This is a genomic window from Rhodococcus ruber (assembly GCF_027270735.1).
In the GTDB taxonomy this organism is placed as follows: domain Bacteria; phylum Actinomycetota; class Actinomycetes; order Mycobacteriales; family Mycobacteriaceae; genus Rhodococcoides; species Rhodococcoides rubrum_A.
The window spans coordinates 230,686-287,633 of the sequence record NZ_JAPWIJ010000005.1; the positions used below are offsets into that span (position 1 = coordinate 230,686).

Consider the following 56,948-nt stretch of genomic DNA (forward strand, 5'->3'; position numbering starts at 1 on the left):
TGGGGCGAAGAACCCCCCTTCCACACACCCGTCTTTGTCCTCACCCACCACGAGCGACCATCGATCACACTCTCCGACACCACGTTCCACTTCGTCGACGGCGAGCCCGCCGAGGTACTGAAGCAAGCAAAGGAGGCGGCCGACGGTAAGGACGTGCGACTCGGCGGCGGCGTCACCAGTATTCGGGAATTCCTCGACGCCGACCTCGTCGACACCATGCACATCGTCGTCTCGCCCATCGAATTCGGCTCGGGTCTGAAGCTGTGGGATTCGCCCGACGAGTTGAACGACAGATTCGAGCACGAGGTCGTCCCCAGCAGCAGCGGCGTCACGCATCACCTGTTCTGGCGCAGGTAGCCGGTCCGGATCAATGCGGCTTTGTTGCACTCTGAGCGACTGAAACCCACATTGATCCCGACCCGAGGGACGAGGGCCACGAAAAGGAACTGACGAGTTCGGGTGGAGCAGGGACTAGCCCCGCAGACCCCAGTGCTCGATCCAATCCAGTGCAGACATCTCACCCGGCGCGATGCCCGCGTTACGGGCGGATGCTTCGGCGTTACGAATCAGAGCTGCGAAGTCCAACACCCGACGCCGCAGCGCGTCCTCGGCACTCTCCCCGCCGTGCGAATGATCGACCCCGATGTGTACGACGCGTAGGCCGTCGGGAACGAGTTCGTCGGGTAGGCCGGCCTTGGTGGCTCGTCCGATCACCTTCTGCGCCAGGGCGAGTGACGGCTGCGACAAAGCAATGCCGTCGATGCAGGATCCTCGCGCCTTCTCCGACGCCTTCTTCTCTTCCCAGGCGCGCTCTTGTTCGACGATGTCGATCGGTCCGCCGTCCTGGCGAGCGAGGTGCGGGCTGCGGTGGGTCAGTTTGGCAACGAGTCCCGCGGCGACGTCGTCGATATCGAATGCATTCTCGGCGGCGTTCTGAGCGATCCTGGAGTGAAAGAGCACCTGCAGCAACAGGTCTCCGAGTTCCTCGCGCAGGTTGTCCAGGTTCCCTGCGGCGATCGCGTCGAGGAGTTCGTAGGTCTCTTCCAACAGGTAACCGCGCAGCGATTCGTGGGTCTGCTGTGCTTCCCACCCACCGACGGTGTGCAATCGGTCCATCAGGTGCACCGCCGCGATCACGTCGTCACCGGGCAACTTCTCGGCAGAGATGACTCGTTCTCCGCGCGCGATCCGGTCCAGGACGTCGGGGTTGGCCCGGTCGGTACTGACCAGAACGGCATCGACGGCATCGGGCGCAGCGGTGCCGGAGAACAGCCATCGCACCCGCACCGGTACCTCTTCGGTGAATTGCACCGCGCCACCGAGGAATTCGACAGCGTCCACGGGTACCTGTGCCGGCCGAACGGGGTCGAGCAGAACTACCGTCACCGCTACACCCCCACTGTTTGCTCCAACAAGACCGACCGAGATGGCTTACCGTCCAAGGATAGGATGAGATCGGCGATGAACTGCACCAATTCGACGTCGCGTACGCGCGCCGCCCCCACTCCGCCACCCTCGACGCGCGGCAGCGGCAACTGCACCACCCCGGTCGTCGCCCGGTAGGTGGCGCTGGGGTAAAGCCGCTTGAGGCGAATCTGCTTGGAGTCGGGCAACTCCATCGGAGCCAGTTTGACCTGCGTTCCGGCGACGTTGACGTCGGTCAAGCCGTACTCCTTGGCAATCAGCCTCAACTTCGCGATGGAGACCAGGCGGCCGACCTCCTCGGGCAGCGGACCGTACCGGTCGACGAGTTCGTCGATGACGGCGTCGATCCCGGCAGAATCGGCTGCCGCAGCAAGCTTTCGGTAACCCTCGAGGCGCAACCGGTCGCTGGTGACGTAGTCGGGTGGAATGTTGGCGTCGACGGGAAGGTCGATGCGCACTTCCTTCGGAGCCTCGTCGGTCGTGATGGGCTTCCCGTCCGCAGCGGCGCGGTAGGCCTCGACCGCCTCACCCACGAGCCGCACATACAGGTCGAATCCAACCCCTGCGACGTGCCCGGACTGCTCTGCGCCCAGAACGTTTCCGGCACCACGGATCTCGAGGTCCTTCATCGCAACGGCCATACCGGCACCGAGGTCGGAGTTCTGCGAGATGGTCGCCAGACGATCGTAGGCGGTCTCGGTGAGCGGCTTCTCGGGCGGATACAGGAAGTACGCGTAGCCCCGTTCACGGCTACGACCGACGCGACCTCGGAGCTGATGCAGCTGGGACAGGCCGAGCGAATCGGACCGCTCGACGATCAGCGTGTTGGCGTTCGAGATGTCGAGGCCGGTCTCGATGATGGTGGTACACACCAGGACGTCGGTCTCGCGCTGCCAGAAGCCCTGCACGGTACGCTCGAGTGTCTCCTCGTTCATTTGACCGTGCGCCGTCGCTACCCTGGCCTCGGGCACCAGATCGCGAATCTTCTTGGCGGCCTTGTCGATCGAGCTGACGCGGTTGTGCACGAAGAACACCTGGCCGTCACGCAGCAACTCGCGCCTGATGGCCGCGGCGACCTGCTTGTCGTTGTACGCGCCGACGTACGTGAGCACCGGGTGCCGCTCTTCGGGCGGGGTGAGAATGGTGGACATCTCACGGATGCCGGCCAGGCTCATCTCGAGGGTTCGAGGGATCGGCGTGGCAGACATCGTCAGCACGTCGACGTGGGTTCGAAGCGACTTGATGTGCTCCTTGTGCTCGACGCCGAAACGCTGCTCCTCGTCGACGATGACCAGACCGAGGTCCTTCCAGGCCACACCGGTCTGCAGCAACCTGTGTGTTCCGACGACGATATCGACTGTGCCGTCAGCCAACCCGGCCATGACCTCCTTGGACTCGGAACCGTGTGTGAAGCGGGAGAGCCCCTTCACCGTCACCGGGAACGACGCCATGCGGGCGGTGAAGGTCTGCAGATGCTGTTGCGCCAGAAGCGTTGTCGGAACCAGGACGGCCACCTGCTTGCCATCCTGCACAGCCTTGAACGCGGCGCGCACTGCGATCTCGGTCTTGCCGTACCCGACGTCGCCGAGAATGACGCGGTCCATCGGAACCGCCTTCTCCATGTCGGCCTTGACGTCGGTGATAGCGGTCATCTGGTCGACCGTCTCGGTGAATCCGAACGCATCTTCCATCTCCAGCTGCCACGGAGTGTCGGGCCCGAAAGCGTGACCGGGAGCTGCCTGACGAGCCGCGTACAGCTGCACCAGCTCACCGGCGATCTCGCGAACTGCCTTGCGCGCCTTGCGTTTGGTGTTGGCCCAGTCGGATCCGCCGAGCTTGCTCAGAGACGGCAGCTCACCACCGACGTAACGGGAGAGCTGATCGAGCGAATCCATGGGGACGAACAGGCGATCCCCGGGATGGCCGCGCTTGCTGGGTGCGTACTCGACGACGAGATATTCGCGTCGGGCACCACCGATGGTGCGCTCGACCATCTCGACGAATCGGCCGATTCCGTGCTGATCGTGCACGACGCTGTCGCCGGCGACGAGCGCGAGGGGATCGACCTGATTACGGCGCTTGGCCGGAAGCTTGCGACCCTCCCCCGCCGCGGCGACGCGGTTGCCGGTCAGATCGCTTTCGGTGACGACGACAAGCTTGGCATCCGGGAACACCAGCCCGTCGTGCAACGATCCACACAGGACGTTGACGACGTCGGCGACCGGAACGGCACCGGAATCGAGATGCGCTGCAGGCACTTCGGCCTCGGCGAGGCGTTCGATGATGCGGGTGGCGGTGCCTGCGCCGGCCACGGAGATGACGGCGCGACCCCCGGTGGCGATGTGTGCCCGCAGAGTCGCGAACAGGGCCGTCAACGCTTCTTCGGATCCCCGCACCTCCGGGACCGAGTCGACGGCGAGCTCGACTTCTTCGCCGTTTCCGGAGGCGAGCGGGCTGATGGTCCACCACGGCCGGCCGTGCACCTGCGCGGACTCGCGAACCTGTCGCAGAGACCGATATGCCGAGGCCCCGAGATCGAGGGACGCACCTTCGAGGCTGGACGTGTCGAGGGTCGACGTGTCCAGCGGCGCAGCTCCACCGATCGATGCTGCCGTCCAGGATGCTTCGAGGAACTCCTGGCCCGTGCGCACCAGATCTGTTGCGCGCGTGCGGATTCGCTCAGGGTCGCAGAGCAGGACGTGCGTTCCGGCGGGGAGCGTATCGGCGAGCAGTTGCAATTCGCCCGGCTGCAGCAGCGGAAGCAGTGCTTCCATGCCCTCCACGGGGACGCCGGCGGAGAGCTTGTCCAGCATCTCCACCAGCGCAGTGTCACCGGCGTTGTCGGCGGCAAGCACTGCGGCGCGGTCTCGGACTTCCTGGGTGAGGAGCAACTCGCGGCACGGCGGAGCAATGACCAGATCGACCTCGTGATCGGGCAACGAACGCTGATCGGAGACCGCGAACGCGCGGAGTTCGGTGATCTCGTCGCCCCAGAATTCCACGCGCACCGGGTGATCTGCCGTGGGCGAGAAGAGGTCGAGGATGCCGCCGCGGACGGCGAACTCGCCGCGCTTGCCGACCATGTCCACGCGCAGGTATCCGAACTCGACGAGTCGGTGGATCAATCCGTCGAAGTCGATGTCCAGCCCGACCTTCAACGTCACGGGTTCGATCTCGCCGAGACCAGGTGCCATGGGCTGCACCAGCGAGCGGACGGTGGTGACGATGACGCGCAGAGGATCGCCGTAATCGATGTCGCCGGGACGAGCGAGCCGGCGGAGCACGTCCAGTCGCTTGCCGACGGTGTCTGCACTCGGCGACAGGCGTTCGTGCGGAAGCGTCTCCCACGACGGGAACATCACGACGCCGCCGCCGAGGATCTGGCGGAGTTCGTCGGTGAGATCGTCCGCCTCACGCCCGGTGGCGGTGACGATCAACAGCTGAGTGTGCTGCGCGATCGCGGCCGCGACGAACGGGCGAACCGAGTGCGGTCCGATCAGGGTGTGCTCGGCGGTTCCGATCGCGTCGGCGACGGCCACCATCGACGAATCCGTCAGCGCAACGCTGGCCAGACCCGACAGCTGCAGCGCCGCGTCGGGAACGATCGGGGCCGGCCCGGATGGCGAAACGGCAGGCAGAGAATCGGAAGACAACAGCAATGCTCCTACAAGCGATTCGAGGCGACGGCTGCGCATGCACAGTCAGGATCGAGTCTATGGGAGTACGCCGACACCACGGCAGGCGGGAGACACGGGGCTCAGCTCACAGCTGCGTCGAGCATCGCGGCGAGCGACTCGCCGGCCGCAGCCGTGTCGTAGTCCGGGTCGTGCAGACATTCGGTGACGATCGCATCGATCGCACCGCCGGTGATGATGGCGAGCGTTCGTGAATCGACACCGTCCGTCCCACGTTCACGGACCGACGCGTCGATGAGGTCGGCCAACGGCCGCCATCGCTGCTCCGGCGTGTGCCCGGGCGTGGAGTTGGCCATCGCCTCGATCAGCATGCGCGTGTGCCGGGAGTGAGCGCGGAGATGACCGACCATTGCGCGGACGTACGCCTGAGGGCCGTCCTGCGCGCCGACTGCCCCGACTGCCGCCGCCACGTCCTCGACGAGAGCATCGAGAACGAACCGATACGCAGCTTCCACCACCGCATCCTTGGTTCGGAAGTGGTACAGCACAGCCGCTTTGGTGATGCCGGCGTTGTCTGCGATGCGCGCGAGCGAGACGTTCGAATAGCCGTGCTCGGCGACCGCAGCGATCGTGACGTCGATCAACTGCGCGCGCCGGGTGCGTTCGATGAAGGTCGGTTCTCTCGTTGCCACGGACGCCAGCTTACCGTACGGTCAAAATACTTACCGATCGGTTAGGAGACCGGACATGCATGATCGAGTCCCGAAATCACGCCGTCGATACCTGAAGATCGCTGCCGGGGCGTTGACCGTCGGCGCGCTCACCCTCACGTTCGCACTCCGATCCCCCTCACCTGTCGGGCACTGGAACAGCGCGGCGAGCGAGGACCGATATCTCACGGCATACGATCGCGCGTTCCAGGACTTGCCTGCTCCAGCGAGCACACTCGACATCAGAACCGATTACGGCGTCGTCCGCGTCTATCGGTTTGCCGGCACCGGCGGCTCGACGCACCCGCTGCTGCTTCTGCCCGGGCGGTCCTCCGCGACCCCGGTCTGGGCGGCAAACCTGCCGGGCCTGCTGACGATCGGGGATGTCTACACCGTCGATCTACTGGGCGAACCGGGTCGCAGTATTCAAGAACGTCCGATCTCCGGTGACGAGGATCAGGCGAACTGGCTCGCGCAGACCCTCGCGGCTCTGCCCGCCGACAAGGTGCACGTGATCGGGCTGTCCATCGGCGGGTGGACCGCGGCGAACCTGGCACTGAACAACAGCTCCCACATCGCCTCCCTCACACTGATCGACCCTGTGGAGGTCTTTTCCGACATCCCCTGGAGCACCGCGATCCGCGCCCTCCCTGCCGCAGTCCCATGGCTGCCGAAGTCGTGGCGAGACGGCTTCAACTCGTACACGGCGGGCGGTGCGGAAGTACAGAACGTTCCGATTGCAGACATGATCGAGGCCGGGATGCAGGGATACTCGCTGAAACTGCCGCAGCCCACGCGAATCACCGAAGAACGCCTTGCGACACTCGACGTACCGATACTGGCCGTCATCGCAGGAAAGTCCGTGATGCACGACGCCGAAGATGCCGTCGCCACGGCAGAACGAGCAATTCCCGACGGGACCGTGCGGCTCTATCCCGACGCCTCACATGCCGTCAACGGCGAATATCCGGATCGGCTTCAGGGCGATATTGCAGACTTCGTTGCGAAGAACTCGTGAATTACGGGCCGAAGCGGATGACTCGACGGGCAGCGAATTCACGGAAGTAGTCCAGTTTGTTGGCAGGCACCAACGCCGGAAGCAGGTAGTACCAGAGGCGCTCCATACGCGAGGGCAATTCCTCGGTGGTGGAGGTGGCGACCGCCACCATGTGCACGCCGGTGAGAATCTCGAGTACGAGCGAACCGATGGTGCGTGAATCGGAGTTGGGATCGATGTCGCCCTGCGCGATTGCCTTGGCGGCGAGCCTGTCGAACGACTCACTCCACCCGGCCATCACGTTGCCCTCGGTGCCCCGATAGTCACCGATCTGATGGCTCAATCGGAGCATTGCCGAGACCATGGGATCGCTGACCGAGAGGTCGACGACGATGTAGGAGATGCCGATAGCCGCCTCGAGTGCGGGAATTCGGCCGTCGTTGAACTGTGAGCAGGCCGTGGTCAGACGAGCGTTGCCCTCGTCGATGACCGCACGCGCCAATTCTTCCTTCGAACCGAAATGGAAGTACAGCGCGCCTTTGGTGACCTGCGACTGAGAAATGATTTCGCTGAGGCTCGCGTTCGCGTACCCGAGGCGCAGGAAAACGTTCGCTGCGCCCGCGAGCACGGTGTCGCGGGTTATTTCAGCGCGGGCCTGCCTGACCATGGGATCCGCCTTCGCAATTCTGTACTGCCACTGCGCAAATTACGCCCGAACGGTACCACTGAGTGGCTTTACGTCTCATGCCAACATGCATCGGTCCGATTGAGTACCACGCCGAGAGTGACGGAGCTCTCACGGACGACAAAGGGGACGATACCCCCTCTTTCGCCACGAAGAGTCGAAACCGGGTACTCATTCCTCGGTCAGTCGAGGGTCCGCTTCCAGGTTTGTCAACCCGTTCCAGCACAGGTTGACCACGTGTGCCGCCACCACTTCCTTGGACGGGGTACGCACGTCCAGCCACCACTGCGCCGTCATCGACACCATTCCGACCAGGGCCTGGGCGTACATCGGGGCGAACTCGGGATCGAGGCCGCGGCGCGAGAAGTCTCCGGCCAGCATGTGTCCGACGCGTCCGATGGCTTCGTTGAGCAGGGACGAGTACTTGCCGTCCTCGGCAGAGGCCGGGGAATCACGAACGAGAATGCGGAAACCGTCGGTCCGATCCTCGATGTAGGTGAGCAGCGCAAGGGCGACACGTTCCACGCGAATTCGCGACCGATTGAGATCGAGAGATTTGGTGATCATCCCCAGCAACGTGGACATCTCACGGTCGACGATGACGGCGTACAGACCTTCTTTTCCGCCGAAGTGTTCGTAGACGACCGGCTTGGACACGTTGGCGCGTCCGGCGATCTCCTCCACCGACGCGGCCTCGTAGCCACGTTCGGCGAACAGCGTCCGTCCCACCTCGATCAACTGTTCACGTCGTTGCGTCCCGGTCATGCGCACCCGAGGTGTGCGTTCCTGTTCGGAGGCTGCGCCTGTCATCGAAAACCGCTTCCGTTACCGACCCTGTGCATCGTCAGACGTCGGATCGACGCCCCCCACAGCCTACCGATGCCCGATCCATCCGATTTATCCGTCGTGAGGGCCCAGCCGGAACGAGGCAGGCGGTCTGTTACGCGTCGCGGTTCGACTCACCACCACCTCTCATGCGAGGATCGGTGCGCTCAGTGGGAGCGCAGCGGCTAACGAAGGCGTCGTTCGATTCGTCGGCCACTGTCGCCACCGTTGGTCGATTATCCGCCGTGGTGTAATGGCAGCACCTCTGATTTTGGTTCAGATAGTTCAGGTTCGAGTCCTGGCGGCGGAGCGAGCAACATCATTCACGCTTGTCCGTCTTTCGCGTTACCGCCTGAGGAGCTCAATGCCTGTGCAGACCGCCGTGGTCGTTCTCGCTGCGGGTGCAGGTACCCGAATGCGCTCGAAGACCCCGAAAGTTCTGCATCCTCTCGCCGGACGCACGATGCTCGCACACGCCCTCCACGCGGCCGCCGACCTCGGACCCGACCACCTGGTGACCGTCGTCGGACACGATCGTGAACGAGTGTCTTCCGCCGTACACGATCTCGCAGCCACCCTGGGCCGCACCATCCATACCGCCGTTCAGGATCGGCAGTTGGGAACCGGCCACGCCGTGCAGTGCGGCCTGGCAGCGCTGCCGGACGACTTCGAGGGCACCATCCTCGTCACCGCAGCCGACGTCCCGCTGCTCGACGGCCACACACTCAAGGCCTTGCTCGACGAGCACCTGAGCGCCCCGCGCCCGGCGGCTGCGACGGTGCTGACCTTCGTCCCCGACGACGCCAACGGCTACGGCCGCATCGTCCGCACCGATGACGGAGAAGTGGCCGAGATCGTCGAACACGCCGATGCCACCCCCGCTCAGGTACTGATCGGCGAGGTCAACTCCGGTGTCTACGCATTCGACGCGGTGGCCCTGCGCACCGCACTGGGCAAACTCAGCACCGCCAACGCCCAGCACGAGCTTTATCTGACCGACGTCGTCAAGATCAGCAAGGCCGACGGCAAGGCCGTCTACGGCACCCAGCTCGCCGATCCCGACCTGGTGGTGGGCGTCAACGACCGTGTCCAGCTTTCGCATGTCACGTCGGTACTCAATCGCCACATCATCGAGCGGCACATGCGGGCAGGCGTCACCGTCGTGGACCCGTCGACCACGTGGATCGACATCGATGTCACCCTCGGCGCAGACGTACGTCTCGAGCCCGGCGTCCAGCTCCACGGCAAGACTCACATCGCCGACGACGCGATCGTCGGGCCCGATTCCACACTGCGCGACGTCGAGATCGGCGAACGTGCGTCGGTCGTCCGCACCCACGCCGAGCAGACCGTGATCGGCCCCGACGCGACGGTCGGGCCGTTCGCCTATCTCCGTCCCGGATCCCGCATCGGCACCGGCTCGAAGATCGGCACGTTCGTGGAAACGAAGAATTCGACTATCGGCGATCACTCCAAGGTCCCCCATTTGACGTATGTCGGCGACGCAACCATCGGTGATCACTCCAATATCGGGGCCTCCAGTGTCTTTGTGAACTACGACGGCGTGAACAAGAGCCGCACAGTAGTCGGTTCGCACGTCAAGACAGGCTCGGACAACATGTTCGTGGCCCCCGTCCGAGTAGGGGACGGTGCCTACACCGGAGCCGGAACAGTGCTCCGCAACGATGTACCACCGGGGGCGCTCGCCGTCTCCGCTGGTTCCCAGCGCAACATCGACGGCTGGGTCGAGAAAAAGCGTCCCGGCACGGCATCAGCGGACGCTGCGGCACGTGCACGGGCAGCCGAGTCGGCAAACGCGTACGAACTAGAGGACGGCGAAAAGCAGTGACCACCCCTAATTGGATCGACAACCAGAAGAACCTGATGTTGTTCTCTGGCCGAGCACATCCGGAGTTGGCCGAGCAGGTCGCCAAGGAACTCGGAGTCGAGATCACCCCGCAAACGGCACGGGACTTCGCCAACGGCGAGATCTTCGTGCGCTTCGAGGATTCGGTCCGTGGCTCGGACGCGTTCGTTCTGCAGTCGCACCCGTTCCCGCTGAACACCTGGCTGATGGAACAGCTCATCATGATCGACGCCCTCAAGCGTGGATCGGCTAAGCGCATCACCGCGATCCTGCCGTTCTACCCGTACGCCCGTCAGGACAAGAAGCACCGCGGCCGCGAGCCCATCTCCGCTCGCCTCGTTGCAGATCTGCTCAAGACCGCAGGTGCCGACCGCATCATCACCGTCGACCTGCACACCGATCAGATCCAGGGCTTCTTCGACGGCCCCGTCGATCACATGCACGCGCACAGCCAGCTCGCCGATCACATCCGTGGCAAGTACAGCCTCGAGCACATCACCGTCGTCTCCCCCGACTCCGGCCGCGTCCGCGTCGCCGAGAAGTGGGCGGACTCCTTCGGCGGCGCACCGCTGGCCTTCATCCACAAGACGCGCGATCCGCTGGTGCCCAACCAGGTCAAGTCCAACCGCGTCGTCGGCGAGGTCGAAGGCCGCACCTGCATCCTCATCGACGACATGATCGACACCGGCGGCACCATCGCGGGTGCGGTCAAGGTGCTCAAGGAAGCCGGCGCGGGCGACGTCGTCATCGCCGCCACTCACGGTGTCCTGTCCAATCCGGCCGCCGAGCGCCTCGCCAACTGCGGTGCCAAGGAAGTCGTCGTCACCAACACCCTCCCGATCAGCGACGAGAAGCGCTTCGAGACGCTCACCGAGCTGTCGATCGCACCCCTGCTGGCCCGCACCATCCGCGAGGTCTTCGAAAACGGTTCCGTCACCAGCCTTTTCAACGGCAGCGCATAACAATAGGTCTGTTTCGCTCGACCGGAACCCGCCCCACCCACTCTCCGTCCGCACTGCATGAACTACGTCACGTCGGTGACCGGAATATGCAGCTCGCGAGCCGGGGGTGTGTGGGGCGGGTTTTGTTGTCACCTAAGATGACTCGTCGTGATCGACGCGCACTCTCTCAACGGCCCGGCTGGAACTACTACCGTCAGAATTGCTCGATGGACACCGGGCGGGTGCGTCTGGTGCGGCAGCACCGACAGCGTCGAAACCTTCCGGAACGAGCCTCGCTGCGGTCTGTGCCGCGAGAAGGAAGCCGTCATCGACGAGGCCAAGCACTTCATCGGCATGTACGGTCTGCGACCCTTGGGCGGCACCCTGGCGTCCGAGGACGACGAAGAGCGCGAGTACCGCGTCACCGCCCGCGACGCGCGTGAGGTCCTCAACCGCATTCGGCTCGAGAAGCTCCCCGACCCGGCCGCCGTGCGCAAGGCGTTGCGCCCCAGGGCCGCTGCCGCGGTGAATGCACCGGCCTCGCCCACATCGACATCCGCTCCGGCGAAGGCACCGACGAAGAAGTCGCAGGCCGGTGTCACCGGAATCGATGCGATCGAACTGCAGTCCCGCGTGGAGAAGTTGCTCGGCCAACTCACCTCGGTCGACCAGCAGATCAGCGCGCTGGACGGCGTACAGGGCCTCCCCGCGCGCGCCCGCATGAAGGATCTCGAACGTCAGCGGACCACCGTGCTGACAACACTGGCTGCGCTCGAGAAGGCTCGTCGCCGCACCAACTGATCCACGTAGTCTGATCGAGTGCTGCGCAAGCGTTCGATCTCACGGCAGGTGCTCGATGCCGCCTATGCGGTCGTCTTCGTTCTGCTGCTGCTGGCGTCCACCCGCGACGGAGTCGCCGGTACCGCAGGTGTGGGTGTTCTGGTCGGGTTCGGCATTGCACTGGCCATCCGGCGCCGATCACCACGATGGTCCTTGGCGCTCGCCTGGGTGCTGGCCGTCGTGCAGATGGTCGGCGGAGTGCTCCCCCTGTCGGCGGATACCGCGATCTTCGCGATTCTGTACTGCTCGGCTGCGTACGGCGACAACGTGGTTCGACGGCTCGGGCTCGTCTCGGCCGTCGTCGGCGGAGTGATCGCAGCGCTGTACCTGGTGTTCGTGAACGGAAATCCGTTCGGCGGGCCCGTCGACGAAGGGTTCGAGGAGCCCGGCCTGGCTCAGTTCGCCGTACTCCTCGCTGCCCTGTGGGCCATGCTCGGCTTGTCCTGGGCATTGGGTCGACTCGCCTACGCCCGGCGTACAGCCATCGAATCGGCACATGCCCGCGAGCTCGCCGAGGTGTACCAGGCGCGAGCCGAGCAGGAAGTGGCAATCGAACAGGAGCGCAACCGAATTGCTCGGGACATGCACGACATCGTCGCGCATTCCCTGGCCGTGGTGATCGCTCAGGCCGATGGCGCACGCTACGTGCGTGCACTGGACCCCGCGGCCGTCGATACTGCACTGACGACCATCTCCGACACCGCGCGCGAGGCTCTGTCCGACGTTCGGGTGCTGTTGGGGCAACTCCGCCACAGCCAAGGCGATCTACCGACCCCCGGTCCGGGCGACCTCGAGCGTCTGGTCGACCAGATGCGCGCCACCGGACTGAACATCGACTCCTCGATCGGCACCGGCGAAGTGTCATTGGGTGCCGGCGCGCATCTGGCGCTCTACCGCATCGCGCAGGAATCGTTGACCAATGCACTGCGCCATGGCGATCCGAACGCGCCGGTGACCGTCGCCATCGAATCGGATTCTGCCGGCGTCGAACTGACGGTACGAAACAGGGTGTTCCCGGGTCCGCCCGCCGCGGAATCATCCGGCCACGGAGTAGCCGGCATGAAGGAACGCGCCAGCCTCTCCGGCGGCACGTGCACTGCGACCGGCGACGCCTCGTCATGGACTGTGACGGCGTGGTTACCTGCCACCACCCCCTCGACGAAGGGCACTACGTGAGTTCCGATCGCATCAAAGTTGCGCTGGTCGACGACCAGCAGCTGTTCCGAGCGGGCATCCGAATGCTCATCTCCTCGCAGACCGATCTGGAGTTCGTCGGGGAGGCGGGCAACGGACGAGAAGCCGTCGAACTCGCAGCGTCGGCAACTCCCGACGTGATGCTCATGGACATCCGGATGCCGGTGCTCGACGGTATCGCCGCGACCGAGCAGATTCTGGCGGCCTCCGACACTCCTCCGCGCATTCTGGTACTCACGACGTTCGACCTGGACGAGAGCGCTGCTCGGGCCATTCGTTCGGGCGCAAGCGGATTCGTGCTCAAGGATGCCGACCCGGAGTTTCTGCTCGCTGCGATCCGCACGGTCCATGCCGGGAACTCGGTGATCGCCGCGTCCGCGACGACCGGTTTGCTGGCGCATTTCACTCCGACGCCTCCGGTTCCGACGGTGCCGGCCGCGTTCGAGACCCTCACTGCGCGGGAGAAGGAACTCTTCCGGCTGACAGCCCGTGGGTTGAGCAACTCCGAGATCGCCGAGCTGGAGTACTTGAGCGAGGCGACGGTGAAAACACATATCAGCCGCATCTTCGCCAAACTGCACCTGCGTGATCGGGTGCAGCTGGTGGTCTACGCATTCGAGCACGGACTGAACTCGCCTTGACCTTGGGACTGACGCCGAAGTCATCCTGCAGATGTACGAGGCGAAGACTCGCGCCTGATTACTTCGATCCGGTGAATTCATAGCGTTGTGGGCATGACGATCACAGCAGGCCCTGTTGCACGGGCATTTCAGGTCAGTAAGCATTTCGGCGACTCGTCCAATCCGGTGAGCGCGCTCGACAATGTGTCTCTCGACATCCACGGCGGCCAGTTCACCGCCATCATGGGACCGTCCGGTTCCGGCAAATCGACGCTCATGCACGTCATGGCCGGGTTGGACAACGCCAGCTCGGGTCACCTGATGCTGGCCGGTGCAGACATCACCTCGGCCGACGACGACGCTCTGACGACGTTGCGACGCAAGCAGGTCGGCTTCATCTTCCAGTCCTTCAATCTTGTTCCCACTCTCGATGTTCGGGGCAACATCTTGTTGCCTTTCGAGCTCGACGGCCGCGCACCCAGTGAGCAGGAGTCGGCCTGGATCGAGCAGCTCATCGACACCCTGGGACTGCTGGATCGGGTGAACCACCGTCCACATCAGCTCTCGGGCGGACAGCAGCAGCGCGTCGCGATCGCCCGCGCGCTGGGTACCCGACCGCACCTCATCTTCGCCGACGAGCCCACCGGCAACCTCGATTCCCGTACAGGCCGCGAGGTTCTCGGCCTACTGGCCGCGGCGGTGCGCGAGTACGGCCAGTCGATCGTCATGGTCACCCACGATCCCATCGCAGCCAGTTACGCCGATCGCATCGTCTTTCTCGCCGACGGGCGCATTGTCAACGAACTGGGGCGTTCGAGCGCGGAACAGATTTCGAGCTACATGCTGGGAATGGAGCACGCATCATGAATGGGTTGACTTCTGATCGGGCGTCGAAAGAGCACGGTGCCAGCATTCTGGTGACGTCGCTGGCGTCGTTCTTCGGTGTGGTGCTGATTCAGGCGACCGCGTTTCTGGTCGATATCTTCGGGGACACCGACGGCGCTGCCGTCACCGCGCTGTACAGCGTGGCGTTGGTGTTCATCGGCTTGGCGTTGTACGTCGCGGCGGTGGTCACCTCGAACACGTTCGCCACTATCGTCGCGGGGCGCACCCGCACCATCGCACTACTTCGACTGTTAGGAGCCCGCTCGCGTGACCTGCGCCGATCGGTTGCACGCGAGGGCCTCGTCGTCGGATTGTTCGGTGGCGCAGTCGGTATGGTTCTCGGCGTCGGCGCGAGTCACCTGGCCCGGGCCGTCGCGGTCTCTGCCGGTCAGCTGCCGGATATGCAGTACACGACCGTTCAGCCACTGGTGGTCCTGCCGGTGGTGATCGTGGTGCTGACGACGACCGTCGCGTCATATGTGGGGTCACGAAAGGTCCTCGACGTCACACCCGTTCAAGCAACCGGAGGTGCTGTCGACACAGGTATAGAGGCTCCGCGGTCGCGTCGGATCAGGACCGCGCTCTCGATCGTGCTCATCGCCGGCGGCGTGGCTCTGCTGGGGCTCGGAGTCATGATCGGGATGGTCAATCCGAGCGGTGTTCTGGTGGCGTTCCTCGGTGGCGTCGCGTCGTTCACCGGAATCATGGTCGGGGCGTACCGAATTCTGCCCGCGACGCTGAGGCTGGTCGGAAAACTGTTCGGCCGTGGACCTGCGGCGAGATTGGCCTCGGCCAACGCAGTTCGCTATCCGGATCGCAGTACCCGAACCGCGGTGGGACTGTTGATCGGGGTGACGTTGGTGACGACGTTCGCGGTCGCGATGTACAGCTACCGTTCGATGCTCGTCGACGAATACGACGAGGCCACGGTCGGCCAAGTGCTCACCGTGACAGTAGGAATCATGACCGGACTCATCGGTTTCTCGGCCGTCATCGCGGCGGTCGGGATGGTGAACAACCTGCTGCTGAGCATTCTGCAGCGTACCCGCGAGATCGGTCTGCTGCGTGCACTCGGATTCACCCGCAAGCAGGTTCGAGCGATGATCGTCTCGGAAAGTACTCAGATGGTGGTCGCGTCGATGGGCTTCGGTCTGATCCTCGGCATCGTGTACGGCTGGGCCGCAGCACAATCGCTGCTGGGCTCACTGGATTCCCGCGGGCTCACCGCGCCTACCCTGCCGTGGGCGGTGATAGCCGGAACAGTGTTGTGTGGTGGACTCCTCGCACTCGGGGCCTCGTTGACCCCGGCGCGACGTGCCAATCAGATCTCGCCGGTACTCGCATTGGCGGACGCCTGATCTCGAGGTTTCGGGCCGGGCCGTAGTGCGCACTATCGCCGCCGATCGACGGGATCCCGTCGATCGACGGTCGTAGTGTGCACTCCTACCCACTTCGACGGCGGAGGCCTGTGGATAACGTCATCGAGTTATCCACAATTGCGAGATTGCCACTGTTGCGGAGGCCTCGCAGCCGCAACGGTAGCAATGGGGGTTTACACGGTGCAGCAACTGGTGGCGCAAGGGCTCAGTACGAGCACGATTTCGAGGCGATCGCGGTCGGGAGAGCTCGTACGCCTGCTGCCGAAGATCTACGCGACGGAGAAACCGGACTACTTCGGACTGTGCACCGGCGCAACTCTGTGGAGACCGGATGCCGCACTGAGCCACGAAAGTGCGGCCTGGTTGTGGGGACTGATCGACTACGAACCGCGGCTGGTCACTGTCACTGTGGCTCCGAACACTCAGTCGAGGTCGGTGCCCTGGATTCGCATTCATCGCCGACGCCTCGTCGAGGTCCAGCTGCACCGAGGCCTGCGAGTCGTGTCATTGGAGCAGACATTCGTCGACGTCGCGACCTCGTTGTCGACGCCCGATCTCGAAAAGTTCTTCGACAGCGCCATCGACCATCATCTGCCGTGGCAACGGGTCGCCGAATTGTGTGACACGGCCAAGGGAATGCACGGGATGGCTGCCGTCCGCAAGCAGCTTCGAACGTGCTGCCCCAGAACACGATCCGAGCCGGAGCGCGTGGTAGCGCGGGCGTTGACGGCTCGCCACTTCACGATGGAGATCAACGCGCGCGTCGGTAAGTTCTACGGCGACCTGGTCGACTACCGGGCGCGAGTCATCGTCGAAATCGATGGCCGAGAGTTCCACACGGATCCCGAAACATTCAACAACGATCGTCGACGGCAGAACGAGTTGGTACTCGACGGATGGTTGGTGCTGCGATACTCGGCCGCAACGGCGCTTGCGGACCTCGATCGCGTCGTGGACGAAATCATCACCGTGGTGCGGCGTCGCCGAAAGTCGATCGCAGGAAAAGATCGTCGGCTGCCCTGACCGGACGCATGCATCGGGCATGGTTGCGCACTACCGACGCCGATCGACGGGATCCCGTCGATCGGCGGTCGTAGTGTGCAGTGGAGCCCGCTCTGCTGGACCTGCTAGCCACCCTTGCGCGCGAGAATGAGCGCGAAGCGGGAGTCGGTGTCGGTCCACAGATGGTCCACGTCGAATCCCGCTGCGGCGAGTTCTTCGGTGATACCTTCCGGCCGAAACTTCGCCGAGATTTCGGTGCGCAGATCCTCACCGGCGTCGAAGTGCACGTGCAGATCGAGATCGGCGAGATAGACCTCCTGTGGCGACGTTGCGCGTAACCGCATCTCGATCCACTCCTGCTCTGTGTTCCAGAGCGCAACGTGCTCGAACGCATCGGTATCGAAGTTGCCGTCCAGGCGGGAATTGATGACCGACAGCACATTTCGATTGAATTGCGCCGTCACCCCTGCCGCGTCGTCGTACGCCGGAACGAGAACCTTCGGGTCGATGACCAGCCCGACACCGAGTAGCAGGTGCTCTCCTGGATCGAGCGCGTCGGCGATGGCCTTCAGGAATTCCTCGCGCTCCTCGGGGATGAGGTTGCCCAGGGTGCCACCGAGGAACGCAATCGTCCGCCGAAGGCCGTCCGGCAGATTGTGCAGCGTGTCGGTGAAATCGCTGACGATGCCGTGCACCTCGAGAGCGGGGAACTCCTGTCCGATCTGCTCGATGGCTCCCTCGAGAGCGGTGACCGATACATCCTGCGGCACATAGGTTGTCAACGAACCGTGCTTGACCCCTGCGGCGAGCAGGATCTTCGTCTTCTCCGACGAGCCCGAACCCAACTCGATCAACATCGTCGATTCGGTTGCCTCGGCGATGTCGAGGGCATGTTCTTCGAGGAGCGCCCGCTCGGTGCGGGTCGGATAGTACTCGGGCAGCACGGTGATCTGCTCGAACAGCTCGCTTCCCAGTGCATCGTAGAAGTACTTGGGCGAGAGCCACTTCGGCGAGGACGTCAACCCGTCTCGCACGTCCTTGCGCAATTCGTCCACCAGTGCTGTGTCTGCGAGGTGTACCTCGACAGTGCTCATGTGTGCTCCTCTTCGTCGAGACGGGAAACGGTGAACTTCGATGTCGTGGCAACGACAAGACTGCGGTCGTCGATGTGCGTCCAGTCGGCACTGTCGTCGGTGGGTTCGGACGCGATGGTGACGGCGTCATCGGAACGACGGACCGACAGCGCGTGATGCACTGCGGTGGCGTACATGTTCTCTCCATCGCCGAGGAGAAAGTTGAGCCTCGACCCCGGCGCGCGCTCTTCGATGCGCCGAACCAGCGTGGCCAGGGCCACGGCCGGTTTCAGGGTCACGAGCAACTGCCGCAACACCATCCAGACTGCCGCCGCGTCGGTCGGAGCAGGCAACGTGAGTGCATCGACGACCGGCACCTCGGACCACAGGTCGGTCAGCGAGTGGGGCCAGCCGCGGACCACACCGTTGTGACTGAATGCCCACCGGCCGTCGGTGAACGGTGCACAGGCCGATCGCTCCACCGGCATTCCCACCGTAGCCGATCGCACGGCGGCGATCACCGATGTCGAATGGAGCTGCGGCAGAACATCATCGACCGCCGGGTCGGTCCAGATGGGCATGGGATTGCGGTAGCTGCGCACCGCACCGTCCTGCCACCACGCGACACCGAACCCGTCGGCATTGATGGTGCCCCCACCGCGCATGTCGTTGGGGGCATACGACTGCACACGCAGACTGTGATCACCGTCGGTGAGCACTCCCCCGACGGACATGCGGGGGCCGAGATACCCAAGATGACGGCACATTCAGCTGGGCTCGACGTCGCGGGCCAACCGGAACCCGCTGAAGATCTGCCGGCGAATCGGGTGATCCCAGTTCCGAAATGTGCCCCGACACGCAACCTCGTCGGTGCCGAACGAGCCGCCGCGCAACACCTTGTAATCGCCTCGCAGAAACACCTCGGAGTATTCGGCGTAGGGGAACGCCTCGAATCCGGGGTACGGCTCGAAGTCCGACGACGTCCATTCCCAGACGTCACCGATGAGGTGGTGCACACCGTCGGCGGACGCGCCGTCCGGATACGCGCCCACGTCCGCCGGTTCGAGGTGCCGCTGATTGAGATTGGTATGCGCCGCAGTGGGTTCGGCGTCGCCCCACGGGTAGGCACGGCTGGTACCGGTCTTGGCATCGAAGCGCGCGGCCTTCTCCCACTCCGCCTCCGTCGGTAGGCGCTTGCCCGCCCAGCGGGCGTACGCGTCGGCCTCGAACCAGCACACGTGCACGACGGGTTGGTGCGGACGCAGCGGACGGCGCACCCCGAAGCTACGACGCCACCAGGTGCCGTCGGAATCGCGCTCCCAGAACTGCGGAGCGCGGAGGTCGGCCTCGACGCGGTGCTGCCAACCCTTCTCGGTCCACAGATCGCGGCGTCGGTAGCCGCCGTCCTCGATGAACTCGACGAACTGCGCGTTGGTGATCGGGGCGCGGTCCATGGCGAACGTCGGCACATGCACCGTGTGGGCCGGACGTTCGTTGTCCAGCGCCCACGGGTCGAGGGAGGTGCCCATCGAGAACGACCCACCGGAGATGATCGCCTCACCCGAGACCTGCACCGCAGACGTCGGGGGCGCAGGAGCAGCGAGAACAGCCGGCCCCGAGCGCAATTGATGCGTCGCCAGCATGGTCTCGTCGTGCTGCTGCTCGTGCTGCGCGATCATGCCGAACGCGAATCCGTGCTTCTCGACCGGTCGGCCCTCGAACGTGCTGCGGTCCAGCACGTCCCAGGCCTTGTCTCGAACGGTCTGCACGTATGCGCGCGCCTCGTCCGGAGTGAGCAAGGGAAGCGAGGTGCGCGAGGAACGCGAGTGTTTGAATGCGTCGTAGAGCTCGTCGATATCGGGACGAACGGGATCACGACCCCCGACATCGCGAACCAGCCAGAGTTCTTCCTGACTTCCGATGTGCGCGAGATCCCAGACCAGAGGGCTCATCAACGGCGAATGCTGAGCCATCAGTTCGGTTTCGTCCACGCAATCGGTGAGTGCCGCGCTGCGAGCCCGGCTACGACCGAGGACCGTTTCTATCCTGTTCCTGAGTTGTTCGGCGCTCACACCGATTCCTTTCGGTTCTGAAAATCCGGTGATGCCGTATCGAATTCGCTGGGAGGCTCGCCGGCTCGGCATCGGCGAGCAGCTGCCGACAGGTAGTCGGCGTACTCATCGCCGCATTCCGCCGCGAGGTTCAGCAATTCGGTTGCGGCCGAACGGAGATCACGGTCACCGAGCCCGATGCGAGCCGCGTCGAGCCAACGCCCGGCGGTCCCTGCTCCGATCTCGGTTGCGCGAGCCACCAGCTCGGGTGTCGACAACAGCGCCTCGAACGCCGCCGCAGGGATTACCCACTGCCCGTCCGGTTGGGCATCGAGGTAACGGATCTCGAGGTGCCCGCAGGCTCGAACCTGAGGGAACAGGGTGGTCAGGTGATAGTCGAGATCCCCGTATGTGGGGGCGCGCCCGACGGCACCTGGATCGGCCAACCACTGTGCGAACGTCGTACCCGCAGGCGCTTCCCAGTTCTGGTCGACGCCCTGTATGCAGAGCAGCGGAACGTCGAGAGCCCACCGTGCATAGTCGGCAATCGGGTCTCCGGTACCGGGAACCGCGGTTCTGCTGGAATCCGTTCTACTGGAATCGAGTTCGAGCCACGTCCGCATTCGCTGGGACGCCCACACTCCTTCGGGGGCTCCTTCGAGTTCGGGGGATCGCGCGAATGCGGCCACGAAAGCCGGGCCGATGACATGGAGCATTCGCCAACGCGCCGCAACCTCGGCCCGATCACGACCGGCGTCGACACTCACCTGCGCCGCAGCCGTGTTGCACATCATCAATTTGCCATAGGGACCGATGGTGGTGAATCGGTTCTCCATCGCGCAGTATCTCGGCAGGGCGAGGAGTCGTTCGGGAGCGCGCGCGGTATCGGCCGGAACCGCGAGGATGCTGATGCCGGAGCCGTCGAGCATCTCTCGCAACAACCCGGCATCGGCGTCGAGCATCGATGCGAGATCGGAAACGGATGTATAAGGCGAACTGGACAATTCGACTTGGCCGCCGGGTTCGACGGTAACGATACTTCCGCCCGGCAACGTCAGGGCGGGTGACTCGGGGGCAATACTGCGCGGGGAGTGATCACCGAGTGCAGTGGCAAGCGAAGAGAGGCTGGGACGCGTTCCGTCGTCGAGTGCAGTGAGCCACTCGAGTTCGGCACCGATCAGGGCCGGTGGACCCAGCTTGAAACACACTTTCGACACGTATGCCTCGGCTGCTGGGCGTGTGCTCAGCTCGAGGGATTTTTCGTTGGACGACACTTTTTCCTTCTTTCCGCACTCACCACGTTCTTCGCTACCGAACGTACCCAGCTGCGGGGATCGAAAACGCCGTGATCCCGCGTCGTATCGAGGCTACCGATTGTGCAACCCTGATGCCGAGAGTTCGTGACTGGAAGGACGACCGATGCTCGATCAGGACCGCATTCGCCGCGACACCCCCGGTGCGTCGGGCCGGGTATTCCTCGACAGCGCCGGCTCCTCGTTGCCGCCGACCGTCGTCGTGGACACCGCCGTCGCGCACCTACGCCGGGAAGCCGAAATCGGTGGCTACCGGGCAGCAACCGAACGCGCGAACGACCTCGCCGCGGTGAAGACATCGATCGGAACGTTGATCGGGGCTTCGGCATCGAGCATCGCACTGAGCGATTCCGCGACACGTGCCTGGACCGACTTCTTCTACTCGGTGCCGCTCTCCCCCGGTGATCGAATCCTGCTGTGCGAGGCCGAGTACGCCAGCAACGCGATCTCCGCGTTGCACCGCGCCGAGGTCACCGGAGCGATCGTGGAGGTGATTCCGAGCGACGAGTCGGGACGGATCGACGTCGACGCGCTGGCCACCATGCTCGACGATCGCGTGAAGCTGGTCTCGGTGGTGCACGCACCCACCAACGGCGGTCTGATCAACCCCGCCCGCGCCGTCGCCGATCTCGCCCACCGACACGGTGCCCTGGTACTGCTCGACGCCTGCCAGTCCATGGGACAGATGCGCGTCGACGTCGACGAACTCGGTGTCGACGCACTCTCTGCCACCGGACGCAAATGGCTTCGCGGCCCGCGTGGAACCGGATTTCTCTACCTGCGTCCAGGATTGGCGTCGACGCTGCATCCGCCGGCCTTGGACTTGCACAGCGCTCAATGGGAAGACACCTCCACCTACAAAATGGCCGACGACGCCACGCGATTCGAGTTCTGGGAATGCGACGTCGCGGCCAGGCTCGCACTCGGCGCTGCCGTCGACTATCTACTCGAGCTCGGTGTCGACCACGTCGAAGAAGCAGTCGCCGAACGTGCCGAGTACCTGCGCGCCGGACTCCGGAGAATTCCCGGGGTGACGGTGCAGGATCTGGGCGATCGCAAGAGTGGCATCGTCTCCTTCACCGTCGACGGTGAAGATTCAGTGACTGTCCGCGACCGACTCGCCGCCGAGGAAGTGACGGTGACCGTCAGCCACCGCGGCTCGACGCGACTGGACATGACGGGCCGGGGGCTCGACGCCGTGGTGCGCGCATCTCCGCACTACTTCGTCACTTTCGCCGAACTGGACACGATGCTCGCTGCGCTCACAGGTGCACGAAACTTCGTAGCAGGGTCGGCAGGAGTGGAGCCGGCGGAACGACCCGTTGAACCGCCGCTCACATAGGCCGCCACACCGATTGCCGAGACCACGAGTCCACCGACTCCCAACCAGGTGATCGCATCGCCGAACATGAGCCATGCCCACACCATGGTCGTCGGCGGAGTCAGGTAGAGCAGCACGCTGGCGCGGGTGGGCCCGTTGCGACGCACCACGAACAGATACGCGCCGTATGCGCCGAAAGTCGACAGTGCCACCGTCCAGGCGACGGCCACCCCGAAACCCACGGTCATCGGCGGTGCGGCATCTCCGGCCAGCATGCTCCATGTCATGAAACCGGCTGCGCTGACCGAACATTGGATGGCCATCGACAGCGCGATCGGCTCCTTCGGTGCCAGGATTCGCTGACCGATCGTCCCTATCGACAGAGCTAGCATCCCGGCGGCCGGTAGCAGGTAGACGGGCCAGGCGAGATCCGCACCGGCCATGTCCCCCACCACGACCAGCGATACCCCGACGATTCCGACGACGAGTCCCAGGCTCTGCCTCGGCATGACGCGTTCGCCGAAGATCCTGCTCGACGCCAACGCGACCAGCAGCGGCTGCAGGGCGGCGATCAGCGCGGCGACACCTGGCGGCACGCCCATCCCGATGCCGGTGATGGTGGCCCCGAGGTAGAGGAACTGGCAGAACAGGCCGAGGACGGCGTGGATTCTGATGGCGTGCCAGGTCGGTGTCAGCCTTCGATATCGGCACCACGCGATGAGTAGCACTACGGCCGCGAGATACCGCCAGGCCAGCAGCGTGTGCGCGGGGGCTTCCGCTGTACCGAGTTCGGCTCCGATGAAGCCCGAACTCCACAGCACCACCAGGGCCGTACCTGCAACGGCGTCGACGTTTGCTTTCATACCAGCGATGTAAACATACAGGTCTGTATACTTGCAGTGAACCTGCTTCTCACCAGCGCTTTCGGAAGGCACCCATGCTCGACAAGCCACTCACACCCGCCGGAGAACGCATTCTCAGCGTCGCCAGCGAGCTGTTCTACGCCCGCGGAATCCGTGCTGTCGGCGTCGACCTCATCGCCGAGGAAGCCGGCACCACCAAGAAGACCCTGTACGACCGCTTCGGCTCCAAGGACGGCCTGGTGCAGCGGTACCTCACCCGCCGTTACGGCCTGTGGTGCGAGCACGTGAGCCGATACGTCGAGTCCCTCGCCCCGGGCGACGCGCGCATCCTGGGGGTGTACGACGCCCTCGATCTGTGGATGCGCGACAACCATCGCGGCTGCGGATTCGTCAATGCGTTCGCCGAGTTCGGCGGCACCGACAGCCCGGTACTCGAGATCATCAAGTCCGAGAAGGAATGGACCAGATCGCTGTTCGCGCAACTGGCCGCCGACGCCGGGTACGCCGACGCCGAACAGCTGGGATCGCGACTGTCCGTACTGCACGAGGGCGCGGTGGTGATGGGAACCGCGGGCGGCCGCGATGACGCGATATCCGTGGCACGTGGTGTTGCCGCCGAGTTGCTCGATGCGCTCGCAGTGGTGCGGGTAAGTGCCCCAGGGGGCACATAACCAAGCCACTGCGCAGCATCGTGTATTGTCTTCCAGGTTGTCTCGGCGAGGGTAGATCCACGATTTCAGGATCCACCGTTATCGACGCGGCTCGGCCCCGTTGGCCGCGCTCGATCGTGTCCGCCCCGACGAGCTTGACCGCCCGACGAAGTACGCCGCACGAACCACAGTTATCAGGAGCATGTAGCACCATGGCATCGAAGGTAAACAATCTCACCGCTCAGGTCCGCACCGAATTCGGCAAGGGCGCTGCTCGCCGTGCACGTCGCGACGGCCTCGTTCCCGCCGTTCTGTACGGACACGCCACCGATCCCCAGCACCTCGCACTGGACGCCCGCGCGTTCGCAGCTGTGCTGCGTAACGACGGCACCAACGCTGTGCTCACCCTCGACATCGCCGGCAAGTCGCAGCTGGCGCTCACCAAGTCGATCGTCGTGCACCCGATCCGTCGCAGCATCGAGCACGCCGACCTCCTCGTCCTGAAGAAGGGCGAGCGCGTCACCGTCGAGGTCAACATCATCGTCGAAGGCGACGCCGCACCGGGCACCCTCGTCACCACCGACTCGACCGCAGTCGAGATCGAGGCCGACGCACTGGAGATCCCCGAGAACTTCGTCGTCTCCGTCGAAGAGGCTCAGATCGGTACCCAGATCACCGCAGCCGACCTGGACCTCCCGTCCGGCGTCACCCTCGTGTCCGATGGCGAGACGCTCCTCGTCAACGTCGTCGAGGCTCCGTCCGAGGAAGACCTCGAGGCCGACGGCGAAGGCACCGAGCCCATCTCCGAAGAGGGCGAAGCCGAGACTCAGGAAGAAGCAGAGTCCACGGACGAGGAAAGCTCCGACGAGAGCTGATTCTCAGCCACCACGTCGAACGGCGCGTCGCTCCCCTACGGGACCGGCGCGCCGTTCGTTTCGAATCACCGATGAGAGAATGACGACCGTGAGTGTTGAACCCGAAGCGCCGGCCCTGATCGTAGGCCTCGGCAATCCCGGCCCGCAGTACGAAAAGACCCGCCACAATGTCGGTTTCATGGTCGCCGACGCCCTGGCCGGACGCATCGGCGGGGCGTTCTCCTCGCACAAGAAGTCCAATTCCGACATAGTGCAGGCCCGCCTCGGCAGTCGCTCGGTGGTCATCGCCAAGCCGCGCACGTTCATGAATCTCTCGGGCCAGCCGGTGGCCGCGTTGGCTCGGTTCTTCTCCATCGATGCGGCGAACATCGTGGTGGTGCACGACGAGTTGGACATCGACTTCGGCGCTCTCAGGCTCAAACTCGGCGGCGGCGAAGGTGGCCACAACGGGCTGCGCTCCATCTCGCAGCATCTGAGCACCAAGGACTATCTGCGGGTTCGCGTCGGCGTCGGACGCCCGCCCGGACGAATGGATCCTGCGTCGTTCGTCCTCAAGCCGTTCTCGGCCGCCGAACGCAAGGATCTCGGTGTTGTCGTCGAAGAAGCCGCGGACGCCGCCGAACTCCTGCTCTCGGCCGGGCTCGAAGCAGCCCAGAACAGGGTGCACCCACGCTGAACCTCACACCCCTGTTGTGAGGTGCGCGCCCGTTCTCGCTTCCTGATGCACGCGCGCACCCCGCAAAAAGGGTGTGAAGTCTTCTGCCGTCTCAGTTGAGCAACGACGCCGAATTGGCCCGTCGCAGTTTGCCACTCGACGTCTTGGGAATGCTGCCCGGTCCGAGCACAGCAACGGTGCGGGGTCGCACTCCGACCTCCGAGTGCACGGCGTGGACCACCTCACGTTCGATGCGCTTGACCTCGTCCGCATCGCCGATGTCGTTGGTTTCCACTGCTACTGCGAAACTTTCACGCTTGTCGCCTGCATCGAGCCGGATGGCGACGGCATTGCCGGGCCGCACACCTGCGACGGTTTGTGCTGCCCGTTCGATGTCGGTGGGATAGATGTTCCGACCGCCCATGATGATGACGTCCTTGATGCGTCCGCAGACGACCACCAGTTCTTCCTCGGTGATGTACCCGACGTCGCCTGTGTCGAGCCAGCCGTCGGCGTCTTGCGTCGAGACCGGCCCCTCGACGGTGATGTACCCGGGGGTGACGGCCTTGCCCCGCACTTCGATGATGCCGACACCTCTAGCGGTCAGCACCTGCCCCTCCTTGTCGACGACGCGGCCCTCGAGGCCCGGCACGAATTTGCCGAGCGTGGCGAGAGATCGAGTGTTGCCACGGGTGGACGGAACGGCTCGACCCAGAGTCTCGAGCAGATCCGCGTCGACCACGTCGATCACCTGACCTCGAGCGGGATCCGGAATCGACACCGCCAGAGTGGTTTCCGCCATTCCGTACACCGGAGCGAGCGCCAACGGGTTCAGCTTGTACCGGGCGCCGGCTTCGGCGAGGGCGGTCATGGTGTCCGGATCGACAGGCTCGGCCCCGTTCCAGGCGTAACGCAGAGTCGACAGGTCGAGATCCAAGTCGTCCTCGGCCTGGCGCAACCGACGCGCAAGCAGTGAGTACGCGAAATTCGGGGCCGCCGTGACCGTGCCGCGGTACTTGTGAATGAGCTTGGCCCACAACAGCGGTGAGCGCAGAAAGTCCAGCGGAGTGATGCTGACGACCTCGGCACCGACTTGCATCGGCACCGACAGGAAGCCCACCATCCCCATGTCGTGAAACAGCGGCAGCCAACTGACCATCACGTCGGACTCGACGTCGAACTCGATGCGGTCGATCATCGCGTACGCATTGACGTAGAAGTTCTCGTGCGTGATCCGAACGGCTTTCGGTGAGCCGGTCGAACCTGACGTGAGCTGCTGCAACGCGATATCGGATTCCGCCGTGTGCACCGGGTCGATATCGCGACCGGTCTTCATGTCCTCGATCTTCAGCACGGTGATGCCGCGCTCCTCGAGCACCGGGGCGGCGATGTCGAACGGGGCCCCGAGAACAACGGCCTTCGCCTCGATCATCCGCACGACGGTCTCGGTGTCCTCGCCCCACACAGCGAGGTCGGTCCTCGGAGTCGGCTGATGCAGCATCGTCACCGATGCCCCGCGCATCCACGTCGCCTGGCACGCAGGGGCAATATCCACCGGCTGACCGGCCAGGATGCCGATCGCGTCACCGTGCACGACGCCCGCGTCGGCCAGCGCGCCTGCCATACGACGCGCCTGCTCGTGTATTTCGCCCCAGGACTGTCGCAGCGCCTCATCGGGCTCGCCGGTCACCAGACCTCGCTTGCTGGTGCTCGCGGTCTCGAACATTTCCTCGGTGAACTTGCTCAACGCGCGTCTCCTCGTGAGGTGTATCCCGCCCCACCGAACACAGTAGGCAGTCCCGCCCCGCCCGCGAGGCACAACAGGCCGCGTATCCTGAGAATTCGAACGCAGGATTTTGCCCGGTCACCGTGTTGGTGCCGCCTTCAACGAGAATGAGGTTTTCGTGAGTACCCCGTCCAGTACCCCCGACGTCGACGCAGCGCTCGAAGGGTCCGGACCGGCAGTGCTGGACGAATCCGGGCCCTCTCGAAACCCTTCGAGAGAGCTCGAGACCGAGGTCGCTCGACGTCGGACCTTCGCGGTGATCTCGCACCCCGACGCGGGTAAATCGACGCTCACCGAGGCACTCGCACTGCATGCCCGCGTCATCTCCGAGGCCGGAGCCATCCACGGTAAAGCCGGCCGTCGCTCCACCGTCTCGGACTGGATGGAGATGGAGAAGGCGCGCGGAATCTCGGTGAGTTCGACTGCGCTGCAGTTCAATTACCACACTTCACCCGATGCCGAGATCACCAACGTCATCAACCTCGTCGACACTCCCGGCCACGCCGACTTCTCCGAGGACACCTACCGCGTGCTGACCGCCGTCGACGCGGCCGTGATGCTCATCGACGCCGCCAAGGGCCTGGAACCGCAGACTCTCAAGCTGTTCCAGGTGTGCCGTCAGTTCGGCATCCCGGTGATCACCGTGATCAACAAGTGGGACCGCCCGGGCCAGTCGCCGCTGGAACTGCTCGACGAGATCGAGTCGCGGATCGGCCTCACTCCGACGCCGCTGTACTGGCCCGTCGGCATCGCGGGCGATTTCCGCGGGCTGCTCGACGTGCAGGACGGCAGCTACATCCGCTTCACCCGCACCGCGGGCGGTGCGACCATCGCTCCCGAGGAATTCATGTCGGCCGAGGCAGCCGCCGAACGCGAGGGCGTCGACTGGGAGACCGCTGTCGAGGAGAGCGATCTACTGATCTCGAGCGGTCAGCGGCACGATCAGGAGATGTTCCTGGCCGGCCAAACGTCGCCGGTGATCTTCGGCTCGGCGATGCTCAACTTCGGTGTTCGGCAGATTCTCGACACCCTGGTGGCCTTGGCCCCCGCGCCGGGATCTCGCGAGGATGCCTCCGGCGGCGTGCGCGAGGTCACCGACCCGTTCAGCGCTGTGGTGTTCAAGGTGCAGGCGGGTATGGACACCGCCCATCGGGACCGACTCGCCTTCATGCGTGTGGTGTCCGGCGTCTTCGAACGCGGAATGGTCGTCACGCACGCCCAGACCAAGAAGCCGTTCACCACCAAATACGCCTTGACGGTGTTCGGCCGTGATCGCACGACGGTAGAGAACGCCTACCCCGGCGACATCGTCGGCCTCGTCAATGCGACCGCACTGGCTCCCGGCCACACCCTGTACTCCGACAAGAAGGTCGAGTTCCCGCCGATCCCGTCGTTCGCGCCCGAGCACTTCTCGGCACTGCGCGTCGACAGTGCGGACAAGTACAAGAAGTTCCGCCGCGCCGTGGAACAGCTCGACTCCGAGGGCGTGGTTCAGGTGCTGCGCAACGACATTCGCGGCGACGCCTCCCCGGTGCTCGCCGCGGTCGGTCCGATGCAGTTCGAGGTGGTCACCGCACGAATGAAGACCGAGTTCGGTGTCGATGCTCGAATGGAACCCCTCGGGTACTCACTCGCACGACGTACGGACGCGGCATCGGCCGTCGAACTGGGTCGTCAACGGGGCGTCGAAATCTTCACCCGCACCGACGGGGCATTGCTGGCGCTGGTCAGCGACAAGTGGCGTTTGCAGTACATCCAGAAGGAAATGCCCGAGCTGACCCTCGAGCCGCTCGTCGCCGCGGGCGATCAGTAGCACCTTGTGCTGATCGATCTGCTCGACGCCGAATTCAGTGTGTTCGGCCACCCCGTGCTGTGGCGCGAGGTGGTCGGCAACGGCTTCGGGCTGCTCTCGGCCATAGGTGGGATGCGCCGCGTCGTGTGGGCGTGGCCGGTGGGCATCATCGGAAATGCACTGCTGTTCACCGTGTTTCTGGGCGGTGTGTTCCACACACCGCAGGCGCTCGATCTCTACGGCCAGGCCGGACGCCAGCTGATGTTCATCGCCGTGAGTGTCTACGGGCTGGTGCGCTGGATGCGAGATTCCAAGCGATCGGGGGCCGCTGTGCTTCCGCGGTGGGGTACTGCGCGAGAACGGACGGCCATGCTCGTGGTCGCGGTCGTCGGCACGGTGGTGTTCGCGCAGCTGTTCGGCTATCTCGGTTCGTTCGGCAAGTGGGCCGACGCGTGGATCTTCACCGGGTCGATGCTGGCCACCTTCGGAATGGCGCGCGGCCTCACCGAGTTCTGGCTGATCTGGATCGCAGTGGACGTAGTGGGGGTACCCCTGCTCATCGTCGCCGGTTTCTACCCGTCCGCAGCTCTTTACGTGGCGTACGCCGCGTTCGTTGCCTGGGGATTTGCCGTGTGGTTCAGGATCCAGAACAAATACATCGGTCAAAAAATGGCGTCTTAAACAATCGTGATGCTACTCTCAGCGTGTCCGAACAAACTTAGAGTACGTTTTGGCGTGCTCGACGCCGAGTGACTCGTCCTGATCGATATCCGATCGTGACATCTCGACACCGAGTCACCTGGGAACACGATGAAGTGGAAGACGACATGACACAGGGATCGAACTACCCATTGGCCGGGATCAAGGTCGGTGGCGCTCCCGCGCATCGTTTGGCGACGCCGCCGAAGTCCGACTCCACTTCACCCAAAAGTGCCCGCACCGATTCTTCGGCGGCAGCGCCCGCCGAGAAGGCGGTCGAGGCCGCAACCACCGAGAAATCGGCCGCTGCGGCCACGCCCGCCGAGAAGGCGTCCGCAACAACGCCTGCACCAGCAACGTCGTCCGTCACGGATTCATCGACCCCCCGCGCGGATCGACGTCGTCCAGAGAAGCCCGCCACGGAATCGAACGAGGTTGAAGTGACTACAAGCGATCAGATCTCAGAACACGGCCTACCCACCAACGGCCGCTCCACGTCACACGGATCGGCCGCCGGCGCCACGCCGACGCTCGGCCGGGGCCAGGCACCCGACCGTCGTACTGCCATGGGCGTCGCCTCGGTACGCATCGCAGGCCGGCTGACCCAGAACGAGCTCGGCAGCCGCACCGGTGACATCCGTACCCCCGATACCTCCGTCGGCCCCGACGAGCTGCTGCAGCTTCTCGGCGAATACCTCGTCTCGGGTGGCCTGCAGAACCCCGAGATCCACGTGCGTTCCAACGGCCAGACCATCGTGCTCGACCTGCAGAACCCGGCCAAGGGTTACCGCTGACCCCAGACGGTCACAACAGCTGCTGGAAAGCCTCTGGTCGCACCATTTCGAGTACCAGAGGCTTCCACTGCGGTGTACGGTCCTTGTCGACCAGTACCGCTCGTACACCCTCGGCGAAGTCCGGCTCGGTGATGATCCAGGTCGCCATGCGCAACTCGCGGTCCAGGCATTCCCGCAACGTGCTGTCTGCTCCGCGCGCAATCAGCGCGTCGGTGGCCATCAGGGACGTCGGAGACAGCGTCGCCAGCTGAGTCTTGGTCGTCCGCGACCACGGTGTATCGCACTCGAGCGCGTCGATGATGTCTACGAGCGACTCCTTCTCGAACACCGCTGCCACCGCCTCCGCGTCGAACGACAGCTCTGTCGACGGTGAGGTGGTGTGACGCCCCAGCGCTTCGTGAATATCGGTGCCGGCGAGGATGTCGGCCTTCAGATCGTTCACCGCATCGCTCGGGCAGAAATGCGTGGCCAATCCGAGTGCGAGTGCGTCCGGTCCGGTGATGCGCGTACCGGTGAGCGCCAGGTAACGCCCGACACGGCCGGGCAGTCGCGAGAGAAAATAGCTCGACCCCACATCCGGCACGAAGCCGATCGCCGTCTCCGGCATGGCCAGTACCGCATTCTCGGTGACGACGCGGATGCTGCCGTGAATCGAGATGCCCAGACCTCCACCGAAGGCCGCTGCCTCGATGACGGCGATGTACGGCTTGGGGTAATTCGCGATCAGTTCGTCGAGATCGTATTCCGCGGCGAAGTACTGCGGACCGGCGTCGTGGTCGCCATCGACGACTGCCTGTCGAATCGCCTTGATATCTCCGCCTGCGCAGAACGCCCGCGGTGAACCACTCGTCACCAGAACAGACGCGACCGAGTCGTCCTCTCGCCACGCATCGAGGGCGGCTCGGATGCCGTCGATCATGGCCCCGTTCAACGAGTTCAGAGCCTCCGGCCGATTCAGGACGATATGTCCGACCCCGCCGGACACCTCTTCTTCGACAACGGCCACTGTTGACTCCTTCACACGCGCATCGTTCGACGCGTAACAGTAGCGCGCGCTACTCGCGAGACTCCACCGATCGCGGACGCGCGTCACCGGGGATGTCGGCAGGTCGACACGGCCGCTCCTCAGCGGTGAACCACCCGCGATACAGAAACAGCTGGCCGAGTACCGGACTCTGAACCTTGATCTCGATGCGGTGCCGCTCCTCGGCTGCGTCCCACCACTCCCGACCGATTGTCAGCGCCGACGCCACCTTCGGCAACTTCGGTGCCAGCGGGCCGAGCAGGAATCGTGGCACTTCGCTCTCGAGTATCAGCCCGCCCTCGTCGTCGACTTCACACCTGGTGTGCACCACCATGTCCGAGGAGAACCCCAGATAGTCCAGGGCATACGCGTCCGATTCCGCCGAGGACACCATCACGGAATTCATCCCCTGCGGACGGCCGGCGAAGGCGAAGCGACGCACGAAAGACAGTGTCTCGCGGCCGAGTTCGTCGACGTAGGCGTAGTTGGCGATGGTGAACGGCACGTCCGTGCCCACACCAGCGGGAAAGAGTCCACGCTTGCGGCCGGCCCACAGCAACGGCGGCGGTACCAGGCGAGAGTGCGTCATCTCCTCCATCACGCCCACCCCGAACTGGGCGAGATGGTCCGAGGACTTCAATCCGAAGCGCCACTGAACCTTGGGATGCAGACGTGAAAAATCCGAACCGAGTACTTCCGCGACCACCGATGCCATAACTCCAGTATGCGCAGCGCCCATGTGAGCGAAACTTCGTAGCAGGTTACGAGTTACTGCTCACATGCGGCAGAGCCGCTCTACTCGAGCTCGGCGGCCAGTTCCATCCACCGTTCCTCGGCAACGTCCTTGTCTGCCAGGACCTGCTTGAGCTCGGTGTCGAGAGCGACGAGCTTGCTCTGCTCGGTGGACGCGTCGACGAGTTCGGCATGCAGCTCGACCTCACGCTTGGAGAGCCGAAGGACGAGCTTCTCGAGCTTGCTGAGTTCCTTGCGGGCCGCGCGCTCCGAGGCCGCATCGCGGGTTGCCTTGCGCGGTGACCCGCCGGTGGTCAACGAGTCCGGCGTCGCGTCGGCAGCGAGGACGGCCCGCCGGCGCAGGTACTCCTCGATGCCACCGGGCAGGTTGGTGAGCTTGCCGTCGCCGAACAGTGCCCACGTCGAGTCACAGATGCGCTCGATCAGGTACCTGTCGTGACTGATGACGACGAGCGTGCCCGCCCAGCCGTCGAGGATGTCTTCGAGCTGCTGCAGGGTGTCGATGTCCAGGTCGTTGGTGGGCTCGTCGAGCAGCAGCACGTTCGGCTCGGCCATCAGGACCCGCGTCAACTGCAGGCGTCGGCGTTCGCCACCGGACAGATCACCGACCGGTGTGCGCTGGCGAGCGGGGGTGAAGCCCAGCCGCTCCGCGAGCTGCCCGGCAGAGATCTCCTTGTCACCCAACGTGATCCGCTCGGCCACTTCCTTGACCGCGTCGAGTACACGCAGCTTCTTGGGCAGATCGTCCAATTCCTGCTTCAGCCAACCGATCTTGACGGTCTGGCCCTGAATGCGCTTGCCCGCAGCGGGCTGCAGTTCACCGGCGAGTGTGCGGAGCATGGTCGTCTTACCCGAACCGTTGACGCCGACCAGACCGACGCGCTCGCCGGGTGCCAGACGCCAGGTGAAGTCCTTCACCAGTTCGCGGCCGTCGGGGGTTTCGAGGCGCGCGTCCTCGAGTTCGATGACGACCTTGCCGAGACGACGCTGTGCAAAGGAGGACAACGCGACGGAGTCACGCGGGGCGGGGACGTCGGCGATCAGGGCCTCGGCCGCTTCGATGCGGTACTTGGGCTTCGAGGTGCGGGCGGGGGCGCCGCGGCGCAGCCAGGCCAGCTCCTTGCGGGCAAGGTTACGTCGCCGCTCTTCGGACGCATCCGCCTGGCGAGACCGCTCGGCCCGGGCGAACACCCAGTCGTTGTAGCCACCCTCGTAAGCCTCGACGCCGCCGCCGACCACTTCCCACGTCCGATTGGCGACGGTGTCGAGGAACCAACGATCGTGGGTGACAACAACCAGCGCACTACGCCGGTTCACAAGATGGGCGGCCAACCACTGCACGCCCTCGACGTCGAGGTGGTTGGTCGGCTCGTCGAGCACCAGCAGGTCGAGATCCTGAACCAGGGCCGCCGCCAACGCAACTCGTCGTCGCTCTCCGCCCGAGAGGTTGTCGATGGGTGCGTCCAGTCCCGAGCTGCCTGCCGGTCCGAGATCGGCGATGCCGATGCCCGTCAGGATGTTGCGCACCCGAGAATCGCCGGCCCATTCGTGCTCGGCCATTCCGAGTGGGTCGAGCACCACCTGGCCGACGGTCGACCCGGGCGGGAGCACGCCGCGCTGGGTGACGACGGCCATCCGCAGCCCGTTGACTCGGCTGACCCGTCCCGAATCAGGGGGTTCGATACCGGCCAGAACCTCGAGCGTGGTGGTCTTGCCACCGCCGTTGAGGCCCACCATGCCGATGCGCTCGCCCTCCTGCACACCGAGGGAGACGCCGTCGAGCAACGGTTTGACGCCGAACGACTTGCTGACGTTTTCGAGATTGACGAGATTGACCATCAGGAAAAACCTATCGATTCACTAGTGACAACACGAGCGCCGGGAACCGGGCCACTCGCAACACGGACGGTGCGGCACACGCCGGCACCGGACAGTTCAGCGCTCACCGACACCGCCGCGTCGGCGTCGGCGCACAGAAACGCACAGGTGGGGCCCGAGCCCGAGACGATGCCGGCCAACGCCCCGGCTGTGACCCCTGCTCGCAGGGTGCGGCGCAGTTGCGGCATCAGCGACACCGCCGCGGCCTGCAGATCGTTACCGAGCAACGGTGCGAGTGCCCGCGCATCGCCGGACGTGAGCGCATGCATCAGGTCCTCGGTACCGCCCAGACGAGGCGGACTGCCCTTGGCACGCAACTCGTCGAGTTCGTTGTACACCGCGGGTGTCTGCAGACCGCCCTTGGCCAACGCCAGCACCCAGTGAAAACTGTTGCGCGAGAGCACCGGAAGCAACTTCTCGCCGCGTCCTGTTCCCACCGCGGTGCCGCCGTGCAGGGAGAACGGCACATCGCTACCGAGTTCGGCCGCAACCTCGTCGAGTTCGTCACGCGAGAGCTCGAGATGCCACATCGCATTGAGTGCCACGAGGGTCGCGGCGGCATCGGCACTTCCGCCCGCCATCCCCCCGGCCACCGGAATGCCCTTGTCGATCGTGATCTCCACCGACGGCTCCCGCCCGACCCGACGCCCCAGCAACACCGCGGCCTTCCACACCAGATTCCGCGAATCGGTGGGAACCACCTTCGCGTCGTCGCCGCGCACCCGAACCGAGAGCGACGTGGCTGGAATCACCGACAGCTCGTCCGAGAGCGAGAGCGCCTGGAACACCGTCGTCAACTCGTGGAAGCCATCGGGACGCAGGTCACCGACCGCGAGATGCAAGTTCACCTTCGACGGGGCCCGTACGACAACGGGTGTGGGAACGACAGACAGCACGAGTAACCACAGTAGTGGAGAAACAGCGGCCGAGTTCACCACCAGGGTTGTGCATGCGGACCGAACATGTCCGCATTACGTGGCATCGTGTGAGTATGAAGGAAACCTCGGCTCGGCTGCTGCGGTTGCTGTCCCTGCTCCAGACCCGTCGCGACTGGGCGGGTGCGGAGCTGGCGGAGCGGCTCGATGTCACCCCGCGGACCCTGCGACGCGATGTGGACAAACTGCGCGATATCGGTTACCCGGTCAATGCGACGCCGGGGGTCGGCGGCGGCTATCAGCTCGGCCCTGGTGCCGAGATGCCGCCGCTGCTGCTCGACGACGACGAGGCACTGGCGGTGGCGTTCGGCTTGCAATCCGCCGCCGGCGGGTCGGTGGCAGGCATCGGCGAGGCGTCGCTGCGGGCACTGACGAAGCTGCGGCAGGTGATGCCGTCGCGCATCCAACATCGGCTCGATGCGCTGCGAATCGACGTGGTGGAACAGACGCCGCGTTCTGCGGTGGACGCCTCGGTGCTGTCGACGGTGGCGGCGGTGTGCCACCGGCACGAACGGCTGCGATTCGATTACCGCAAGCACGACGGTTCCGAGTCCAGACGTGAGGTGGAGCCGTACAGCCTGGTTCGGGCGGGGGCACGCTGGTATCTGCTGGGATGGGATGTGCTGCGGGAGGATTGGCGATCGTATCGAGTGGATCGCCTGATTCCGAAGATTCCGACGGGTCCTCGGTTCGCGCCGCGGGAGTTGCCTGCCGGAGGGGCGGCCGCGTTCGTCTCGAAGGGAATCGACCGCGCGTTCATTCAGGTGCAGGCGAGGATCGCGCTGCATGCTCCGATCGAGTCGATCGCTCCGATGATCGACGAGCAATGGGGGGCAATCGAATCCATCGACGAGCACACCTGCGCTGTGGTGCTGTCCGGCGATTCACTGCCCTCGATCGCGCGGTGGCTGGCAGCGTTCGACACCGATTTCACCGTGCTCGATCCGCCCGAACTACGCGAGGAATGCCGAGTAGTGGCAGAGCGGCACGCGAGAATGACCGACCGCTACCTGGCTGCGGTTCACTCTCCGGTAACCGGCGCGTGAGTCAATGGACCGATGACGTCACCACTCGGTTTCGATGCGAAGTTTCTGTCCGACATCGACGTTCCGTTGCCCGATCGCGCAGGCGTGGTGGTACTTCCCTACACGCACTTCTCGGTGTCCATCGACCCCGACCGACGCCTCGCCGCGGTCACCGGCGTCAACATCGACGGCGCGAGCCTGAAGGATGTCGAGCGGGGCGACGATTGGCGATTGGACGACCGACTGCCGGCGTCGCAGCAGGCCGGTAACGAGCTGTACTCGAACAACGACCTCGATCGCGGACACCTGGTTCGCCGGCGAGATCCGGTGTGGGGTGAGCTGTCGGTGGCCACACGCGCCAACCAGGACACCTTCCACTACACGGTGTGCGCTCCGCAGACGGCCACGCTGAATCAATCCAAAACACTCTGGCTAGGGCTCGAGGATTACGTTCTGGGGCACGCAGAGCAATACGGCCAACGGCTTTCGGTGTTCAGCGGCTGCATCTTCGCCGACGACGATCCCGTTTACCGAGGTATCGCCATTCCGCGGCGGTTCTTCAAAATCGCTGTGTGGTCGCAGGATTCGAGTCCTGCGTGCACCGGCTACGTGCTCGACCAGTCGCCGTCTCTCGACCCGATCCTCGACAAGCCGCTGCGACTCGAGACCGATCCCCCACCTCTCGGCCCGTACCGGACGTACCAGGTTCCGGTGGCCGACATCGCGTCGGCCACCGGTCTCGAGCTGGACCTTCTGATCGAAGCCGACCGCTATGCACCGGTGGCCGCGGCTCGCGAGGGGGCGTCGACGTGGACCGAGCTGACGCGACTGTCCGACATTCACCTCTGAACCAACCACCTGGTTCGATACGGAATCGTGACGCGCAACAGCCTGGGATGCCAATAGCATTGCTCAGCATCTGAGGAAGCGTCGACGGACAGGAGTTCGACATGCGAAGACGATGGACGACGGCACTGGCGGCGCTAGCGATGACGGTGGCAGCACTGTTCGTCTCGGGCGGCACGGCGGCGGCCGCGCCGCACTCCCATCTCGCAACCGTATCGATCCCGAGCGCGTACCCCTGGGAAGCGCCGTACACGCTCGAGGTCAACGGCTACAGCGGCCTTCGATCCGACTTCGGCGGGCCTTATCACGCATTCCTGGCGATCACCGCACAGCCGCCGACCACCGACCCGATCTACAGTCAGAACTGGCGTTTTCTGTCGTTCGCTTCGCACACCGAAGTGCAGTGGCGCAACACGACGACCGGGGCATCGGGCGTCGCACACGAGGACAGGAACGCGAGGTATCCGTGGGGTGAGGCGTACATCGACACCGGTCTCGGTTGGGTGGAGTACACGATCACAGTGACCTCCGGCGCACTGATCCAGCAGCTCAACCCGCAGCGAGTCACCTCGTCCGGCGCGCTCGAAGTGAGCATGGATCCGTTCTGACGGTCAGGCTTCGGTAGCAGCCAAACGAACGAAGGCCGCGGCATCGATCGTCTCGCCCCGAGCTGTCGGATCGATTCCGGCTTCTCGAAGTCGACGTTCGGCGGCCACCGGCGAGCCGGCCCACCCCGCGAGGGCGGCACGTAAGGTCTTGCGGCGCTGGGCGAATGCGGCGTCGATAACGGCGAAGACCGACTTGCGGTGCGCAGTGTCGGTCGGCCACGGCGGTTCTGCGTACCGATCGATGCGCACCAGGCCGGACTCGACCTTGGGCACCGGCCAGAACACCGAACGGCCCACTGCGCCTGCCCTTTTGACGTCGCCGAAGAACCTGGCCTTGACGCTGGGGATGCCGTAGATCTTGCTTCCCGGGACCGCGGCCAGCCGATCGGCCACCTCGGCCTGGACCATCACCACTGCCACTCGAAGACTCGGCAGTTCGGAGAACAGGTGGATCAGCACGGGAACCGCGACGTTGTAGGGAAGATTGGCCACCAAGGCGGTCGGCTCTCCGGCGATGTCCGCTGCACGAATGCGAAGAGCGTCGGCCTCGATCACTGTCAAGCGGTCGGCCAGAGTCGGGGCCCGGTCGGTCACCGTGATCGGCAGACGCGTCGCGAGCTTGGGGTCGATCTCGACGGCGATGACGGCCTCGGCGACGTCGAGCAGCGCGAGTGTCAGCGATCCGAGGCCGGGGCCGACCTCGAGAACTGTGTCCTGCGGGCCCACTCCCGCGGAAGCGACGATGCGGCGCACGGTGTTGGCGTCGTGCACGAAGTTCTGGCCGAGCTGCTTGGTGGGCCGTACATCGAGCTCGGCGGCGAGAGAACGGACCTCGGCAGGACCGAGCAGAGCCGCAGCTCCCCTCACATGTTCGGACACGGCGGAAACTCTACGGGACTAGCGGTAACCCAGACGCGAGGTGCATGCCGGCCATGCGCCCCAACCCTGGGACTTCTGCGTCACCGATGCGATCGCGATCTGCTCCTCGCGAGTGGCGAGATCGGCGCGCGGAGCGTATCTGAGGCCGCCCTGGCGTTCCCAGGTGTTCTGGTCGAACTGCACGCCGCCGTAGAAACCGTTGCCGGTGTTGATAGCCCAGTTGCCGGTTGCCTCGCACTGGGCGAGCGCGTCCCAGATCGCTCCGTCCTGTACCGGCGGCACCTCGGTGCCCGGCTTTGCTCCGACGCGAACGGTCTTCGGCTGTGCCGGCACCTTGACCACTTCGTCGACCTTGTCGCGGCCGACCTCGACACCGTTGACCATGTTGATCTTCCAGGTGATGTCGGAGACACCGGGAGCGCCGGGGTTCTCGACGACCGTCTTGCTCATGTTCATCGTCGGATCCTCGATGCGCTGCTCGGGAGCATCGACATCGGTGGTCTCGGTCTTGGTGACGGTCCGATCGCGTGTCACGACGATCTCTGCACCGTCGGTGACGGTGGCGTCGGGATCCGGGGTCACGGTATCGGCCTCTTCCAGCGGCTTGCCCGCGGCTTCGAGGAATTCACGCACGGTCGGTGCGGCCAAGGTGACCGGAGTTACGGGGGATCCGCCGTCGACCAGCGAGACCTGCTTGGGGAGAGCCACATCGAGCTCGGTTCCGTCGAGGGGCAGCCGTTCGGATCTGGACGCAGAGACGTGCACGTCCTCGGCCAAACCGGTCTGCTGCAGCGCTTCGTCGACGGTCAGGGCGGTGGTCCAGATGTCCTCGGGCTTGCCGTCCACGTTCAGCGTGATCTCACGGGCGCGGCGCAGCACAACGGTGTCGCCGTCGTTGAGTCCGGAGTCCGGGGCAGGAACAACCAGATCCTTGTCCGACGGCGCGTAGCCGGCGTCGACCAAGGCGCTGTTGACGTCGGTCTTCATCGTGCTCAGCGAAATCATGTCGCCGTCGACGTCGATGGTCACGGTCTTGTGACGGCTCACCGCCATCACGCCACCAGCGACGAGCGTCATCAACAGGGCAGCGATGACCAGGTAGAGCGTGGTCGAACGGGCGGAGTTGAGACGTCTGATAGTCGACAAGTTTCGTATTCCTGGCGGTTGCGAGCGTGACTCGGTTCGCGAAACGCCGAGTTCGGTCACGGTACGGTAACGAATTAGTACCCACGCCGCAACTTCAGCTGCTACAGGCCGTACACCCGCTCGGCATTGGCGGTCGCGTGCGCCGCCAGCTCGGCCGGATCCTGACCGCGCACCTCGGCCAAGGCCCGGGCGGTGTACGGCAAGCAGTACGGCTCGTTCGGTGCGCCACGGAACGGATGCGGAGTGAGGAACGGTGCATCGGTCTCCACCAGCACCAGTTCGTCGGGCACCAGCACCGCGGCCTCACGCAAGGCATGCGCGTTCTTGAAACTCACGGTTCCGGAGAAACTGAGCACGTACCCGGCGTCGACGCAGGCCCTCGCCGTCTCGGGACCGCCCGAGAAGCAGTGGAAGATCACCGTCTCCGGCGCGCCCTCCGTCGTCAGAACCTCCAGCAGATCCTCGTCTGCCTCGCGGTTGTGGATCATCAGCGGCTTGCCCAGCCGCTTCGCCAGATCGATGTGCCAGCGAAAGCCCTCGTGCTGCTCGGCCACCGTCGCGCAACCGTCGAGCTTGCCGGGCCAGTAGTAGTCCAGCCCTGTCTCCCCGACGGCAACCACGCGGGGATCGGATGCCAGTCGCTCGATCTCGGCCTTGGCGTCGTCGTCGAGCACGTTCGCCCGGGTGGGGTGGATGGCCACCGCAGCCCACACCCGGGGATCCCAGGACGCAGCGTCGACGGCGAAGCGCGCGGCATCGAGATCGTCGGCGATGGTGACCACACGGGTGACGCCGACCGACTCGGCCTTGTCCACGATCGCGGCCACACTCGCCGCGTCGGACGCGCCGCACGCATCGAGGTGGGTGTGCGCGTCGACGAGGGCGCCGACGGGCTCGGGCAACGGTGGTGCGGGACGGTCTCTACTCACGATCGTTAGAGTAGGCGCACCATGACTGCGCCAGCTGATGCCTCACGGCCACCCTTCTACGTCACCACGGCGATCGCGTACCCCAACGGCGCTCCCCACATCGGGCACGCCTACGAGTACATCGCCACCGACGCCATCGCGCGCTTCAAGCGCCTCGACGGTTACGACGTGCGATTCCTGACGGGAACCGACGAGCACGGGCTCAAGATGCAGCAGACCGCCCAGACCGAGGGCATCGACGTCCGCGAACTCGCCGCGCGCAACTCCAACGCGTTCCAGACCGCACAGGATCTGCTGAAGATCTCGTACGAACGCTTCATTCGCACCACCGACGCCGACCACCACGCAGCGAGCCAGGAACTGTGGCGACGGATGGAAGCGAACGGAGACATCTATCTCGACGCCTTCTCCGGCTGGTACTCGGTACGCGACGAGGCGTTCTACACCGAGGCCGAAACCACCCTCGCCGAGGACGGCTCCCGCGTCGCGACGGAGACCAACACTCCCGTCGAGTGGACCGAGGAGCCGTCGTACTTCTTCCGGCTCTCGCAGTACCAGGACAAGCTCCTCGCGCTGTACGACGCGTCGCCGGACTTCATTGCACCGAACTCGCGTCGCAACGAGATCGTGAATTTCGTCAAGGGCGGTCTGCGGGACCTGTCGATCTCCCGAACCACGTTCGACTGGGGTGTACCGGTTCCCGGCGATCCCGCGCACGTGATGTACGTCTGGGTCGACGCGTTGACCAACTACCTCACCGGTGCCGGGTTCCCCGAGACCGAATCCGAGGCCTACCGCAAGTTCTGGCCGGCCGATCTGCACATCATCGGCAAGGACATCACGCGTTTCCACACCGTCTACTGGCCTGCGTTCTTGATGTCTGCGGGTATCGAGCTACCCAAGCGGGTGTTCGTGCACGGGTTCCTCAATGTCAAGGGCGAGAAGATGTCCAAGTCGCTCGGCAACGTGCTGGACCCGCAGTCGTTGGTGGAGAACTACGGCCTCGATCCGGTGCGCTTCTTCTTCCTGCGCGAGGTCTCGTTCGGTCAGGACGGCAGCTACAGCCACGAGGCCATCGTCGCCCGAGTCAACGCCGACCTGTCCAACGAACTCGGCAACCTCGCGCAGCGTTCGCTGACGATGGTTGCGAAGAATCTGGAAGGAAAGCTCCCGACACCGGGTGAGTTCACCGCCGAGGACGAGGCGATGCTGGCTCGCGCGGACGCGTTGCTGGAGATCTGCCGACGCGAATTCGACGTGCAGGCAATCCATTCCGCGCTCGAGGCGATCTGGTCGGTACTCGGTGAGACCAACCGCTACTTCTCGCTGCAGCAGCCCTGGGTGCTCCGCAAGACCGACCCCGATCGCATGGCCACCGTGCTGTACGTGACGATCGAGGTGCTGCGCATCGTGAGCATCCTGGCGCAGCCCGTCATGCCCGATTCCGCGTCGCGCATCCTCGACCTGCTCGGTGCAGCGAACCGCGAATGTGCCGATGTGGCAACACGTTCGGTACCCGGCACGGCACTACCGACCCCGACGCCGGTGTTCCCGAAGTACGAGTAGTGCCTGCGGCAGTGGTGTGGTTATGCGCCGCCCAGGGCACTTAACCGCACCACTGCCCAGGCACTCACAAGGTCTTCTCGAGCTCCTCCAGCGTGTTCTCCAGATGCGTCAGCATTCGCTGCAGGTGCGGCACACTGCGTCGGCATCCGATGAGTCCGAAATTCAGCGAATCACCGTTGCTGGCGACGGTGATGTTGAGCGCCTGCCCGTCGGCCACGATCGACGCCGGGTACATGCCGTCGAGTTTCGCGCCGTTCCAGTACAGATCTTCCTTGGACCCCGGCACATTGGAGATGATGACGTTGAACGGCGGCGGGGTGTAATCGACGAATCCCGGCACCGGACCGAACAGCAACGGCGCCATGGTGACTGCTCCTACGGCGAGTGCTTCGAGTGTGTTGAGCTCGCTCATCATCTGCTTACCCTTGACGGTCGAATCCTTGATCCGCTCGAGCCTCACGATCGGGTCCGATTCGTCGGTTGCCAGATTGCACAGGATGGTCGTCACCGAGTTTCCGGCGTCCTTGTCGTCCCCCTCCTTGCGCAGCGACACCGGGACCATCGCGATCAGAGGCTCCTCGGGCAAGGCGTTCTGATCGATGAGATACGCGCGCAGAGCTCCGGCGCACATCGCGAGCACCATGTCGTTGAGCGTGGCGTCGAGCGCGCTGCCGACCTTGCGAATTCGCTCGATCGACCAACTCTCGGCGGCGAATCGGCGAGCTCCACCGATCGGCACGTTGAACATCGTCCGCGGCGCTTGCAACGGCAGCTGCGCCCCTTCTTTCTTCAAGGCACGCAACCCGATTCGAGCTGTCGCGGGCGCGAAGTCGACCAAGTCACCGACGATCTTGCGGCCCGCCGAGAGCCCGCTACCCAGCTGCGCCAACCGTCCGGGCTGCTCCGCGACGACCTGCTTCTTGCGCTTACGGAACAGTGACGGGTCCCAGGTGGCGACGCCGCTCCGATCGTCCGGGTCGGTACTGAGCGTCCGCTGCATCAGCTTCAGCGCGCTCACCCCGTCGACCAACGAGTGATGCACCTTGGTGTACAACGCAATTCGGCCGTCGGCGAGCCCCTCGATGATGTGCAGTTCCCACATCGGTCGGTAGCGATCCAGCGGCGCACTGTGGTTGAGGGAGAGGAACTGGAACAGCTCGCGAATTCGTCCGGGTGCCGGCAGTACGGTGCGGCGAACGTGATACTCGAAGTCGACGTCCTGATCGTAGGCCCAGGCGAGATTGCCCATGATCTGTACCGGGCGCGAAGGCCGCTTGCGGAAGAGCTCGTGTACCTCGCCGGTAGTGAACTTGCGGTGCACTTCCTCGGCGAACTCGTGCGGATCGCCCGGCGGGACGAACAACTCCAGCCCGCCCACGTGCATCGGGTGCTCCCGTGACTCGGCGATCAGAAACATCGATTCGGTGATGGGCATGAGTGCCATGAGCTGTCCCTTTTCCATTTGTTTTCGGTCACGGTACGGCACCGAATGTGACTCAGAACACGACCTTACGTCCGGTCACGAAAAGCTACCCGCTATTGTCCGTTACCAGGGGTTCCAAATAGAGCGGGGTTCCAACGCACGGCGCACACGTGCCGCGCAACGACAACGGGGATGGAGGCGACGGCTATGAACCCGGCGCTCACCGTAGTGAAATCGACCGACCCGGCGGCCACCGCACGCCGACGCGACATCCGTGGCGCGAGCCTGCAGTCGCAGATCCTGTCCAAGTACCTGCAGTTCACCGTTCGCCCGTTTCTGACCGTGTGGGCGCAGGCTCCTTCGCTTCCGTGGCCGATGGGGCTGGTCGACTACGCCGGACTGCTCGTCCCGCAGATCAGCGGAACCACACGCAGTCGCGTCATGCTCGCCGAGTGCGAGGCCGAGTGGATCCGCGCCGAGGGCACCGGCAGCGATCGCGTGGTTCTCTATCTGCACGGCGGAGCCTTCGTCTGCTGCGGCTTGCGCACCCATCGCCGGATGACCTCCCGAGTCTCCAGGCAGGTCGACGGATCGGTGCTGTCGGTGAACTACCGCATGATGCCGCGAAATCCGATCAGCCATGCCGTCGAGGACGGCGTCGACGCGTACCGCTTCCTTCTCGATTCCGGATACCGCCCGGAGCAGATCATCCTGGGCGGCGACTCGGCCGGCGGATATCTGGCGTTCATGGTCACCCTGGCGCTACGCACAGTCGGCTTGCCCGCACCCGCTGGAATCTTCACCATGTCGCCACTGACCGATATGGACCCCACCGGCAAGCTCGACCACGAGAATGCGTCGAAGTGTTCGGTCTTTCCGTCCAACGCAGTTCCCGCACTGACCGCATTGGCCGATCGCGTCGACGCGCGCATCGTCGTCGAGGGCCAACGGGGCCCCCGGGTCTCGCCTGTCGACGGCGATCTCACCGGCCTGCCGCCGGTGTTGATTCAGGTCGGTTCGACCGAAATGGTCTATGCCGACGCCGAACTCATGGCCCAGCGTCTCGCGGTCGCCGGAGTCGACTGTGAACTTCAGGTGTACGAGGATCAGGTCCATGTGTTCCAGGCAGCCGATTTCGTCCCCGAAGCCCGACGCGCGCTACGCGCCATCGGCGAGTTCGCCCGGAACGTCAGCCCCCGTACAGAAAGCTGAGATACCTTCTCCCCATGGCAGTCACAGTGAACAAGTCCGTCGACATCGACGCCGACGCAGCGACAATTCTCGATGTCCTCGCGGACGTCGAAGGCCTCCCCTCGTGGTCTCCGGTGCACAAGAAGTGCGAGGTGGTCGATCGCTTCGAGGACGGCCGGCCGAACCACGTCAAGATGAACGTCTCGATCATCGGTGTCAACGACGAGCAGTTGGTCGAGTACACCTGGAGCGAGAACGAGGTGTCGTGGACCTTGGTCGAAAGCACTCAGCAGAAGGCCCAGGACGGCCGGTACACGTTGACGCCCAAGGACAACGGCACCCACGTCGAGTTCGAGCTGACGGTCGACCCGAAGATTCCGCTACCGGGCTTCCTGGTGAAGAAGGGCACCAAGACCATTCTCGAAGCAGCGACCGAGGGACTTCGTCAGCACGTGCTGGGCTGAGCAGCTACTCCGTCTTCCGAGCCGCCAGAACGGCCTCGTAGACCTCACGCTTGGAGACGCCGTCGACCGCCACCTGGGCGCAGGCGTCTTTCAACCGCATGCCCGACGCCACCAGCGTTTCCACGTCGGCCACGAGATCCTCGGGCTCCTCGGCGACGGCGACCGCTCCTTCGAGTACCACCGTGATCTCGCCTCGCACTCCGCCCCTCGCCCACTCGAGCAACTCCCCCAGCCCGCCGCGGCGGACCTCCTCGTAGGTCTTGGTGAGCTCCCGGCACACCGCGGCGCGGCGATCGGGGCCGAGTACGTGAACGGCGTCCTCGAGACACGCCACGAGGCGGTGTGGGGCCTCGAAGAAGACGATGGCACGTGGTTCGGCGAGTATCGACTGGAAGTAGGTGCGTCGCTGGCCCTGCTTACGCGGCGCGAACCCGTCGAAGCAGAATCGTTCGACCGGCAGACCCGACAACGCGAGCGCAGTCGTGACGGCCGAAGGACCGGGCAGACAGGTCACCGGCAGATTCGCATCGACGCACGCGGCCACGAGGCGGTAGCCGGGATCGCTCACCGACGGCATCCCGGCGTCGGTCACCAGCAGCACCGTCCTGCCCTCGGCCACCGCCTCGACCAGCGCCGGAAGGCGAGCCGTCTCGACCTGGTCGTAGAAGCTGACCACCCGCCCTGCGATCACCACGCCGAGCGAGGACGCGAGTTGTTTGGTGCGCCGGGTGTCCTCGGCGGCGACGACATCGGCACTGCCGAGGGCATCACGCAGGCGCTGCGAGGCGTCACCGACGTCGCCCATCGGGGTGGCGGCAAGGATGAGCATGCCTCCAGTGTCCCGCATGCAGTGCAGTGGCCTGTCACGCACCGCGGATCAACGCCTACGATCGGTACGTGACCTTGCTGACCTCTGCGCGCTCCGGCGACCGGTCGATGGTCAGTCCCGGGCCCACGGTTGCCGCGCGCGACTGGTTCCACGACACCGATGCCAGGCGCGGCTGGATAGTCACCCTCGTCATCACCGTCGTCTGCGCGATCACGCGATTCACGATGCTGCGCTACCCCACCGACGCGGGAACCCCGGTCTTCGACGAAAAGCACTATGCCCCGCAGGGCTATCAGGTACTCACCGGCGGCGGGCTCGAGGACAATCCGGCGTACGGCCTGGTGGTGCATCCACCGGTCGGCAAACAGCTCATCGCCGTCGGCGAAGCACTGTTCGGCTACAACGGGTGGGGTTGGCGTTTCTCGTCGGCCGTGGCCGGAACCCTGTTGGTGCTGTTGGTGATTCGAATCGTGCGACGCCTCGCGCGTTCCACCCTGGTCGGTGCCATCGCAGGCATTCTGCTCACTGTCGACGGAGTGACCTTCGTCAGCAGCCGGATCGGCATGCTGGACATTTTTCTGGCTCTGTTCGTCACCGCGGCACTGGGCTGCCTGATCGTCGACCGCGACGACATGCGACAGCGGCTGTCGCGAGTGCGCGACGAGGGCCGGATGGGCGCGAGTGCACTCGGTCCCCGAATGGGTGTGCGGTGGTGGCGATTCGGAGCCGGCATCATGCTGGGGCTCGCCTGCGGCACCAAATGGTCCGGTCTGTACTTCATTGCGTTCTTCGGATTGCTGAGTGTGGCATTCGATGTGGCTGCACGTCGCTCGTACGGCGTGGGGCGGCCATGGCGGGGAACGGCATTGCGCGACATCGGGCCTGCGCTCTACGCGTTGGTCGTCGTTCCCATCGCGGTGTATCTGATGACGTGGTGGGCATGGTTGACCTCGGAGACAGGCGTTTACCGGCACGAGGTCGGCAGCGGCATCGGCGTCGGCGGTCCGTTCTCGTTCGTCCCCGAAGCTCTGCGGTCACTGTGGTACTACAGCGGCAGTGTGCTGCAATTCCATGAGGGACTGACCAATTCGGCCGGCAACCGGCACCCGTGGGAATCGAAGCCGTGGACGTGGCCGATGGGCCTGCGTCCGATGCTCTACTACTTCGCCGACGGCGAGAGCGTGTCCGGCTGCTCGGCATCCTCGTGTGTCAAAGCAATCATGCTGATCGGCACACCCGCGATGTGGTGGCTGGCGTTGCCGATGCTGGCCTGGACGATCTGGTCGGTGGCCGTTCGGCGCGACTGGCGTTATGCCGCAGTGCTGGTGGGCTACTCCGCAGCACTGCTGCCCTGGTTCACCACGCTGGACCGGCAGATGTACTACTTCTACGCGGTGGCGCTCGCCCCGTTCATGGTGATGGGCTTCGCGTTGGTGCTGGGCGACATCATCGGCAAGGCCACGGCCTCAGCGGAACGGCGAGGTACCGGGCTACTGCTGGTGGCCCTGTACCTCGCCGTGGTGATCGCGAATTTCGTCTGGCTGTGGCCGATCCTCACCGCGATGCCGATCACCCCGCAGATGTGGCAGCAACAGTTGTGGCTGCCGAGCTGGCGATAGCTCGGACCCGGCAGAAACGAAAGACCTACGAAAGAATCGCCGTCTTACCCTTGGTGAGTCCGTCGATGCTGACGCGGCCGGCACCGAATGCAGCCAGCAGCAACGCGCCGACACCGAGCGCGACGACCAGCTCGTAACCGTTTTCCGTGGCGAATACACCGTTCTCGAAGTGAACGAACACTGCGGCACCGAGCATGTCGAGGAAGAGAAGCAGCCCGGCGACGGGGGTGAAGATCCCCAGCACCAGGGCACCGCCGCCGATAAGCTCGACGAATGTGGCGAAGTAAGCGGATGCCGTGGGGAGCGGGACGTTCATCATCTCGAAGCTTGCCGCTGCACCGTCGAGACCGAAGGTGTTCAGCTTCTGCCAGCCGTGAGCGATGAAGACGACTCCCAGACCGATACGAGCTACGAGGGCGACGGCGTCGCGGACGAGGGTGGAGTTCATTGGGCATCCTTCTGACACGACTACATGGGCCGCACCACGATGTCAGAAGTATGTTGAAGCGTCAACTTAGTGGCCGTCCGCACCCTTCAGGGCCGAATCGACGAACGATCGCGCCTGGTCGTCGTCCAGGCCGATGGACCGGACTGTCCTGACGAATTCCGTCGCCGCTCGCGCCGCGATGTCGCGCGAGGGATCGCCACCCGAAGCGACGAAGGAACCCGATCGTCCGCGCGTTTCGATCACGCCCTGCTGCTCGAGCTCTCGGTATGTCTTCGCCACCGTGTTCGGTGCGATCTTCAGCTCCTCGGCGAGACCGCGAACCGTCGGGATCTTGGTGCCGGCGATCAGATCTCCCGATCGCACCAGCCCGAGAATCTGCATCCTCAACTGCTCGAACACCGGGGTCGTGTTCGACGAATCGATATGAACGCGCACAGTCCGTGCCTTAACCGAGCGCGTCGACTGCGTCGACGATGGACGTCGAACCGGACGTCAACATCAGTGTCTTGTGCACTGCTCCACCGGTATCGAGCAGCTGCGCGATCACGGCGGCCACATCGGCACGCGTCACCTCACCCGACTCGAGGGGCGGCTCGGTGAGCGACACCGAGTTCGTGGGATCCTCGTCCGTCAGTTTGCCCGGACGCAGAATGGTCCAGTCGAGGCCGGACCTGGCCGAAACATCCTCTTCTGCAGCGGTTTTGGCTTTGATGTACGCCTTCCAGCCATCATCCAAGTCCTCTGCCACCGGCTCGCCGGCACCGAACGAGCTGATCAGCACGTAGCGGCGAACACCGGCTTGCTCGGCCGCGTCGGCCAACAGCACCGCGCCCGCGCGATCTACGGTGTCCTTGCGCTCCGGACCACTGTTGGGCCCGGCACCGGCCGCGAACACCACTCCGTCGGCACCGTCGAGTACGGCCGCCAACTCGTCGACGGACGCAGACTCGAGATCGATCACCTGGGGCAGCGCGCCGAGAGCTGTAACGGCATCGACGTGATCGCCGTTGCGAATCAACGACACCGCGCGATCTCCGTGCGCCGTCAACACCTGCGTCAGATGCTGAGCGATCTGTCCGTGCCCACCTGCAATGACAATCCGCTTGTCGGTCATAACCACTCCCGTTCCTGGCCTGAATCTGTCGGCTGGGCTACCCGCGTGGCAGGATCGCAAACATGACCGTTACCGCGACCATCTATCACAATCCCCGGTGCAATACCTCTCGCACCGCGTTGAAATTGATCGAGGAAGCGGGCGTCACCCCGCGAGTGATCCGATACCTCGAATCGCCGCCCACCGCGGACGAGCTCCGCACCCTGCTCGCCGACGCCGGTCTCGAACCCCGGCAGGCCGTTCGCACCCGCGAGAGTATCTACAAGGAACTGGGCCTCGCATCCGCGGACGACGAGACGTTGATCGCCGCGATGATCGAGCACCCGATTCTCATCGAACGCCCGATTGTGGTGACCGAGAAGGGCACCGTGCTGGCGCGGCCCGCCGACAGGGTGCACACCGTTCTCTGACCTCGATGGCCTCGGTGAGCAGCTCGCACGGGAAGGCAAGACCTGAAGTAATGTCCAGGTCGTGCCGATGCCCGAGTGGAACGTTCGTGAGCTGACTCCAGGCCAACTCTCCGAGCGCAGCGGCGTTGCCGTGTCTGCGCTCCACTTCTACGAGAAACAGGGGCTGATCACCAGCCGCCGAACCACGGGCAATCAGCGCAGATTCCACCGCGAGACCCTCCGACGCGTGGCGTTCATCCGTATCTCACAGAAGGTCGGAATTCCACTGGCCGAGATCCGGCAGGCACTGAGCGAGCTTCCGGACGAACGGACGCCGACACGCGAGGACTGGGCCCGCCTCTCGACGCGGTGGCACCGTGAACTCGATTCTCGGATAGAACAATTGACCAGGCTGCGCGACAACCTGACCGGATGCATCGGCTGCGGATGCCTATCTCTGGCCGGCTGCGCTCTGGCCAATCCGCACGACGAACTGTCTCATTCGGGCCCGGGTGCGCGCACGCTGGATGTCGATTTCGACGATCCCTCCACGCGACGCGGCACCAGCAACCTCGAGAATTGATCGTTGGCCCGCTGCAGCACGAACTCGTAGGGCGGCGCGAACTTGCGGGCCATCCAGTAGCCGAACCTGATGTCGTTGGAGGAGTACACCAGGTACTTACGCTTGGCGATTCCGGTGAGAATGGCATCGGCGACCACGGACGGTTCGACGGCACGCTTCTCGAATCGATGCTGCAACTTCTGCACTCGCGGATCGTCCCGATCGACGCCGGCAATCTGAAGTGTGTCCACCAGACCGGTTTTGACGCCGCCCGGCACGACAAGGCTGACGCCGATTCCGTGTCGCTTGAGGTCGTACTTGAGCACCTCGGACACTCCGCGCAAGCCGTACTTGCTCGCGCTGTACGCGGCGTGCCACGGGAGAGGGATCAAGCCCGCCGCGGACGAAACGTTGACCAGATGACCGCCGCGTCCGGCCTCGACCATGGGCGGCAGAAACTTCTCGATGATGTGAATCGGGCCCATGAGATTGACATCGACCATGGATTTCCAGTGCCGGTGCTCGAGGTTCTCGACGGTTCCCCACGCCGAGATTCCGGCGATGTTCATCACGACGTCCAGGCTGCCGAACTCGGCATGGATGTCGTCGGCGAATGCGGTGACCGCCTCGAAGTCGGACACATCGAAAGGCAGCGAATGGCTGACGGTACCGCCCGCGCGACCGACCATGTCCACGGTCTCGGCCAGTCCTGGGCCGTTGATATCGGTGAGGAAGAGCTCAGCTCCCACCCCCGCCGCAGCGATGGCCGTCGCCCGACCGATTCCGCTGCCCGCGCCTGTGATCAACGTCTTTTTGCCGCGTAGATCGTAAGTAGCCATCGAAGCCTGTATCCCCCACCGGTTGCCACGTTCAGTTCGATTTCGACCCTACGCGGTGACGACCGAGAGGGTTGTCACAATCTTTGCGACATCTCGTCTCGGTAATCGGCAACGGTGTGCTCGATACGCGCTGCGTCGTCATCTGCACCGCGTTTGCGCGCGTCGTCCGCGCGCTGCTGCAAGGTGCCGATCGCTTTCCGCAGTTCGTTGTCCGACATTCTCGATTTCTGAGCAGTGTGTTCCATATCACACAGTCTGCCCGGCAAGAAGAAGCCCGGCAAGCTCTGCCCGATCACGAAATGTCTCGGTGCGAACTCGTCAGACGGTGACGGACGCCGAGGTGATGTTCTCGCGCACGAAACTGGACAGACTCCGCGCTGCGAATTCGCGGAAGTAGGCGAGCTTGTCGGCCGGCACGAGCGATGGAAGCACGGTGTTCCATACCTTTTCCATCCGCGAGGGCGCATCTTCGAGACGCGACTGCGCCTCGGACACCATCAACACTCCGGCAAGCATTTCGCACACCAGCAGTGCCGCGTTACCCGAATCCAGGTGATCGGCAACGTCGCCGTGTTCGATCGCCCGCTCGAAGAGATGCTCGAAGATATTTCCCCAAGTCCCGAACACACTGCCCCGCGCGGTGTCGGAACCGTCGATCTCCATCTGCAACCGGTACATGACTCGAACCAGAGGATCCGAGGCCGCGAGTTCGAGTACCGAATACGAGATTCCGATGACGGATTCGAGCGCCGGGCTACGACTGTCGACCAGGCCTGCGCACGCGGTGGACACTCGCTCATGACCTTCGTCGACGATCGCGCGGGCCAGTTCTTCCTTGGACGCGAAGTGGAAGTACAACGCCCCCTTGGTGACGCCGGACTGCGCGGACACCTGACTGAGTGTGGCATTTGCGTGCCCCACGTCGAGAAAGAGATCTGCCGCGGCCCGCAGTGCGGCCGCTCGTGTTGCTTCTGCTCTGAGTTGTCTCACCATGTTGCTGCACCCCTGCTCAGTCGACCTTGCGATGACATCGACGCCCTGTACACGCCGCCTACCCGTTGACCGAACGGCGTGAAGACGGAATTCACGACGCCTGAGCGAGCCGACTGCGCTCGACAATGGTAGCCGGTTCGGTGGTGACTTTGTGATTCGAAAGTGACAATTGCATGAAGAAGGCTCCGTTTACAAAACAATTGAAATGAAAAGTTCCACTTCTCCTGAAATTGTAACGGCTTCCACTTCCTCTTTATACGCACGGAAAATTGCCCCGGACGCCACGCAGTCGTCGACCTGAGCCCATACATCCTCGATAGGGTCCGCCAATGAACCACTCGGCGTGAAAACTGCAAACACACCGGTCGGTATCGAAACGAATACATCTCCCGGGTCGACGTCAGCGGGTGAATCCACCGCGACGGCGACGACGGCATTGACGGTGCCGTGCGGATCCGGCACGTACACCGTGGTCACCTGATTCGCGCCGATGTGCTTCTCGCGCACACGATCCCGCAAGAATCGCATCCACTCGCTACCGCTGGATTCCGCACCGGGTTCTACTTTCGGCGCTACCAATCCGCTGAACAGTTCCGCGCTGCGCGCCGTCACCCGAAAGCTCACGACGAACCACCGGACACAGAGATCGCCAGATAGAGATCGATTTTGTACGCATGCGGATAGCACTCGTAATCGCCGGTGAACGAGCGCACTATCTCACCTTGCTCCTCGGCGTGATCGATCTGAGTCCACAGCCGGGTGAGAACCTCCGGGAAATACCCCACTGCCGAGAATCGTGCATATTTCGCTGCAGGAACTTTGGCGACCAGATGTCCCCGCGCAACTTGCCCCAGCGAGGAACACAGATAACCGACTATCTGTGTGTTGTACGAGCCGATACCGGGGGCGAAGTCGGTATAGATGGAAGCCAACGGCCCCGACGTGTCCTGATTGAGCACCGCAGACCAGGCCTGATCCAAAGCGGGGTCGTTGAGCCTGCCGAGTGCCCGTTTGGGGCTGCGAACTGGAAGACCGGCGACCCACGTTTCGGGGAGGTCGACGATCTCGAACGACATTCACACTCCCAAGAGAAGTTGCAGGGGCAGATCCTGTGCCCGGAACCGGTCCGTTCGAGGATATCGCCCGTCAATCTACCGGCCCGAGGGGCAGGTCGATCGTCAATCGATCAACCATACCGTCAGCCCGTTTTGATTGCTAACCAACTTCTGCCTACAGCCGATGCTTCGGAGCCCCCAGGCACGGCCAGCGCCACGAACGCTGCACGCCACCCGGCGACGCCGCGAGGTACGAGCGGTCGGCATCCCGAGGAACATCGCGCTTACCTGATACCCCGAAGACCGGAGACACGGCCCGTACGCGCGCCTCAGGGGCACGAGGGTGCCGACGGCGACGCCGAGCGCGACTGCCTGCGCCGCCGCGGGCGCGATGCGTCCGATCAGAAGTCCATGACGTCCCAGGGGGGATCGGTCTCGCCGAGTCTGCACTGCCCGACTACTCGGTCCACGAGAATCGGTGCGGTCTCGACCTCGTTCACGCATGAGACCGACTGTTTTATTTATCGCGATTCTCGGACGAAACGGACTTTTTGGGTATTACTCCGGAGTTGATTCGACAACCGAGAAAACCGACCACTTATTACATTGCTGCCATTCATCGTCGAGCATTCGAGAATTCACCTTCCGGATGCAGCCGCAAATCGATCGTCGCGAATAGCGGACAGATGCCTGTCGGGTGTCACGATCGTGTCGGAATGCGATACCGGCAGAATACGCGAATCACATGTGGACAACATACGCGTCAGCGGCCAATGAACAGTGTGCAGGATCATATCCGCGACCAACGATCGACGGAGTGACTTGCCTGCCAGGTTGTGGAACGACCAGGTCCGATAGGAGCTCTGTACGTAGTGACGGTATTCGAGTGGCGGTGAGAGCAGCCGACGCCCCGATACCTCGACACACATGGACTTGATCTGTGCGATGTGCAGGCCGACTCGGTAGAGGCACAGCGAAAGATCGATGTCCTCGTGCAGGTCGGTTCGCAAACTCACTCGGTCGCGGGCCGCCTCCCAGGCGGAGCGTCGAATGGCGAAGTTGTTGCCGGACGCCGCAGATACCCGCAGCTCATCAGGCTTTCGCCTGGTCGTGTACTTGACGAAGGCCCGGTAAGGAGCAGCCCAGGGCGAGTCGTACAGATAGATCGGTCCGGTCACGGCGGCGTAGTCCAGCCGCCGATCGAAAAAGTCCAGAACCGATTCGGCCCAGCCTGTGCCGACGTGCGTGTCTGCATCGATGCGTCCGATGATCGACCCGCTCGCGTGATCGAAACCGGCATTTCGTGCGTGCACGACTCCCCGCTCGGACTCGGCCACGAGTGTCACCATCGGGAATCGACGTCGGCGATCGAGCACTATCGCAGCGGTGTCATCAGTGGAGTTGTTGTCGACGACGATGATTTCGTGAATGTATTCCTGCTGCTCGAGCAGTGCATCCAAGCATTCACCCAAGTGGGCGGACTCGTTGTATGCAGGAACAACGATCGAAAGAGTGTTCACCCGTGCCAACCCCTGACAAATTGTTTTTGGCAATCGTGTGGCTCGATTCGCTTGCAGAATTCATGTGTCCCGAAATGCGAGCCGCGGACGAATCCGATGCTACCGCACTATTGCGGGAAAATAATTCGTCAATTTATACGTGATAAACAATATGAATTACGACTGAAGATCATCGAACGTACTTCGATTCAGTCGAAGAACGGAGAATCGGGTATTTAGCCGGTTCGACCGTGGTGAGCCGACTAATCGTTCAGGCTTCGGATTCGTCTCGCCGGACTGCCCACGTAGACCCCGTTGGGATCACAGTCCTTGGTCACCAGAGAGTCGGCACCGATGATGCAGCCCTCACCGACGCGGACGCCCGGCATGATGACCGCACCGGAGCCCACCCAGGTTCCCGCTCCGATCGTCACCGGCGTGCCCGTCAAGCGCCCTGCCCGTCGAGTCGGAGCGCCCACCTCGTGTGTGCTGGTCAACACGCGCACATGATCGGACAGGAAGACCCCGTCACCGATATCGATGTTCGCCACCGTGTCGAAATAGCAGCCGTAATTGACGAATGCACCCGCACCCAGACGAAGTAGGCCGCGCCCCTGGACCATCTGGCCACCGTAGACGAGCGCCTGGGCACCCACCCGCACGCGCGCTCCCCGCAGCGCACGTCCGCGGAGTATCGCGGGCAGAAGCGGGCAGTTGGCCGACGCCACTACCGCCGACTGCCGCACCTGGAACAGAGCCCAGCGGACATCGTCGGTCACGTACCCTCGCCAACCACGCATGAGCAAAACCTTAGCTGTGCGCACCGAGTCGACCGAGCGACACACGCGGCTCGAAAAATGGGGCGTCCAACACGAAGAACAGGCCCGATCGACAATGCCGATCGGGCCTGTTCTTCGTACCTGGTGTGGAGCTGAGGGGAATCGAACCCCTGACCTTCTCGATGCGAACGAGACGCGCTACCAACTGCGCCACAGCCCCTTTGCCGTCATCGAGACCGGCTGGGTAACTCTAGCAAAGCCGTGTCGGACGGCTGCTACGCGCCCTGCGCCCGGCGCAGGTTCCGATCCTCGTCGCGGCTGGCCTGGAACGGCTCCTCGTAGTGGTCGAGATGCTCGAATTCCGGATCCTCATCGTCGATCTCGAGCACCACCGCGCCAGGTCGACGCAGTCGCTGTGGGACCAGCTCGAGCTCTTCGTCGGTCTCCGATTCCACCCCGAGTCGGGATCGGCCCATTCGGGTGAGTCGACGCCGGCGCACCTCTTCCTCGATCTGCACCTGCCGACGCAGGTAGTAGAGGTAGCCGACGAGGACGGCGACGGACAGCCCGCACAGCCACCAGATCGTCGGAGAAATGATGAATGCCAATGCCGCTGTGGTGATCGCGGCGAAGACCAATCCAAGTACTGCGCGCTGCCGGAAGGCGTATCGCGCAGCGCGGGCGATCGCGTCCGCCTCGGGATCGAACCCACCGCGGCCGCGTCGGCGAGGCACGAAGTCGTCGTCGACGACGCCGGGCTCGTGCGCGGCTGCGCTCCCGCGCGCTGGTTCCTGAACCGGTGCATCGCGTTCGAGATCGTTCTCTGTTGCGTGAGTGTCCATCGGGTCCTCCGCGGTACCGGGTAGATCGGGTGAGTCGATACGAACAGTCGCCAATGTCGGGCCGAAGATCTCACGGGCAGGCGCGGAGACTCGAAGGTCGTCCTCCGGTCGCCAGTCAGGATCGCTGCGGTGGCCGGTCGCTGGGCCGCGCTGCTTTCGCTTGGTACCACCCCGATGCAGCACGCGCGTGGCAAGCGCTGCATCGGTGGTCTGCATGATCTGGGGACGCTTGGTCATCAGCATGGGAAGAAGAACGAAGAGCCAGACGGCCACGAGACCGATCCAGATGATCGAGTTCGGCATCGGCGATGTTCTCCTCCCTTGGCAACGGCGACAGTTCTGACGACATCAGGCTATGGGGAGGAGGCGCAAGAACCATGCAGACGCGCCGACCCGAATTACACTCCTGTCACTTTGACAACACGAGTGCCATCTT

57 protein-coding genes, 2 tRNA genes and 1 pseudogene (1 of these 60 running past the window's edge) are annotated in these 56,948 nt (G+C 64.2%); 27 read left to right on the forward strand and 33 right to left on the reverse strand.

The window, feature by feature from the left end:
* Window positions 1–357: the 3' portion of a dihydrofolate reductase family protein gene (locus tag O4220_RS13475; RefSeq protein ID WP_269604948.1), read on the forward strand. The gene continues 285 nt to the left of window position 1, outside the view; 357 of the gene's 642 nt are visible here — the last part of the coding sequence; its start codon lies off the left edge, out of view; it ends in the stop codon at window positions 355–357.
* 114 nt (window positions 358–471) lie between these two features.
* On the opposite strand, the gene O4220_RS13480 is transcribed toward O4220_RS13475, so the two are convergent.
* The 3 genes from O4220_RS13480 to O4220_RS13490 form a co-directional block, all read right to left on the reverse strand.
* A complete protein-coding gene (locus O4220_RS13480) occupies window positions 472–1,386 on the reverse strand; it encodes a MazG family protein (RefSeq protein ID WP_269604950.1) in 915 nt (304 codons plus the stop codon).
* Window positions 1,387–1,388: 2 nt separating this feature from the next.
* Window positions 1,389–4,967 (reverse strand): transcription-repair coupling factor, encoded by a 3,579-nt coding sequence (gene mfd, locus O4220_RS13485; protein WP_269605408.1) that lies wholly within the window; start codon window positions 4,965–4,967, stop codon window positions 1,389–1,391.
* 215 nt (window positions 4,968–5,182) lie between these two features.
* The gene (locus tag O4220_RS13490) at window positions 5,183–5,752 is read right to left on the reverse strand and encodes a TetR/AcrR family transcriptional regulator (protein WP_269604952.1); all 570 of its coding nucleotides are present in this window, start codon (window positions 5,750–5,752) and stop codon (window positions 5,183–5,185) included.
* 55 nt (window positions 5,753–5,807) lie between these two features.
* On the opposite strand from O4220_RS13490, the gene O4220_RS13495 reads away from it, so the two are divergent.
* Window positions 5,808–6,788 (forward strand): alpha/beta fold hydrolase, encoded by a 981-nt coding sequence (locus O4220_RS13495; RefSeq protein ID WP_269604954.1) that lies wholly within the window; start codon window positions 5,808–5,810, stop codon window positions 6,786–6,788.
* 1 nt (window position 6,789) lies between these two features.
* Here the strand turns inward: O4220_RS13495 and O4220_RS13500 are convergent, their stop codons facing one another.
* Together O4220_RS13500 and O4220_RS13505 are read right to left on the reverse strand one after the other, a co-directional pair.
* Entirely contained in the window at window positions 6,790–7,434 is a 645-nt protein-coding gene (locus O4220_RS13500; protein ID WP_032395696.1) for a ScbR family autoregulator-binding transcription factor, read from the reverse strand.
* Between the two features lie 189 nt (window positions 7,435–7,623).
* Window positions 7,624–8,262, reverse strand: a complete 639-nt coding sequence (locus tag O4220_RS13505; protein WP_269604957.1) for a TetR/AcrR family transcriptional regulator — start codon at window positions 8,260–8,262, stop codon at window positions 7,624–7,626.
* A gap of 254 nt (window positions 8,263–8,516) precedes the next feature.
* On the opposite strand from O4220_RS13505, the gene O4220_RS13510 reads away from it, so the two are divergent.
* From O4220_RS13510 to O4220_RS13550, 9 genes are all read left to right on the forward strand, one after another.
* Window positions 8,517–8,587 (forward strand) — tRNA-Gln (locus O4220_RS13510).
* A gap of 54 nt (window positions 8,588–8,641) precedes the next feature.
* Window positions 8,642–10,126, forward strand: coding sequence for a bifunctional UDP-N-acetylglucosamine diphosphorylase/glucosamine-1-phosphate N-acetyltransferase GlmU (glmU, locus tag O4220_RS13515; protein WP_269604959.1), 1,485 nt, complete (start codon window positions 8,642–8,644; stop codon window positions 10,124–10,126).
* Window positions 10,123–11,106 carry a ribose-phosphate diphosphokinase gene (locus tag O4220_RS13520; protein ID WP_269604962.1) on the forward strand — a complete coding sequence of 328 codons (984 nt, stop codon included), beginning with the start codon at window positions 10,123–10,125 and terminating at the stop codon, window positions 11,104–11,106. Before glmU ends, O4220_RS13520 begins: the two co-directional genes overlap by 4 nt.
* A 147-nt stretch (window positions 11,107–11,253) precedes the next feature.
* Window positions 11,254–11,886, forward strand: a complete 633-nt coding sequence (locus O4220_RS13525; protein ID WP_269604964.1) for a hypothetical protein — start codon at window positions 11,254–11,256, stop codon at window positions 11,884–11,886.
* Between the two features lie 18 nt (window positions 11,887–11,904).
* Window positions 11,905–13,101, forward strand: a complete 1,197-nt coding sequence (locus O4220_RS13530; protein WP_269604966.1) for a sensor histidine kinase — start codon at window positions 11,905–11,907, stop codon at window positions 13,099–13,101.
* A complete protein-coding gene (locus O4220_RS13535; protein ID WP_269604969.1) occupies window positions 13,098–13,760 on the forward strand; it encodes a response regulator in 663 nt (220 codons plus the stop codon). The genes O4220_RS13530 and O4220_RS13535 overlap by 4 nt, the downstream gene beginning before the upstream one ends.
* A gap of 93 nt (window positions 13,761–13,853) precedes the next feature.
* Window positions 13,854–14,606 (forward strand): ABC transporter ATP-binding protein, encoded by a 753-nt coding sequence (locus tag O4220_RS13540; protein ID WP_269604971.1) that lies wholly within the window; start codon window positions 13,854–13,856, stop codon window positions 14,604–14,606.
* Window positions 14,603–15,982 carry an ABC transporter permease gene (locus O4220_RS13545; protein ID WP_269604972.1) on the forward strand — a complete coding sequence of 460 codons (1,380 nt, stop codon included), beginning with the start codon at window positions 14,603–14,605 and terminating at the stop codon, window positions 15,980–15,982. The genes O4220_RS13540 and O4220_RS13545 overlap by 4 nt, the downstream gene beginning before the upstream one ends.
* A gap of 186 nt (window positions 15,983–16,168) precedes the next feature.
* Window positions 16,169–17,026, forward strand: a complete 858-nt coding sequence (locus tag O4220_RS13550; RefSeq protein WP_269604973.1) for a DUF559 domain-containing protein — start codon at window positions 16,169–16,171, stop codon at window positions 17,024–17,026.
* A gap of 104 nt (window positions 17,027–17,130) precedes the next feature.
* Here O4220_RS13550 and egtD read toward each other — a convergent pair whose 3' ends face one another.
* From egtD to egtA, 4 genes are read right to left on the reverse strand one after another with little or no spacing between them, the layout of a single operon-like run.
* Window positions 17,131–18,099, reverse strand: coding sequence for an L-histidine N(alpha)-methyltransferase (egtD, locus tag O4220_RS13555; protein WP_269604974.1), 969 nt, complete (start codon window positions 18,097–18,099; stop codon window positions 17,131–17,133).
* Entirely contained in the window at window positions 18,096–18,845 is a 750-nt protein-coding gene (egtC, locus tag O4220_RS13560; RefSeq protein WP_269604975.1) for an ergothioneine biosynthesis protein EgtC, read from the reverse strand. The genes egtD and egtC overlap by 4 nt, the downstream gene beginning before the upstream one ends.
* The gene (gene egtB, locus O4220_RS13565) at window positions 18,846–20,150 is read right to left on the reverse strand and encodes an ergothioneine biosynthesis protein EgtB (RefSeq protein ID WP_269604976.1); all 1,305 of its coding nucleotides are present in this window, start codon (window positions 20,148–20,150) and stop codon (window positions 18,846–18,848) included.
* Window positions 20,147–21,403 (reverse strand): ergothioneine biosynthesis glutamate--cysteine ligase EgtA, encoded by a 1,257-nt coding sequence (egtA, locus tag O4220_RS13570; RefSeq protein WP_269604977.1) that lies wholly within the window; start codon window positions 21,401–21,403, stop codon window positions 20,147–20,149. Before egtA ends, egtB begins: the two co-directional genes overlap by 4 nt.
* A gap of 145 nt (window positions 21,404–21,548) precedes the next feature.
* On the opposite strand from egtA, the gene O4220_RS13575 reads away from it, so the two are divergent.
* The gene (locus O4220_RS13575) at window positions 21,549–22,784 is read left to right on the forward strand and encodes an aminotransferase class V-fold PLP-dependent enzyme (protein WP_269604978.1); all 1,236 of its coding nucleotides are present in this window, start codon (window positions 21,549–21,551) and stop codon (window positions 22,782–22,784) included.
* Between the two features lie 11 nt (window positions 22,785–22,795).
* Here the strand turns inward: O4220_RS13575 and O4220_RS13580 are convergent.
* A pseudogene (locus O4220_RS13580) lies at window positions 22,796–23,626 on the reverse strand (DMT family transporter); the annotation flags it as partial.
* A gap of 74 nt (window positions 23,627–23,700) precedes the next feature.
* Between O4220_RS13580 and O4220_RS13585 the strand changes: the two are divergent.
* The 3 genes from O4220_RS13585 (at window position 23,701) to pth (ending at window position 25,827) form a co-directional block, all read left to right on the forward strand.
* A complete protein-coding gene (locus O4220_RS13585; RefSeq protein WP_269604979.1) occupies window positions 23,701–24,297 on the forward strand; it encodes a TetR/AcrR family transcriptional regulator in 597 nt (198 codons plus the stop codon).
* Between the two features lie 191 nt (window positions 24,298–24,488).
* The gene (locus O4220_RS13590) at window positions 24,489–25,151 is read left to right on the forward strand and encodes a 50S ribosomal protein L25/general stress protein Ctc (protein WP_032404287.1); all 663 of its coding nucleotides are present in this window, start codon (window positions 24,489–24,491) and stop codon (window positions 25,149–25,151) included.
* Between the two features lie 79 nt (window positions 25,152–25,230).
* Window positions 25,231–25,827 (forward strand): aminoacyl-tRNA hydrolase, encoded by a 597-nt coding sequence (gene pth / locus O4220_RS13595; protein WP_420030386.1) that lies wholly within the window; start codon window positions 25,231–25,233, stop codon window positions 25,825–25,827.
* A gap of 91 nt (window positions 25,828–25,918) precedes the next feature.
* Here pth and O4220_RS13600 read toward each other — a convergent pair whose 3' ends face one another.
* Window positions 25,919–27,553, reverse strand: a complete 1,635-nt coding sequence (locus tag O4220_RS13600) for a fatty acyl-AMP ligase (protein WP_269604982.1) — start codon at window positions 27,551–27,553, stop codon at window positions 25,919–25,921.
* 217 nt (window positions 27,554–27,770) lie between these two features.
* Between O4220_RS13600 and O4220_RS13605 the strand changes: the two genes are divergently transcribed.
* Together O4220_RS13605 and pnuC are read left to right on the forward strand one after the other, a co-directional pair.
* Window positions 27,771–29,405: a peptide chain release factor 3 gene (locus tag O4220_RS13605; protein WP_269605410.1), complete on the forward strand. Its 1,635-nt coding sequence runs from the start codon at window positions 27,771–27,773 to the stop codon at window positions 29,403–29,405.
* Window positions 29,406–29,411: 6 nt separating this feature from the next.
* The gene (pnuC, locus tag O4220_RS13610; protein ID WP_269604984.1) at window positions 29,412–30,065 is read left to right on the forward strand and encodes a nicotinamide riboside transporter PnuC; all 654 of its coding nucleotides are present in this window, start codon (window positions 29,412–29,414) and stop codon (window positions 30,063–30,065) included.
* A 163-nt stretch (window positions 30,066–30,228) separates the two neighbouring features.
* On the opposite strand, the gene O4220_RS13615 is transcribed toward pnuC, so the two are convergent.
* Window positions 30,229–30,453, reverse strand: a complete 225-nt coding sequence (locus tag O4220_RS13615; RefSeq protein ID WP_269604985.1) for a hypothetical protein — start codon at window positions 30,451–30,453, stop codon at window positions 30,229–30,231.
* 70 nt (window positions 30,454–30,523) lie between these two features.
* On the opposite strand from O4220_RS13615, the gene O4220_RS13620 reads away from it, so the two are divergent.
* A complete protein-coding gene (locus O4220_RS13620) occupies window positions 30,524–30,877 on the forward strand; it encodes a hypothetical protein (RefSeq protein WP_269604986.1) in 354 nt (117 codons plus the stop codon).
* A 10-nt stretch (window positions 30,878–30,887) separates the two neighbouring features.
* On the opposite strand, the gene O4220_RS13625 is transcribed toward O4220_RS13620, so the two are convergent.
* From O4220_RS13625 to O4220_RS13640, 4 genes are all read right to left on the reverse strand, one after another.
* A complete protein-coding gene (locus O4220_RS13625; RefSeq protein ID WP_269604988.1) occupies window positions 30,888–31,883 on the reverse strand; it encodes an enoyl-CoA hydratase/isomerase family protein in 996 nt (331 codons plus the stop codon).
* 49 nt (window positions 31,884–31,932) lie between these two features.
* Window positions 31,933–32,616 (reverse strand): DUF4166 domain-containing protein, encoded by a 684-nt coding sequence (locus O4220_RS13630; RefSeq protein ID WP_269604990.1) that lies wholly within the window; start codon window positions 32,614–32,616, stop codon window positions 31,933–31,935.
* Window positions 32,617–32,696: 80 nt separating this feature from the next.
* A complete protein-coding gene (locus O4220_RS13635; protein WP_269604992.1) occupies window positions 32,697–34,493 on the reverse strand; it encodes an ABC-F family ATP-binding cassette domain-containing protein in 1,797 nt (598 codons plus the stop codon).
* Entirely contained in the window at window positions 34,493–35,428 is a 936-nt protein-coding gene (locus O4220_RS13640) for a 4-(cytidine 5'-diphospho)-2-C-methyl-D-erythritol kinase (RefSeq protein WP_269604994.1), read from the reverse strand. The genes O4220_RS13635 and O4220_RS13640 overlap by 1 nt, the downstream gene beginning before the upstream one ends.
* 95 nt (window positions 35,429–35,523) lie before the next feature.
* Here O4220_RS13640 and O4220_RS13645 point away from each other — a divergent pair, with 95 nt between their 5' ends.
* From O4220_RS13645 to O4220_RS13655, 3 genes are all read left to right on the forward strand, one after another.
* Window positions 35,524–36,513, forward strand: coding sequence for a helix-turn-helix transcriptional regulator (locus tag O4220_RS13645; protein WP_269604996.1), 990 nt, complete (start codon window positions 35,524–35,526; stop codon window positions 36,511–36,513).
* A 12-nt stretch (window positions 36,514–36,525) separates the two neighbouring features.
* A complete protein-coding gene (locus O4220_RS13650) occupies window positions 36,526–37,341 on the forward strand; it encodes a DNA/RNA non-specific endonuclease (RefSeq protein ID WP_269604999.1) in 816 nt (271 codons plus the stop codon).
* Window positions 37,342–37,442: 101 nt separating this feature from the next.
* Window positions 37,443–37,946 (forward strand): hypothetical protein, encoded by a 504-nt coding sequence (locus O4220_RS13655; protein ID WP_269605001.1) that lies wholly within the window; start codon window positions 37,443–37,445, stop codon window positions 37,944–37,946.
* A gap of 3 nt (window positions 37,947–37,949) precedes the next feature.
* Here the strand turns inward: O4220_RS13655 and rsmA are convergent, their stop codons facing one another.
* The 3 genes from rsmA to O4220_RS13670 all read right to left on the reverse strand — a co-directional run bounded on the left by rsmA (window position 37,950) and on the right by O4220_RS13670 (window position 40,900).
* Window positions 37,950–38,825, reverse strand: coding sequence for a 16S rRNA (adenine(1518)-N(6)/adenine(1519)-N(6))-dimethyltransferase RsmA (gene rsmA / locus O4220_RS13660; RefSeq protein WP_269605003.1), 876 nt, complete (start codon window positions 38,823–38,825; stop codon window positions 37,950–37,952).
* A gap of 18 nt (window positions 38,826–38,843) precedes the next feature.
* Complete coding sequence (locus tag O4220_RS13665) at window positions 38,844–39,971, reverse strand: resuscitation-promoting factor (protein WP_269605005.1); 1,128 nt, start codon at window positions 39,969–39,971, stop codon at window positions 38,844–38,846.
* A gap of 101 nt (window positions 39,972–40,072) precedes the next feature.
* Window positions 40,073–40,900 carry a TatD family hydrolase gene (locus O4220_RS13670; protein WP_269605007.1) on the reverse strand — a complete coding sequence of 276 codons (828 nt, stop codon included), beginning with the start codon at window positions 40,898–40,900 and terminating at the stop codon, window positions 40,073–40,075.
* A 21-nt stretch (window positions 40,901–40,921) separates the two neighbouring features.
* On the opposite strand from O4220_RS13670, the gene metG reads away from it, so the two are divergent.
* On the forward strand, window positions 40,922–42,466 hold the full coding sequence (gene metG, locus O4220_RS13675) for a methionine--tRNA ligase (RefSeq protein ID WP_269605009.1): 1,545 nt from the start codon (window positions 40,922–40,924) through the stop codon (window positions 42,464–42,466).
* Window positions 42,467–42,530: 64 nt separating this feature from the next.
* Here the strand turns inward: metG and O4220_RS13680 are convergent, their stop codons facing one another.
* Window positions 42,531–43,910, reverse strand: a complete 1,380-nt coding sequence (locus O4220_RS13680) for a WS/DGAT/MGAT family O-acyltransferase (RefSeq protein WP_269605011.1) — start codon at window positions 43,908–43,910, stop codon at window positions 42,531–42,533.
* A 171-nt stretch (window positions 43,911–44,081) separates the two neighbouring features.
* Between O4220_RS13680 and O4220_RS13685 the strand changes: the two genes are divergently transcribed.
* The gene (locus O4220_RS13685; RefSeq protein ID WP_420030387.1) at window positions 44,082–45,101 is read left to right on the forward strand and encodes an alpha/beta hydrolase; all 1,020 of its coding nucleotides are present in this window, start codon (window positions 44,082–44,084) and stop codon (window positions 45,099–45,101) included.
* A 14-nt stretch (window positions 45,102–45,115) separates the two neighbouring features.
* Entirely contained in the window at window positions 45,116–45,544 is a 429-nt protein-coding gene (locus O4220_RS13690; RefSeq protein ID WP_269605015.1) for an SRPBCC family protein, read from the forward strand.
* A gap of 4 nt (window positions 45,545–45,548) precedes the next feature.
* Here O4220_RS13690 and rsmI read toward each other — a convergent pair whose 3' ends face one another.
* Window positions 45,549–46,373: a 16S rRNA (cytidine(1402)-2'-O)-methyltransferase gene (rsmI, locus tag O4220_RS13695; RefSeq protein WP_269605017.1), complete on the reverse strand. Its 825-nt coding sequence runs from the start codon at window positions 46,371–46,373 to the stop codon at window positions 45,549–45,551.
* Between the two features lie 107 nt (window positions 46,374–46,480).
* Between rsmI and O4220_RS13700 the strand changes: the two genes are divergently transcribed.
* Window positions 46,481–47,992: a dolichyl-phosphate-mannose--protein mannosyltransferase gene (locus O4220_RS13700; RefSeq protein ID WP_269605412.1), complete on the forward strand. Its 1,512-nt coding sequence runs from the start codon at window positions 46,481–46,483 to the stop codon at window positions 47,990–47,992.
* A gap of 25 nt (window positions 47,993–48,017) precedes the next feature.
* Here O4220_RS13700 and O4220_RS13705 read toward each other — a convergent pair whose 3' ends face one another.
* The 3 genes from O4220_RS13705 to O4220_RS13715 form a co-directional block, all read right to left on the reverse strand.
* Window positions 48,018–48,440 (reverse strand): DoxX family protein, encoded by a 423-nt coding sequence (locus O4220_RS13705; protein ID WP_269605019.1) that lies wholly within the window; start codon window positions 48,438–48,440, stop codon window positions 48,018–48,020.
* A 66-nt stretch (window positions 48,441–48,506) separates the two neighbouring features.
* Window positions 48,507–48,875 (reverse strand): GntR family transcriptional regulator, encoded by a 369-nt coding sequence (locus O4220_RS13710; protein ID WP_269605021.1) that lies wholly within the window; start codon window positions 48,873–48,875, stop codon window positions 48,507–48,509.
* Window positions 48,876–48,885: 10 nt separating this feature from the next.
* On the reverse strand, window positions 48,886–49,554 hold the full coding sequence (locus O4220_RS13715) for an SDR family oxidoreductase (protein WP_269605024.1): 669 nt from the start codon (window positions 49,552–49,554) through the stop codon (window positions 48,886–48,888).
* Window positions 49,555–49,616: 62 nt separating this feature from the next.
* Between O4220_RS13715 and arsC the strand changes: the two genes are divergently transcribed.
* On the forward strand, window positions 49,617–49,964 hold the full coding sequence (gene arsC, locus O4220_RS13720; protein ID WP_269605026.1) for an arsenate reductase (glutaredoxin): 348 nt from the start codon (window positions 49,617–49,619) through the stop codon (window positions 49,962–49,964).
* A gap of 61 nt (window positions 49,965–50,025) precedes the next feature.
* Complete coding sequence (gene soxR / locus O4220_RS13725; protein ID WP_269605029.1) at window positions 50,026–50,526, forward strand: redox-sensitive transcriptional activator SoxR; 501 nt, start codon at window positions 50,026–50,028, stop codon at window positions 50,524–50,526.
* Here the strand turns inward: soxR and O4220_RS13730 are convergent.
* The 9 genes from O4220_RS13730 to glpR form a co-directional block, all read right to left on the reverse strand.
* Entirely contained in the window at window positions 50,442–51,344 is a 903-nt protein-coding gene (locus tag O4220_RS13730; protein ID WP_269605031.1) for an SDR family oxidoreductase, read from the reverse strand. The two genes, soxR and O4220_RS13730, sit on opposite strands and share 85 nt — an antisense overlap.
* A gap of 74 nt (window positions 51,345–51,418) precedes the next feature.
* Window positions 51,419–51,589 carry a hypothetical protein gene (locus O4220_RS13735; protein WP_269605033.1) on the reverse strand — a complete coding sequence of 57 codons (171 nt, stop codon included), beginning with the start codon at window positions 51,587–51,589 and terminating at the stop codon, window positions 51,419–51,421.
* Window positions 51,590–51,662: 73 nt separating this feature from the next.
* Window positions 51,663–52,337 carry a ScbR family autoregulator-binding transcription factor gene (locus O4220_RS13740; protein ID WP_269605035.1) on the reverse strand — a complete coding sequence of 225 codons (675 nt, stop codon included), beginning with the start codon at window positions 52,335–52,337 and terminating at the stop codon, window positions 51,663–51,665.
* Between the two features lie 189 nt (window positions 52,338–52,526).
* On the reverse strand, window positions 52,527–52,961 hold the full coding sequence (locus O4220_RS13745; RefSeq protein WP_269605037.1) for an AraC family transcriptional regulator: 435 nt from the start codon (window positions 52,959–52,961) through the stop codon (window positions 52,527–52,529).
* Complete coding sequence (locus tag O4220_RS13750; RefSeq protein WP_269605039.1) at window positions 52,958–53,413, reverse strand: GyrI-like domain-containing protein; 456 nt, start codon at window positions 53,411–53,413, stop codon at window positions 52,958–52,960. Before O4220_RS13750 ends, O4220_RS13745 begins: the two co-directional genes overlap by 4 nt.
* Before the next feature lie 617 nt (window positions 53,414–54,030).
* Complete coding sequence (locus O4220_RS13755; RefSeq protein WP_269605041.1) at window positions 54,031–54,912, reverse strand: glycosyltransferase family 2 protein; 882 nt, start codon at window positions 54,910–54,912, stop codon at window positions 54,031–54,033.
* 242 nt (window positions 54,913–55,154) lie between these two features.
* A complete protein-coding gene (locus O4220_RS13760; RefSeq protein WP_269605043.1) occupies window positions 55,155–55,670 on the reverse strand; it encodes an acyltransferase in 516 nt (171 codons plus the stop codon).
* Window positions 55,671–55,817: 147 nt separating this feature from the next.
* A tRNA-Ala gene (locus O4220_RS13765) sits at window positions 55,818–55,890 on the reverse strand.
* Between the two features lie 55 nt (window positions 55,891–55,945).
* Window positions 55,946–56,815, reverse strand: a complete 870-nt coding sequence (glpR, locus tag O4220_RS13770; protein ID WP_269605045.1) for a gephyrin-like molybdotransferase receptor GlpR — start codon at window positions 56,813–56,815, stop codon at window positions 55,946–55,948.
* Window positions 56,816–56,948: the final 133 nt, after the last annotated feature.

Excerpts from the sequence above, each read along its gene's own strand:
- mfd (WP_269605408.1), bottom strand. The coding sequence starts at position 4,967 with ATGGTGGCCGTCGCCGACGCGATCGGAACCGCCGAGCACACCCTGATC.
- O4220_RS13495 (WP_269604954.1), top strand. The coding sequence starts at position 5,808 with ATGCATGATCGAGTCCCGAAATCACGCCGTCGATACCTGAAGATCGCT.
- O4220_RS13500 (WP_032395696.1), bottom strand. The coding sequence starts at position 7,434 with ATGGTCAGGCAGGCCCGCGCTGAAATAACCCGCGACACCGTGCTCGCG.
- O4220_RS13505 (WP_269604957.1), bottom strand. The coding sequence starts at position 8,262 with ATGACAGGCGCAGCCTCCGAACAGGAACGCACACCTCGGGTGCGCATG.
- glmU (WP_269604959.1), top strand. The coding sequence starts at position 8,642 with ATGCCTGTGCAGACCGCCGTGGTCGTTCTCGCTGCGGGTGCAGGTACC.
- O4220_RS13540 (WP_269604971.1), top strand. The coding sequence starts at position 13,854 with ATGACGATCACAGCAGGCCCTGTTGCACGGGCATTTCAGGTCAGTAAG.
- O4220_RS13545 (WP_269604972.1), top strand. The coding sequence starts at position 14,603 with ATGAATGGGTTGACTTCTGATCGGGCGTCGAAAGAGCACGGTGCCAGC.
- O4220_RS13550 (WP_269604973.1), top strand. The coding sequence starts at position 16,169 with ATGGGGGTTTACACGGTGCAGCAACTGGTGGCGCAAGGGCTCAGTACG.
- egtD (WP_269604974.1), bottom strand. The coding sequence starts at position 18,099 with ATGAGCACTGTCGAGGTACACCTCGCAGACACAGCACTGGTGGACGAA.
- egtC (WP_269604975.1), bottom strand. The coding sequence starts at position 18,845 with ATGTGCCGTCATCTTGGGTATCTCGGCCCCCGCATGTCCGTCGGGGGA.
- O4220_RS13575 (WP_269604978.1), top strand. The coding sequence starts at position 21,549 with ATGCTCGATCAGGACCGCATTCGCCGCGACACCCCCGGTGCGTCGGGC.
- O4220_RS13585 (WP_269604979.1), top strand. The coding sequence starts at position 23,701 with ATGCTCGACAAGCCACTCACACCCGCCGGAGAACGCATTCTCAGCGTC.
- O4220_RS13590 (WP_032404287.1), top strand. The coding sequence starts at position 24,489 with ATGGCATCGAAGGTAAACAATCTCACCGCTCAGGTCCGCACCGAATTC.
- pth (WP_420030386.1), top strand. The coding sequence starts at position 25,231 with ATGACGACCGTGAGTGTTGAACCCGAAGCGCCGGCCCTGATCGTAGGC.
- O4220_RS13630 (WP_269604990.1), bottom strand. The coding sequence starts at position 32,616 with ATGGCATCGGTGGTCGCGGAAGTACTCGGTTCGGATTTTTCACGTCTG.
- O4220_RS13635 (WP_269604992.1), bottom strand. The coding sequence starts at position 34,493 with ATGGTCAATCTCGTCAATCTCGAAAACGTCAGCAAGTCGTTCGGCGTC.
- O4220_RS13645 (WP_269604996.1), top strand. The coding sequence starts at position 35,524 with ATGAAGGAAACCTCGGCTCGGCTGCTGCGGTTGCTGTCCCTGCTCCAG.
- O4220_RS13650 (WP_269604999.1), top strand. The coding sequence starts at position 36,526 with ATGACGTCACCACTCGGTTTCGATGCGAAGTTTCTGTCCGACATCGAC.
- O4220_RS13655 (WP_269605001.1), top strand. The coding sequence starts at position 37,443 with ATGCGAAGACGATGGACGACGGCACTGGCGGCGCTAGCGATGACGGTG.
- metG (WP_269605009.1), top strand. The coding sequence starts at position 40,922 with ATGACTGCGCCAGCTGATGCCTCACGGCCACCCTTCTACGTCACCACG.
- O4220_RS13680 (WP_269605011.1), bottom strand. The coding sequence starts at position 43,910 with ATGGCACTCATGCCCATCACCGAATCGATGTTTCTGATCGCCGAGTCA.
- O4220_RS13685 (WP_420030387.1), top strand. The coding sequence starts at position 44,082 with ATGGAGGCGACGGCTATGAACCCGGCGCTCACCGTAGTGAAATCGACC.
- O4220_RS13690 (WP_269605015.1), top strand. The coding sequence starts at position 45,116 with ATGGCAGTCACAGTGAACAAGTCCGTCGACATCGACGCCGACGCAGCG.
- rsmI (WP_269605017.1), bottom strand. The coding sequence starts at position 46,373 with ATGCTCATCCTTGCCGCCACCCCGATGGGCGACGTCGGTGACGCCTCG.
- O4220_RS13700 (WP_269605412.1), top strand. The coding sequence starts at position 46,481 with ATGGTCAGTCCCGGGCCCACGGTTGCCGCGCGCGACTGGTTCCACGAC.
- O4220_RS13705 (WP_269605019.1), bottom strand. The coding sequence starts at position 48,440 with ATGAACTCCACCCTCGTCCGCGACGCCGTCGCCCTCGTAGCTCGTATC.
- O4220_RS13715 (WP_269605024.1), bottom strand. The coding sequence starts at position 49,554 with ATGACCGACAAGCGGATTGTCATTGCAGGTGGGCACGGACAGATCGCT.
- arsC (WP_269605026.1), top strand. The coding sequence starts at position 49,617 with ATGACCGTTACCGCGACCATCTATCACAATCCCCGGTGCAATACCTCT.
- O4220_RS13730 (WP_269605031.1), bottom strand. The coding sequence starts at position 51,344 with ATGGCTACTTACGATCTACGCGGCAAAAAGACGTTGATCACAGGCGCG.
- O4220_RS13735 (WP_269605033.1), bottom strand. The coding sequence starts at position 51,589 with ATGGAACACACTGCTCAGAAATCGAGAATGTCGGACAACGAACTGCGG.
- O4220_RS13740 (WP_269605035.1), bottom strand. The coding sequence starts at position 52,337 with ATGGTGAGACAACTCAGAGCAGAAGCAACACGAGCGGCCGCACTGCGG.
- O4220_RS13750 (WP_269605039.1), bottom strand. The coding sequence starts at position 53,413 with ATGTCGTTCGAGATCGTCGACCTCCCCGAAACGTGGGTCGCCGGTCTT.
- glpR (WP_269605045.1), bottom strand. The coding sequence starts at position 56,815 with ATGCCGAACTCGATCATCTGGATCGGTCTCGTGGCCGTCTGGCTCTTC.